Source organism: Amycolatopsis sp. MJM2582, assembly GCF_000754115.1.
GTDB classification, from domain to species: Bacteria; Actinomycetota; Actinomycetes; order Mycobacteriales; family Pseudonocardiaceae; genus Amycolatopsis; species Amycolatopsis japonica.
The window spans coordinates 548,426-606,096 of record NZ_JPLW01000003.1; the positions used below are offsets into that span (position 1 = coordinate 548,426).

Here is a 57,671-nt window from a genome sequence, read left to right on the forward strand (position 1 = left end):
CGACCATCGGGACGCCGGGGATGGGGCGGCTCAACTTCCGGCCGTTGTACGCCGATCTGGTGCGGCGCCAACCGGATTTGCTCGACTGAGGGGAAGGTCATGCCGGCTCTACTGAACGACTACATCGCCGAGGGCGGTGCCGGGACCGCGATCGTCGACGAGGCGGGCGCGGTCGGCTGGCGCCTGCTGGGGGAGCGGGTGAACCGTTGGATCGCCCTGCTGCGGGACCGCGGGCTCGGCGAGGGAGACCGGCTGGCCTGTGTACTCGGCAACCGCCGGGAGACCTTCGAGGTCCTCTTGGCGTGTCTGCATTCCGGGATCACCGTGGTGCCGATCAACTGGCACCTCACCGATCCCGAGATCGCCTACATCGTCTCGGATTCCGGCAGCAAGGCCCTGGTGGTCGAGCCGTCGTACGCCGAAACGGCGGGCCGCGCGGTGGCCCGGTCCACCGGGGAATGCACGACGCTGCTGGTCACCGGTTCCGCGGCCGAGTCCGGGTTCGAAGCGGTGGAACCGTTGCTGGCGCTGATGTCCGCGGCCGAGCCGGAAGGGCAGACCTGCGGCGCCACGATGTTGTACACGTCGGGGACAACCGGGGCGCCGAAAGGCGTGGTGAACGGCCTGTTCGTGGTCGGCGCGCCGTTCTCCAGGGTGGCGAAGCTGACGCGGTACGCGCACGTCGTCCTCGACGTCCCGTCGCGCGAACGGTGCCTGCTCGACGGGCCCTGGTACCACTCGTCCCAGTTGTTCTTCTCGCTGCTCGGGCTCCTGCTGGGCTCGACACTGGTGATCCGCCGGTCCTTCGATCCCGAGTCCACTTTGGACATCATCGACCGGGAGCGGATCACCGCCGCGCATCTCGTGCCGACCCAGTTCATCCGCCTGCTGCGGCTGCCGGACGAGGTCCGCGCGCGGTTCTCGGGGGAGAGCCTCGGTCGCGTGTGGCACGGCGGCGGGCCGTGCTCGCCGGACGTCAAACGCCGGATGATCGACTGGTGGGGCCCCGTCCTGACGGAGTACTACGGCGCCACCGAGGGCGGCGCCGTCACGCTCACCGGCTCTCGCGACTGGCTCGCGCACCCCGGAAGCGTCGGCAAGGCCGTGCCACCGAACGAGATCGTGATCCTCGGCGAGGACGGCACTCCGCAGCCGACGGGCGCCACCGGGCAGGTGTTCGTCCGGCGGGTCAAAGGGCAGAGCTTCTCGTATCACAACGCCCCGGAGAAGACGCGGTCCGCGCATCTGGAGCCGGGCACCTTCACCTTTGGCGACGTCGGCCATCTCGACGAGGACGGTTTCCTCTATCTCACCGGGCGCGCGCAGGACATGATCGTCTCCGGCGGGGTGAACGTCTACCCGGCCGAGATCGAGGCCGTGCTGATCAACCATCCCGCGGTCCACGACGTCGCGGTCATCGGCGTCCCCGACGACGAGTTCGGCGAGCGCGTGGCCGCCGTCGTGGAGGTCACCGCCGACGCGCCCGAAGACCTGTTCGCCGTGCTGGACCCGTTCTGCCGCAAGTCTTTGGCGGGGTTCAAGACACCGAGGTCGTACCACGTCATCCCGCGGCTGCCCCGTGAAGCGACCGGCAAACTCCGCAAGGACGTGCTGCGCAAGAGTTTCGCGGCGATCGGGATCGAGCGGCCCGACATCGCGCATCCCGCGACGTTCGCCGAAGGCGTGCCGCACGCGGAGTTCGCCCGCCGCCGGGAGACCGAGCCGGTGGCGTGGACCCCGGAACCGTTGCTGACCAGGCATTCCAGCGCCGGCAGTACCACTCAGCGCGGCTCCGGGTATTGGGCGGTGACCCGGTACGACGACGTCTACTCGGTGTCGCGGCGCCCGGAGGAGTTCTCTTCCGCGGCCAAGGGCGCCTTCCTGCCCGACCCACGCACCCCTGGCGATCTCAAGCAGACCCGACAGCTGCTGGTCAGCATGGACGGCCCCGAGCACGTCCGGATCCGCCGTCTGGTCGCGACGGTGTTCACCCCCAAATCCGTCCGCGGTTTGAGCGACAGCATCGCCGGGCACGCCCGGCGGCTGGTGGAGAAGGTCACTGACGGCGCGGAGTTCGACGCCGTCGCCGATTTCGCCGCCGAGCTGCCGCTCCTGGTCCTCTGCGACCTGCTCGGATTCCCGCCGGAGGACCGGCACCTGCTCTACCGCTGGAGCAACGCGCTGGTCGGCTTCGACGATCCGGAGTTCGGCGGCGGCGACGTCGAGGCCTACCGCCGGACGTTCGCGGAGGCGTTCGCCTACGCGATGAAGCTCGGCCTGAACCGGCGCGAAACCCCGACCGACGACCTGATCAGCCGCCTGGTCAACGCCGAGGTCGACGGGAAACACCTGTCGGACCGGGAGTTCTGCAGCTTCTGGCTGCTACTGGTGGTCGCGGGCAACGAGACCACCCGTCACCTGATTTCCGGTTCGCTGGAGGCACTGGTGAACAACCCGGCCGAACGCGACCGGCTGGTGTCCGGTGAGGTGCCGGTGGCCACCGCGGTCGACGAGCTGATCCGCTGGGTCACGCCGATCATGCAGTTCCGCCGCACCGCCGTGCGGGACACGGAGATCGCCGGGCAGCCGGTCGCCGAGGGCGACAAGGTCGTCGTCTACTACACCTCGGCCAACCGCGATCCGGCCGTGTTCACCGACCCGGACCGCCTCGACCTCGGCCGCGACCCCAATCCGCACCTGTCCTTCGGTATCGGCCCGCATTTCTGCCTCGGCGCGCATCTGGCCCGGCTGGAGATGACGACGCTGCTGACCGAACTGTTGCCGCATCTGCCCAGCCTGCGCCTGACCGGGCCGGTGACCCGGCTCGAGTCGAACTTCGTCAACGGCGCCAAGTCCATGCCCGCCCGCTTCGGATGATTCCCCAAGAAAGGGAGGCCGTCGTGCCCTCGAAACCTGTCCAGCCGAGCCGCGCGGGAACGGTGCCCTGGCCCGCCGACCTCGTCGAGCGTTACGTCGCCGAAGGCCACTGGAAGGGCCAGGCGCTCGCGTCGCGCTTCGTGGCCGCCGCCGACGCGACCCCGGACGTCGAGGCGCTGACCGACGGCGACTTCCGGCTGACCTACGCCGAGCTCCTGTCCCGTGTGGACGGTGCCGCCCAGCGGCTGCGAGCGCTGGGACTCCGGCCCGACGACCGGCTCCTGGTCCAGCTGCCCAACGGCTGGGAGTTCGTCGTGCTGACGCTGGCGTGCTTCCGGCTCGGCGTGATCCCGGTGATGGCGCTGATCCAGCACCGCAGGCACGAACTGTCCTACCTTGCCGAGCTGTCCGAGGCGCGCGCGATCGCCGTGCCGGACCGGGTGAAGGACTTCGACCACCAGGAGCTGGCGGCCGGGATCGCCGCCGGTGCCGAGACCATCGAGCACGTCATCGTCGCCGGTGACGTCCGCGACGGGCACGTGGACCTGCGTGCGCTGTGCGCCCCGGCTTCGGATCCGGCCGCCGCGCGCGCCGAACTGGACGCGCTGACGCCCGATCCGCGGTCGGTCGCGCTGCTGATCCTTTCCGGTGGCACCACGGGTCTGCCGAAGCTCATCGCACGCACTCACGACGACTACGCCTGCTACGTCGACGGATCCGCCGACGCGTTCGGCTTCGACGCGTCGTCGGTGTATCTCGCCGTACTGCCGTTCGGGCACAACTACCCGCTGAGCGCGATCCTCGGCGTGCTGTGGGCGGGCGGCCGGGTGGTCGTCTCGCCGTCGCCGTCCCCTCGGGACTCGCTGGGCGCGATCGAAGCCGAACGCGCGACGGTGACGTCGGTGGTGCCGGCGATCGTGGTGCGCTGGCTCGAATACCGCGAAGCCGACAAGCACCACGACCTGTCCTCGTTCAAGGTGCTGACGCTGGGCGCCGCGCGGCTGCAGGATCAGCTGGTCCGCCAGATCAGCTCGGTGTTCGGTTGCACGCTGCAGCAGGGTTACGGGATGGCGGAGGGGCTCACCAACCTCACCCGGCTGGACGACCCGTTCGACATCACCTGCGACACCCAGGGGCGCCCGATCAACCCGGCCGACGAGCTGCGCGTCGTCGACCCCGACGGGAACCCGGTCCCGCCGGACGAGCAGGGCGAGCTGATCACCCGCGGCCCGTACACGATCCGCGGCTACTACCGCGCGCCCGAACACAATGAGCGCGCCTTCACTCCGGACGGCTGGTACCGCACGGGTGACGTCGTGCGGCTGCGCCCGGACGGCTACGTCGTCGTCGAAGGGCGTACCAAGGACGTGATCAACCGAGGCGGCGAGAAGATCGCGGCCGAGGAGGTCGAATCCTTCGCCTATCAGCTGGATTCGGTGGAGATGGCGGCCTCGGTCGCGATGCCGGACCCGGTGCTCGGAGAGCGCGGCTGCCTCTACGTCGTGCCGACGCCCGGCACCTCCGTCGCACTGCAGGACGTCATCGACGTCATGGAGACGGCGGGGGTCGCCCGGTTCAAACTCCCCGAACGGCTGGTGATCGTCGACGCGATGCCGCGCACCCCGATCGGCAAGATCGACAAGAAGGTGCTGCGGGCCGACATCGCGCGACGGCTCGAAGAAGAAGCTGCCTGACACCTGCTCGTGAGTGGTAAGGACGGTTCTAACCCTCCTTGCCACTCACGAGCTTTTTTCACGCCGCGCATTCTCGCAGAATGGAATAAGACGAGCCCCTCCCCACAATGCGAACCTTGCAGTGCAGCCGGTTTCCGGCCCGGGTTCCGCCGCGTGACGTGGAAATGCTCGAACGCGGTTCACCCCCATCGCTTTGGGAGAAAGGACGCACAATGAGCGTTACCGCAACGCGGCAAGGCGGGCCGCCCGCAGCCGCGGAAAAGCCGGCCAAACAACGCTATCTGGCCGTCGACGGTTTGCGCGGGGTCTGCGCGCTGGCCCTGCTCTTCACACATGTCGCGATGATCGCGGGGGTGCTGGGCACCAAGGAACTCGGCGGCACGATCGCGTCGACCAGCGCCGTCGGCGGGTTCTTCACCGGTGGCCTGCAGATCTTCGCGGGCGTCTTCTTCGTGCTCACGGGCATGTTCGTCTACCAGGGGTTCGCGAAGTCGGTCATCAACGGAACCCCGCGCAAACGCGAAGGCACCGTCATCCGCCGTGTGCTGCGCCTGCTCCCCGCGTACTACGTGATGTACTTCGTGGTCCTCATCGCGCTGAACCTCCAGCAGATCGACAGTGTGTGGGACGTCTTCCGGCCGTTGGCGTTGCTGCACATCTACGACTGGGACGGCTGGAGCAACGGCATGGAGATCACCTGGACCGTGCCGGACATGGCGCAGTTCTACCTCCTGCTGCCACTGCTGGCCTGGGCGACGTTCAAGTTCGCCTCCCGCGGCAAGACCGCGCGGGCGCGGGCGTACCGGATGATGCTCCCCGTGCCGCTGCTGTTCGCCGCCGGTGTCGCCTGGCTGCTGTACTCGCAGATGAACGGCCTCGGTACCCGTGCGCTGTTCTGGTACCCGATGGGCCTGATGCCGGAGGTCGCGATCGGCATGGTCATCGCGATCTGGCTGGAGTTGCAGAAGGCCTCGCCGAACGAGGCGCCCAAGCTGCTCACCTTCGCCGGCCGCCACCGCGTCCTGTTCCTGGGCATCGCGCTGACCTGCCTGCTGATCAACTGTGCCCGTCCCGGCAGCGAGATCGGCATGGACGACTACTACAGTCTCACGGCGCTAGGGATCTTCTACGGCCTGTTGGCCATTCTCTCGGCGAGCTTGTTGCTTTCGATGGTCGCGCCCGGACCCGAGTCGCGCCTGATCCGCGCCGTGTTCACCAACCGGGTGATCCTGTTCATCGGCAAGATCTCCTACGGCGTCTACCTGTGGCAGTTCGCGGTGATGCATTTCTACCTGCAGAAGCCGAACGCGTACTTCAACGGCGAGCCGATGCCGCTGATGCTGATCCGCGCCGGTACCGGCTTCTGGGAACTGCAGCTGGTCACCCTGGTCGGCACGATCATCCTGTCGACGATCTCGTACTACGTGCTGGAACGTCCGTTGATGAACTGGGGTGAGCGGGTCATCAAGCGCCGTGCCGCCCGCAAGGCCGCTGCCGCGCTGCCGCGGCCGCGTGAGGAATCGGTTCCGGTCTAGTCCCTTGTTCCTCGATTCGCCGGCCTGGTGTCCGCCACAAGCGGACGCCAGGCCGTTCCAGCATGGAGGTTCGCCGTGTCGTTTTCCGCGCCCTTGAGGGGTTTCCAAGCCCGGCTCCCCGGATCCGGCCCGGTCGTCGAGACGGTTCTCGACCGGCTGCGGATGCTGGAAGCCGACGTCGGTGGCGGGCCGCCGGGTCCGTTCGGCCTGAATGGGCCGGGTGTCTCGGTCGAGGCCGGCTTGCGCGGGCCGTTCTCGGAGAATCTCGTGCAGGCGGGCTGCGGGATCATGGCGGTGCACGGACGGTCGGAGGCGCAGCCGCGGCCGCTGGGTGTCGACTACGTTTCGATCCTCACCGGGATCGCCACCGTTCAGGGCATGCTGGCCGCGACGTTGGCTCAACTGCGCGGAAACCCCGTGTCCCGCATCGAGCTCGACGCGGACGGTGTCGCATTGCTCGCCGTCGGGCAGTACATCGCCGCGGCCACCGCGGACGAGGACCCCGAAGGCTACGAAGACCTGCCGTCGACGGCGCGGCCACCGTTCGTCTCCGCCGACGGGATCGCGTTCGAGGTCGAGTCCTTCAGCGGTGAGGCATGGCAAGCATTCTGGGCCTCTTTGGGGACGCCGCAGCGGGCGATCGCCCGTGGCTGGCGGCCGTTCCTCCTCCGTTACGAGCGCGCGTCGGCGGTGCTCCCGCGTGAGCTGCACGAGGCGGCCGAGTCCACGTCGTTCGAGGAGATCCGCGCGATCGCGGCCGCGACCGGAATGCACGTCTGTCCTGTTCGGACAGTCGCCGAGCGACGCGCGGATCCGGACGCGGGCTTGCCCCCGTGGACACTCCGGGCCGGGCGGGCGGCGCCGCCGGGATCCGACGCCGACGCCGGTCTGCCGCTCGCCGGCGTCCACGTCGTCGAATCGACCCGCCGGGTGCAGGGCCCGCTGGCGACCCGGCTGCTGTCGATGCTCGGCGCGACCGTCACCCGGATCGAACCGCCGGGCGGCGATCCGCTGCGGGGGATGCCGCCGATGGCCGGGGACTGCTCGGCGAAGTTCCGTGTGCTCAACGACGGCAAGCGGATCGCCGAGATCGACTTCAAAGCGGCCGCGGGTCGCGACGAGGTCATGGACCTGATCCGCGACGCCGACGTGTTCCTGCACAACTGGGCACCGGGCAAGGACGTCGAACTCGGCCTGGACGCGACCGCCATGCACGCGGTGAACCCCGGACTGGTCTACGCGGCCGCCTGCGGCTGGGGCGACGCGCTGGGGAAGCGGCCGCCCGCCGGTACGGACTACATGGTCCAGGCCTACTCCGGGGTGGCCGACGCGCTGACGCCCGCCGGCGAACCGCCGCGCCCGACCTTGATGATCATGGTGGACATCGCGGGCGGATTCGTTTCGGCGGAAGGGATCCTGGCCGCGCTGGTGGCCCGTCAGCGCACCGGCCGGGGCGGCTCGGTCACGACGTCACTGCTCGCCGCGGCCGACGCCCTCCTGCGTGAGCCGTCACCCGCCGCCGTCGATGGCGTCTTCGCCGCAGCCGACGGGCTGCTGGCGATCGTGACCGAAGACGTCGAGGCGCTGTGCGCGAAGCTGGACATTCCCGTACCCCCGAGGGAAGAACTGCCGGACGCGATCACCAAGGCGCTGGGCACCCGGCCGGTGGCGGACTGGGAAAGCGGGCTGGGCTCGATCGCGGTGCCCGTCCGGCGCGATCTGGGCGGCCTCGTCTCACGCCATCCCGGGCGGTTCGAACGGAACGGCTGCGCGATCGCCCTTTCGCCGTGGATCTTCGAAGGAGCTTCGTGATGAGTGGGAACACACTGGGAGTGCTGGGCTCCGACGTCAAGGTAGGGCTGGCCGACGGCACGAAGATCGCCTACGCCAACCTGGACTACGCGGCCAGCGCGCCCTGCCTGCGCGAAGTGGCCGACGTCGTGGGAGAACTGCTCCCGCTCTACGCCAGCGTGCACCGGGGCGCGGGCGCGCTTTCGCGCCTGTGCACGGAAAAGTACGAACTCGCCCGTGCTTCGGTCGCCGCGTTCCTCGGCTGCCGCGCCGACGACGTGGTCGTGTTCACCCGCAACACCACCGACGCGCTGAACCTGCTGGCCCACGCCGTGCCGTCGGACACCCTGGTCGTCACGTTCGAAGGCGAACACCACGCGAACCTCTTGCCGTGGAACGACGTCGTCCGGCTCCCGGCGCCTTCGTCACCGGCGGGAGCGGTTTCCGCCGTCGAGGCGGCGCTCACCGCGCGGGCCGCCGGACGTCCGGTCCTGCTGGCCGTCACCGGCGCGTCCAACGTGACCGGCGAGGTCTGGCCGCTCGCCGACCTGGCCGCCACCGCCCATCGTTTCGGTGCCCGCATCGCGGTCGACGCCGCCCAGCTCGCACCGCACCGGCGGATCGACGTCGCCGCGCTCGGCCTCGACTACGTGGCTTTCTCCGGCCACAAGCTGTACGCCCCGTTCGGCGTCGGCGTACTCGCGGGCCGGGCCGACTGGCTGGACCGCGCGCGGCCGTACCTCGTGGGTGGCGGGGCCACCGCCCACGTCGGTGGCGGACCCGGCGACGTCGAGTGGGCGGCAGGCGCCGCGCGACACGAGGCGGGCTCCCCGAACGTCATCGGCGCGGTGGCGCTGGCGACGGCGTGCGATGCGCTCGCGGCGGCGGACCTGGACACACTCCGAGCCGAAGAGGACGCGCTGACGACCCGGCTGCACGACGGCCTGGCGAAGATCCCCGCGGTCCGGATCCTGGGCGGCGGCTGGCCGGACAGGCTGGGCATCGTGTCGTTCACCGTCGACGGCGTCGAGACGCGCGCCGTGTCCACCCGGCTGGCCGACGAGTTCGGCATCGGTGTGCGCGACGGCCTGTTCTGCGCCCACCCGTTCACCCGGCGGCTGCTGGACCAGGCGGGCGCGACCGCGCGGACGGCGGTGCGCGCGAGCATCGGCATCGGCACGACGCCCGAGCACATCGACCGCCTGATCGCCGGCGTCCGGGTCATCGCCGGATCCTGATCCGAACTCGATGGCTTGTCTCGGAAGCAGTGCTGTCTTGAGCCGTCCGCGGTCGTTCGGAGAGGTATCTCCGAACGTGTGGAGGGGTTTTCCGGCACGGTGGAGTGGGTGTTCAATTGCAGGTACCGAAACTGGACGCTGATGCTGGCCAAGGCATGGCGGCCGGTGTCGACTTTGTCTCTCTGCTGAGCTCGATAAAAAGTATCGAGTCCGATTCAGGACGCTGGGTGTGAACGATCTGAGCCCCGCTCACCGGGCTGTCGAGATGTGCGACCTTCCGCTGCTTCGTGAACTCCTCGACGGCGGCGCCGACATCCACGAAGAGCACGGTGGCCTCACGCTGCTGCACCATGCCATCGACGTCGAGATCGACAGTCACGCGCAGACGGGCGAGCCGCTGCACGTGGACGTGACGGCTTACTTGCTGGCGCGAGGAGCGGACCCGAAGCGTCGTTCTGATGGCGGTCGTGGCGTCAGCGCCGAGCACATGACCTTCGTAGACGGTCATTGGCTGGCATCGGCCCTCTTCGAGGCGTGGGCGGCCAGACTCTGATGAGATGTCATGAAGATCGCCGTGGCGACCTGCTGAAAACGCGGTCCAACTGTGTGCCCTCGGCAGGATTCGAACCTGCGACACCTGCCTCCGGAGGGCAGTGCTCTATCCCCTGAGCTACGAGGGCGTTGCCGCCTGAGCGACGTTGGAAGCTTAGCGCATGTCCCCGTGGGCTCTCGCGAGTGGTGGTCGTTAACCGGCGTGATGTTCGACGAGGCGGCCAGGGGCCCCTCTGACCAGGTCTTTCGCAAGAGTGAGCCGGCAGGCATCGGAAATGCGTAGCGTTGGTGGCATCGACGAACTGGGAGGACCTGGTGATCGAACCGTTCGAGGTGAGGATCCCTGAATCCGACATCGAAGACCTGCGCACCCGGCTGCGCGCGACGCGCTGGCCCGAGCCCGCCACTGTCGACGACTGGGAACAGGGTGTCCCGCTGGAGTTCGCGCGGGAGTTGTGCCGGTATTGGGCGGAGGACTACGACTTCGGATTGGCCGCCCGGGTCAACGCTTTCCCGGGCTTCAAGACCACTGTGGATGGTCTCGGGATCCACTTCCTGCACGTTCGCTCGCCGGAGCCGGACGCGACACCGCTCGTGCTCACGCACGGCTGGCCGGGTTCGGTCGTGGAGTTCCTCGACGTGCTCGGGCCGCTGACCGATCCCGCCGCGCACGGGGGCGATCCCGCGGACGCGTTCCACGTCGTGGCGCCGTCGCTGCCGGGGTTCGGCTGGAGTGACAAACCGTCGTCGCCGGGGTGGAACGTCGAGCGCATCGCCCGGGCTTGGGACGAGCTGATGGGACGGCTCGGGTACGAGCGGTACGCCGCGCAGGGTGGTGACTGGGGCGCCGGGGTGACGAACATGCTCGCCAAGGTGGCCCCGGAGCGGCTGATCGGCGTCCACGTGAACATGGCGGGCGTCCCGTACGACGGGTCCGTTCTCGGCGAGCCGACGGCAGAGGAGAGGGCGGCGATCGGCGACCTGGCGCGGTTTCGCGCCGTCGGATCGGCGTACGCGCAACAGCAGGCGACGCGTCCGCAGACGGTGGGCTACGGGCTCACCGACTCGCCGGTCGCGCAGGCCGCGTGGATCGCCGAGAAGTTCTGGGAATGGACCGACAACGACGGCTCGCCGGAGAGCGCGCTGTCGTGGCGGCAGATGCTCGACGCGATCTCCGTCTACTGGTTCACCGCGACGGCGGCCTCATCGGCGCGGATCTACTGGGAGAACAAGGAGCGCGACGTCAGCCCCGTTGAAGTTCCTTCGGGTATCTCCATCTTCCCCCGCGAGATCATCCGGCCGTCCCGGCGCTGGGCGGAGCTGCGCTACACCGATCTTCGCTGGTACGAGGTGCTGGCCGAGGGCGGTCACTTCGCCGCGTTCGAGCAGCCCGAGGCCTTCGTCGGCCAGTTGCGGGGGTTCTTCCGGTCGCTTCGGTAGCGGTGCGTGGCGGTTTCAGGTTTCGGGAAGGCCCTCCTGGGGGATGGCTTCCTTGTGTGGCTTAAGACAGGGTGAACTTAGGCTCACCTGTATTGCACATATGCGCATGTGACAATATATTCGGCCTGTCGACTTCACGAGAGGCGGAGCAATGGGTCACGGGCACGGGCATGGGACGGCCGCGCCGTCGAGCGCGTCAGGCCGCTACCTCAAGAGCCTGACGATCGCGCTGGTCATCGGCGCCGGCTTCATGGTCATGGAGTTCATCGTCGGGTTCGCCACCGGCTCGCTCGCGCTCATCTCCGACGCCGCCCACATGTTCACCGACGTCCTCGGCGTCGGCATGGCGCTGGCGGCCATCCTGCTCGCCCGGCGCAGCGGCCCGACGCTCACCAGGACATTCGGCTTCTACCGCGCCGAAGTGCTCGCGGCGCTGGGCAACGCCATCCTGCTGTTCGGCGTCGCGGGGTACGTCCTGGTCGAGGCCATCGGCCGGATCAGTGACCCGCCCGCCGTGCCCGGCCTGCCTGTCCTGCTGGCCGCGGCCGCGGGCCTCGTCGCGAACATCGTCTCCTTCATGATCCTGCGCAAGGGCGCGGAAGAGAGCATCAACGTCCGGGGCGCGTACCTCGAAGTCCTCGCCGACCTGATCGGCTCCGTCGGTGTGCTGCTGAGCGGTGCGATCACGCTGCTGACCGGCTGGCGTTACGCCGACCCGATCATCGGTGTCGCGATCGGCCTGTTCGTCCTGCCCCGCACCTACGCCCTCGCCCGGCGCGCGCTGCGGATCCTGTTCCAGCACGCGCCCAAGGGCGTCGACGTCGCCGGCATCCAGGCCGAACTCGGCGGGCTGAAGGGCGTCGAGGACGTTCACGACCTGCACGTCTGGACGTTGACTTCGGGGATGGAGGTCGCTTCGGCGCACCTCACCATCGCACCGACCGTCGAGCAGGCCGAGGTGCTCACCGAGGCCCAGAACCTCCTGGCGAACCGCTACTCGATCGAGCACGCGACGCTGCAGATAGAAGTGCCCCAGTGCGCTAAACGCTGCCAGGAACTGTCCTGGTAACCACGCATTTCGTCCTCTGAATGCGGTAGTCGGCAAAGCGAACTACCGCATTCAGAGGACGAAATGCGTCAGGCGGGGAGGGGAGCGGCGCCGCGCTCCTGGAGCAGGCCCTTCATGAGGGTCATTTCCGCGCCCTGCGAAACGAGCATGCTCTGCGTCAGCGACTTCACGTCGGCGATCGACGTGTGGTCGTAGCCGTACTGAGCCATCTCCGTTCCGCCCATGTGGTGCCGGAGCATCAGCTGCAGGAAGAAGACGTCCATCTCCTTGCCGGTCAGCGACCGCAGTTTCGCGAGTTCGGCCGACGTCGCCATCCCCGGCATCGGGGCGCCGTTCGACGGCTTCATGTCGGCGCCACCGTGCCCGCCGTGACCGGCCATCGGCTCGGTCATCCAGGTCATGTAGGCGCCGGTCGTCTGCTCGGGCTGGCCCCAAAGGCCGAGCCAGCCCTTCATCCGGCCGACCTGGCCGGTCTGCGTGCGCTCGATGTCGAACGCGAGGGTCTTGATCGCCGGATCGTTCGTGTGGTCCCGCGCCCAGCCCGCCATGGTGACGGCCTGGAGGTGGTGCACCGACATGTCCTGCGCGAAGCCGACCTCGACCGAGCCCGTGCCCGGGGTCTTCTGCTCCGGCTCGGAGTCGATCAGCCTGGTCGTCAGCGCGCCGAGGCCGAAGCCGAGGATCAGCATGACGACCAGGGCGGCCCCGATCACCAGCCATCGGCTCTTGGCCGACCGTGAGACTTCTTCCTGGAGATCGGGGTCCACTTGGCTCACTACTTGCTCGCGGGCGCCGAGGGCTGGGTGGCGGGCGCGGACGGCACGCCGCTCTGACCGGCGCCGGGCTGGTCCTGCTGCGTGCCCGCGGTGCCCTTGTAGTCCATCGGCTTCGCGCCCGGCCCCGGCGGGGTCGGGTCGAAGTCGCCCGGCTCGATCTGCGCGTCACAGGTGGCGTCACGCTCGGGGTACGCGCCGTACGGGTTGGTGCGCAGGGCGGCGATGAACTGGTCGATCCGCTCGTCGGAGGCGGAGTCCAGCTTCAGCTGGTGGCCCCAGGACTGCAGCGAGATCGGCTTGTCCAGGTTCGGGTACGGCGACATCACCGTGTACGGCTTGCCCTCGACGCGCACCTTCAGCAGGTCGAGCGCCTCACCGGAGATCTGCGCCGGGTTGTAGGCGATCCAGACCGCGCCGTGTTCGAGACCGTGGACCATGTTCTCGTTGCGGACGGCCTTCTCGTAGACGACGCCGTTGCACGCGGCCCAGGCCTGGTCGTGCGGGCCACCGAAGGGCGGGGTCTTGTCGTAGGCGACGCGCTCGGCGGCCGTGACGTGCACGGAACCCTCGTAGGTGGCCGTGGTCACGCCCGGGATCCGCTTCGACGGGTCCGGGTCCTGCTGAGAGGGGGCGAAGGCGGCCGCGGCCTCTTCGCGGGTCTTCTGCTCACGCTTGGGCGCCGAAGCGACCATGTAATAGGTGACCACCGAGGCAGCCAGGACGACGATCGCGACGACGGCGATGATCGTGCCCCAGGGCGTGCCCTTCTTGGACACGACGGAACTACGGGCGGCCTTCATCGCGTTCTTCGACGACGCGCCCTTTTTTCTGGTTGTCCCGTTAGCCATGGCTCCTGCGTTCTCCGAAGGGGGTGGTCCCTGCGCGGGCCAGTGTAGAGACCGCGCGTCTGATCACCGTGAACAGTTCGAAGATCACCGGCTTGGCTCACACCTTCCGGCGGTCGCTGCGAAGCCCGGACCAGGTCACACCTAGAATTCCGCGAGTGACTCCCGCAGCTCTCGCCGACCTGGTCCGTAACTCCGCCGTGCAGGTTCTCACCGCGCGCGGCCTCGACGATTCCGTGCTGCCGGAGAAGGTGACGATCGAGCGTCCCCGCAATCCCGAGCACGGCGATTACGCGACCAACCTGGCGCTGCAGGTGGCCAAGAAGGCGGGCATGAAGCCCCGCGACTTCGCCGACGCGCTGGCCGAGGCGCTCTCGGCCACCGACGGCATCGACTCGGCCGAGGTCGCCGGGCCGGGCTTCCTCAACCTGCGGCTCGCCGCCGACGCGCAGGGCCAGATCGTCCAGCAGGTGCTCGACGCCGGCGAGAAGTACGGCCTCGGCGACGCGCTGGCGGGCGTCAAGATCAACCTCGAGTTCGTTTCGGCGAACCCGACCGGCCCGATCCACCTCGGCGGCACCCGCTGGGCCGCGGTCGGCGACGCGCTGGGCCGCGTGCTGTCCGCGCAGGGCGGCCTGGTCACCCGCGAGTACTACTTCAACGACCACGGCGCGCAGATCGACCGCTTCGTCCGCTCCCTGATCGCCGCCGCCAAGGGCGAGCCCGCCCCCGAGGACGGCTACGCGGGTGGCTACATCAACGACATCGCCGCCGAGGTCATCCGGCAGGAGCCGAGCGCGCTGTCGCTGCCCGACGACGAGCGGGCCGAGACCTTCCGCCGGGTCGGCATCGAGCTCATGTTCTCCGAGATCAAGCAGAGCCTGCATGATTTCGGCACCGATTTCGACGTCTACTTCCACGAGAACTCGCTGCACGAGTCCGGCGCCGTGGCGACCTCGGTCCAGCAGCTGAAGGACTCCGGGAACCTGTACTTCGAGGACGGCGCCTGGTGGCTCAAGTCCAAGGAGCACGGCGACGACAAGGACCGCGTCGTCATCAAGAAGGACGGCAACCCGGCCTACATCGCCGGTGACCTCGCCTACTTCCAGGACAAGCGCAAACGCGGTTTCGACCTGTGCATCTACATGCTCGGCGCGGACCACCACGGTTACATCGCCCGGCTCAAGGCCGCCGCGGCCGCCTTCGGTGACGACCCGGCCGTCGTCGAGGTGCTGATCGGCCAGATGGTCAACCTGGTCTCCGAGGGCAAACCGGTCCGGATGAGCAAGCGCGCCGGCACCGTGATCACCATGGAGGACCTCGTCGGCACCGTCGGGGTGGACGCGGCGCGCTACGAGCTGATCCGCTACTCCGTCGATTCCACTTTGGACATCGACCTCGACCTGCTGCGCAAGCACTCCAACGACAACCCGGTCTACTACGTCCAGTACGCCCACGCGCGGCTGGCCTCGTTGCAGCGCAACGCTTCCGACCTGGGGCTGAAATCCGATGGCGAAGTCGACTTCGGACTGCTTACGCTGCCCGCCGAGGGCGATCTGATCCGCACGATCGGCGAATTCCCGACCGTCCTCCGCCGGGCCGCACAGCTGCGCGAACCGCACCGCGTCGCCCGGTACCTCGAAGAGCTCGCCGGCGCGTACCACAAGTTCTACACGGTCGGCCGTGTTCTTCCCCAGGGCGACGAGGAGGCCACCCCCCTCACGTTCGCCCGGCTCGCGCTGTGCCAGGCCGCCCGCCAGGTGCTGGCGAACGGCCTCAACGTGCTCGGTGTCTCTGCTCCGGAACGGATGTAACCCAGAATGGCTCACCCCGCGGGCCCCCGCCACGCCGACGTCTACCCCCACGCCGACGCCTCCGGTTTCCCGCCGTCGAGTCCGGAAGAACTCGACAGGCTGTACCCGAAAGTCTGGCCCCGCAACACTTTCCGCGGCGGTGACGGCGTCGTCCGCATCGCGGGTGTCGACGTCCGCGAACTCGCCGAGAAGTACGGCACTCCGCTGTTCGTCGTCGACGAGGCCGACTTCAAGTCACGGTGCGCCGACTACGCCGAGGCGTTCGACGACCCGGCGCTCGTGCACTACGCGTCCAAGGCGTTCCTGTCCATCGAGATCGCCCGCTGGGTGGCCGAACAGGGGCTGAGCCTGGACGTCTGCAGCGGCGGCGAACTCGCCGTGGCGCAGCGCGCGAACTTCCCGGCCGAGCGGATCACCTTCCACGGCAACAACAAGGCGCTGTGGGAACTGGAAGCCGCCGTCGAAGCCGGCGTCGGCACGGTCGTGGTCGACTCCTACTACGAGATCGCGCGGCTGGCCGACGTCGCCGCCCGGCACGACATCGTGCAGAACGTCCTCATCCGGGTCACCGTCGGCGTCGAGGCGCACACCCACGAATTCATCGCGACCGCGCACGAGGACCAGAAGTTCGGTTTCTCGCTGGCCTCCGGTGACGCGGCCGAGGCCGTGCGCCGGGTGCTCAACGCGCCTTCGCTCAAGCTGATCGGCCTGCACAGCCACATCGGTTCGCAGATCTTCGACGCCGACGGTTTCGAGGTCGCGGCCCGCCGCGTGGTCGGCCTGCTGGCCGAACTCGGCAAGGAGCACGGCCCCGAACTGCTCGACCAGCTGTCGATCGTCGACCTCGGCGGTGGTTTCGGTATCGCCTACACCGACAAGGACAACCCGCCGCCGCCCGCGCAGATGATCACGCAGATCCGCGAGATCGTCCGCAAGGAATGCGAGTACGCGGGCCTTCCGGTGCCGAAGATCGCCGGTGAGCCCGGCCGCGCCATCGCCGGTCCCGGCACGATCACGCTGTACGAGGTCGGCACCATCAAGGACGTCTCGCTCGGCGACAAGGCCGCCCGGCGTTACGTCAGCGTCGACGGCGGGATGAGCGACAACATCCGCACCGCCCTTTACGACGCGGTGTACGACTGCCGTCTCGTATCCCGGTCGGCCGACGACGACGGGGACGGCCAGGTGGGTGCCGCGCTGTCCCGGGTCGTGGGAAAACACTGTGAGTCCGGCGACATCGTCGTCCGTGACTGCTGGCTGCCCGACACCCTTGCTCCCGGCGACCTGCTCGCCGTGGCGGCCACCGGGGCGTACTGCTACTCGATGGCCAGCGGGTACAACCGGCAGCCGCGGCCCGCGGTGGTGGCCGTGCGCAACGGCAGCGCCCGCGTGCTGCTGCGGCGGGAGACGACGGACGACATGCTGCGCCTGGAGGTCTAGCAAGTGTCTACTGTAGACGGACGCGTGATCAGGGTCGCCCTGCTCGGCTGCGGGACGGTCGGTGGCGAGGTCGTCCGGCTGCTCACCGAGCAGGCCGGGGAGCTCGCCGCCAGGGCGGGCGCCAGGGTGGAGCTGGCCGGTATCGCGGTGCGGCGCCCCGACAAGCACCCCGAGCTGCCGCCGGAGCTGGTGACGTCCGACGTGACGAAGCTCGTGACCTCCCCGGACGTCGACGTCGTCGTCGAACTGGTCGGCGGCATCGAGCCGGTGCGGCAGTGGCTGCTCGACGCGCTCAAGGCCGGGAAATCCGTTGTCACGGCGAACAAAGCGCTGCTGGCCGAGCATTCCGCGGAACTGTTCGAGGCCGCCGACGCGGCAGGCGTCGACCTCTATTTCGAGGCCGCCGTGGCCGGGGCGATCCCGCTGCTGCGCCCGCTGCGCGAATCGCTGGCCGGTGACCGCATCACCCGCGTGATGGGCATCGTCAACGGCACCACCAACTACATCCTTTCCGCGATGGACTCCACCGGCGCCGGCTACGCGGAAACGCTGGAAGAGGCCAGCAGGCTCGGATATGCCGAGGCGGACCCGACGGCCGACGTCGACGGCTACGACGCCGCGTCCAAGGCCGCGATCCTCGCCTCGCTCGCGTTCCACACCCGCGTGACCGCGTCCGACGTGCACCGCGAGGGCATCGCCGACGTCACCGCGTCGGATCTCGCCGCGGCGAAGGTGCTGGGCCGCACGGTGAAACTGCTCGCCATCTGCGAGCGCGTCACCGCCGACGACGGCACCGAATCCGTTTCGGCGCGCGTGCATCCGGTGATGATCCCGCGCGGCCACCAGCTCGCCGGGGTCGGCGGCGCGTACAACGCCGTCTACGTCGAGGCCGACGCCGCCGGTGAGCTCATGTTCTACGGTCAGGGCGCCGGTGGCGCGCCGACCGCGAGTGCCGTGCTCGGCGACCTCGTCGCGGTGGCTCGAAACCGGGTCGTCGGCGGCCGTGGCCCGCGCGAATCCGCGCATGCCGCGCTCCCGGTCAGGCCGATGGGCCAGACGCCGACGCGGTACCACGTCAGTCTCGACGTGGCCGATCGAGCGGGCGTCCTCGCCCAGGTGGCCCAGGCGTTCGCCGGGCACGGTGTCAGCATCGCCGCCGTGCGCCAGCGCGACGCGAACGACACGGCCAGCCTGGTCGTGGTCACCCACCTGGCGCCGGACGCGGCATTGCGGTCCACTGTGGACGACATTGCCAAACTCGATGTGGTGAACCAGGTCGTCAGTGTGATGCGTGTGGAAGGCGAAGACCAGTGATTCCCCAACCATGGCCAGGAATCATCCAGGCTTACCCCGACCGGATCCCGGTCCCGTCCGGCGCGAAGGTGATCACGCTCGGCGAAGGCAACACCCCGCTGCTGCCCGCGCCGCATCTCTCGGAACTCACCGGCTGCGAGGTCCACCTCAAGGTCGAAGGCGCGAACCCCACCGGGTCGTTCAAGGACCGCGGGATGACCGTGGCCATCACGCACGCGCTCGCCAGCGGGCTCAAGGCGGTCATCTGCGCCTCCACCGGCAACACCTCCGCCTCGGCCGCGGCGTACGCGGCCCGCGCCGGGCTCACCTGCGCGGTGCTCGTCCCGCAGGGCAAGATCGCGATGGGCAAACTCGCCCAGGCCGTGCTGCACGGCGCGCGGATCCTGCAGGTGGACGGCAACTTCGACGACTGCCTCGAACTGGCGCAGAAAACCGCGATCGACTACCCGGTGACCCTGGTCAACTCGGTCAACCCGGTGCGTATCGCCGGCCAGAAGTCGGCCGCGTTCGAGATCTGCGACGTGCTCGGCCGGGCACCGGACATCCACTGCCTGCCGGTCGGCAACGCGGGCAACATCACCGCCTACTGGGCCGGATATTCCGAGTACGCGGGCGACGGTGTGGTGAAGAACACCCCGCGCATGTTCGGTTTCCAGGCGGCGGGTGCCGCGCCGCTGGTGCACGGCGAGCCGGTGGCCGATCCGGACACGATCGCGACCGCGATCCGCATCGGCAGCCCCGCTTCCTGGGACGGCGCGATGAAGGCGAAGAACGCGTCCGCCGGGCTGTTCGAGGCGATCACCGACGAGAAGATCCTCGAGGCGTACCGGCTGCTGGCCCGCAAGGAAGGCGTGTTCGTGGAGCCCGCCTCGGCGACCAGCGTCGCGGGCCTGCTCGCGACGTCCGCGGACGGCCGCCTGCCGAAGGGCTCGACCGTTGTGTGCACCGTCACGGGGCACGGTCTGAAGGATCCGGCCACGGCGCTGGAGGGCAACGTCGAGGTCGAGCCGCTCGCCGTCGACCCGACCGCCGTCGCCGCCGCGCTGGACCTGCGATGACCCTGCTCAAGATCAAGGTCCCGGCGTCTTCGGCGAATCTCGGCCCGGGGTTCGACGCGCTCGGCCTGGCGCTCGCGCTGTACGACCGCGTCGAACTCCAGATCACCGACGCCGGGCTCAAGATCGAGGTGACCGACGTCGGCGCGGGCGGCGTGGACGACGTCCCGACCGACGAATCGCATCTGGTCGTGCGGGCCTTCCGGCGCGGTTGCGAGCACCTCGGTCTCCGGCCGCCCGGCGTGCACCTGCGCTGTTTCAACGCCATCCCGCACGCCCGCGGCCTCGGCTCGTCCGCGTCCGCCGTGGTGACCGGGGTCGCGGCGGCGTACGCGCTGGCTGAGAAGCCCCTGGACGACGACGCCCTCCAGTTGGCGGCCGAGTTCGAGGGACACGCCGACAACGCCGCGGCGAGCCTGCTGGGCGGCTTCGTGGTGGCGTGGAACGAGGGCGAGCGGTTCCGCGCCGAACGGCTCCAGCCGCATCACGACATCCGGCCCGTGGTCGCCGTCCCGGCGCTGCGGTCCTCGACCGACGCCACCCGTGGGCTCCTGCCCGAGCGGGTCCCGCACGCCGACGCGGCGTTCACGGCCGGTCGCGCGGCGCTCGCGGTGCACGCGCTGACCGCGCGCCCCGACCTGTTGCTCTCCGCGACCGAAGATCGGCTCCATCAGCATTACCGCGCGTCCGCGTACCCGGCGAGCAGCGAATTGGTGCGCGCGCTGCGGGCCGAAGGGGTGGCCGCGGCCATCTCCGGGGCCGGTCCGACGGTGCTCGCGCTGACGACCGAGGGAATACTCCCGGCGGGCGTCGACGTTACGTCTTTCGACGTCACCGAGCTGCCGATCGATCCGGGCGGCGTTCAGGTTGCGGCTCAGTAAAGCCTCGGTCACATGCCGGAGCCCCGCCCCGCCACGCGGGGGGTGGTTGTTGCACCGGACCGTGGCGCGGTCTACCCTCGGGGGCGTTCGATCACCGTGCGTTTCCGCACCCGGTGCCGGTCCAGGTGACCAGTGTCATCCTTGGCCCGCATCCTTCGTTGATCCGCCAGTTCCGTACACCGCCTGGCAAGCGGGGAGTAGCGGATGGACGCAGGCGGGTTCCCGGTTCCGGCGGTGCCGAATTCCGCTTCCTCCGTTTGGAGGACGCAAATCCCTGTGCTGGAGGCCTTCTAGCTGTGTTCAACACGGCCGAGGAGCTGATCGCCCGTATCGGGGGCCAATTACGCCGTTTCGCAATCGGACGCGAGCGGCGGTCCGCTGATCCACCTGGAGGCGTGGATCGGTCAGGAAGGACATTTGTGAGCAACACCGATCTTTTGAGCGACGTCGAAGGTGGCGCCGCCGAGTCGAACGGCGTCGTCGCTCCCAAGCGCACGGTCGGCGGATTGACCGGCAAGACCGTCGCCGAACTGCGCTCGATCGCTGGGGACCTTGGCATCGGCGAGACGACGGGCATGCGCAAGGGCGATCTGATCGCGGCCATCCGCGAGCGCCAGGGCAAGACCAAGCGCAAGACCCCCGCCGCGGCGAGCGAAACGCTTCCGCTCGAGGGGATCGACGCACCGCGCAAGGCCCCGAAGGCCGAAGCGCCCAAGACCGAGGCCCCGAAGCAGGAGGCCCCGAAGGCGGAAGCCGCTCCGGCCGAGGCTCCTCGTGCGGAGAAGGCCGAGAAGGTTTCGGAGAACGGCGCCGCGCCCGCCGCCGAGCGGCCCGCGCAGCAGGACAACGGAGCGCCGCAGGACGGCCAGCCGCAGCAGGAAGAGGGCGGCCGCAGCCGTCGTCGTCGCGGCTCCAACCGCGCCGCGGGTTCGCCCGAGCAGGGCGGCCAGCAGCGTGAGCGTGGCGACCGCGGCGAGCGGGGCGACCGCGGTGACCAGGGCGGCAACCGTCAGGGCAACCGCGACGGCCGTGGCCAGGACAACCGCCAGCGCAACCAGCAGGGCGGCGGCCAGGACAACAGCCAGCGCCAGGGCCAGGGCCCGCAGGGTGACGACGACGAGGAAGGCGGCCGTCGCGGCCGTCGCTTCCGCGACCGTCGCCGCCGGGGTTCCGGCGGTGGCCGCGAGCAGGGCGGTTCGCCCGACACCGAGATCCGCGAGGACGACGTCCTGCTGCCCGTCGCGGGCATCCTGGACGTGCTCGACAACTACGCGTTCGTGCGTACCTCGGGCTACCTCGCCGGGCCGAACGACGTGTACGTCTCGCTTTCGCTGGTCCGCAAGTACGGCCTGCGCCGCGGTGACGCCATCACCGGTGTCGTGCGCCAGCCGCGTGACGGCGAGCAGCAGCGGCAGAAGTTCAACCCGCTGGTGCGCGTCGACTCGATCAACGGCCTGGAGCCGGACGAGTCCAAGCGCCGTCCGGAGTTCACCAAGCTGACCCCGCTGTACCCGAACGAGCGGCTGCGCCTCGAAACCGAGCCGCACAAGCTCACCACCCGCGTCATCGACCTGGTGATGCCGGTCGGCAAGGGGCAGCGTGCGCTGATCGTTTCGCCGCCGAAGGCCGGCAAGACGACGATCATGCAGGACATCGCGAACGCGATCTCGACGAACAACCCCGAGTGCCACCTGATGGTCGTGCTCGTGGACGAGCGTCCCGAAGAGGTCACCGACATGCAGCGGTCGGTGAAGGGTGAGGTCATCGCCTCGACCTTCGACCGCCCGCCGTCCGACCACACCTCGGTCGCGGAGCTGGCCATCGAGCGGGCGAAGCGCCTGGTCGAGATGGGCCACGACGTCGTCGTGCTGCTCGACTCGATCACCCGTCTGGGCCGTGCGTACAACCTGGCGGCCCCGGCGTCCGGCCGGATCCTCTCCGGTGGTGTCGACTCGACGGCGCTGTTCCCGCCGAAGCGGTTCCTCGGCGCGGCGCGCAACATCGAGAACGGCGGCTCGCTGACGATCTTCGCCACGACGATGGTCGAGACCGGTTCCACCGGTGACACGGTCATCTTCGAAGAGTTCAAGGGCACCGCGAACGCGGACCTCAAGCTCGACCGGAAGATCGCCGAGCGGCGCGTGTTCCCCGCGGTGGACATCAACCCGTCCGGTACCCGCAAGGAAGACCTGCTGCTCTCGCCGGACGAGCTCGCGGTCACCCACAAGCTGCACCGGGTGCTGCACGCGCTGGACTCGCAGCAGGCCATCGACCTGCTGATCTCGCGTCTGCGCAAGACGAAGACCAACATCGAGTTCCTCATGCAGGTCTCGAAGACGGCCCTCGGCTCGAACGACGACGACTGATCCTTTCGGTCTAGTACATGAAGGCCCCCTTCCTTGCGCCAGGCGCAAGGAAGGGGGCCTTCATGTACTTCCGGCGAAGTCGTGTTCGCCAAGTTCAGAGGCGCAACCGAACGCTGGCTGGCCCTCGTGAGTGGTAATCGGCGTGAGATGGGCGATCATGCGTGATCAGGCGGCGATCACGCGTGATCAGAGACGGATCTCGCGTGATCAGACGGCGTTCACGGTGTTCGCCGCCTGATCACGCGAGTTACGTCTTCGCTCACCGTCCCGCTCAGGCACGATCCCGCACCCAGATGCGCGTGAAGGCCCCCTTCCCTCGGCTCAGCCGAGGAAAGGGGGCCTTCACGCGCTGTCGGGGCGCCTCAGCTCACGAGATCAGCGGTGCGGAACGGCCGCGGGGGTCCAGCCGCGGTAGTTGTTGAAGTAGTGCACGCTCGACGCGTGGCCGATCTTGCCGCCGATGCTGGAGGCGTAGATCCCGCCGGAGCCGTCGGCGATGCCAACGTGACCCCACTGGCTGATGTTCCAGTACACGAAGGAGCCCTTCGGCGGCGTCCCGGTCGTATGCTTCGGGCTCGCGCCGTTCCAGTGCGCGTTGGCCGAGGCCCAGACACCGGTCGTCCCGTACGCGTTCTCGACGGCCTTCTCGCAGAGGCCTTGGTACGCGGTGGAGCCCATGTGGTTCTTGAACCACTGGACGGCGCCGGCGGGCGTACCGTCACCGGCACCCTGGATGGCCAGGTCGCCCTCGGGCACGGTGGTGAACGTTCCCGCGGCCGGGTTGATGTCGGCGGCGGTGATGGTGGCGCCCGCTTCGGGGGCGGCCGGAGCAGCCCCGGCGACCGGAGCCACGGCGAGGGCCGCGATGGCCAGCGCGGCGACGGACGCCGGCTTCGCCACCTTGGCGAGGATGGTGCGCATGATCAATACCTCCTGTTGAGGAATTACCAACAGTGAGGACGGTCCCGTGATCAAGTACAAATTTCGTACAACTCAACGTTGATAGTTGATAACTCAACGTGTTGGAATATGCGGGGGCGGGGGTGCGTTGACGCCACTGCCAGCACATCTGGCAAAATCACCCGCTGAAGTCCGGCACCGGTTCACCCCGCTCGGGGACCCGGGGCCAACGAGAGAGGACACCATGAAAAGCGGTATTCACCCCGAGTACGTCGTCACGCACGTGAACTGTGACTGTGGCAACGAATTCACCACGCGCAGCACCAAGACCTCCGGCAACCTCCACGTCGAGATCTGCTCGAACTGCCACCCGTTCTACACCGGCAAGCAGAAGCTCATGGACACCGGCGGCCGCGTCGCGCGCTTCGAGGCTCGCTACGGCAAGCGCAAGAAGGCCGAAGACGCCAAGTAGCTTGAACGACGGCGCCTACCCGCATGTCCGGGTGGGCGCCGTTTTCTTTGGTGTTGCAGCCTTGGTTTTGTCAGGGTCCGTTGAGAGGTGGAGTGGTGGATTCGAGTTCGCTGAAGGGTCTGCTCGAAGAGCACGCCCAGCTGGAAGAGCAGCTGGCCGACCCGTCCGTGCACGCCGACCAGGCGCGCGCCCGCAAGCTCGGCCGCCGGTACGCGGAGCTGAGCCCGGTCGTCAAGACGGTCCGTGAGCTCGACACCGCCCGCGACGACCTCGAGACGGCGAAGGAACTGGCGGCGGAAGACGCCGCTTTCGCGGCCGAGGCCGAGGAGATCTCTGCGAAGATCCCCGTGCTCGAGGCCAAGCTCACCGAGCTGCTCCTGCCGCGTGACCCGTATGACGGCTCCGACGTGGTCATGGAGATCAAATCGGGTGAAGGCGGCGAGGAGTCGGCGCTGTTCGCCGGCGACCTGCTGCGCATGTACCTGCGCTACGCCGAGCGTCACGGCTGGAAGGCCGAGGTGCTCGACTCGGTCGATTCGGACCTAGGCGGCTTCAAGGACGTCACCGTGTCCATCAAGAGCCGGTCGGCCGAGGCCGACGGCGTCTGGGCGCGGCTGAAGTTCGAGGGCGGGGTGCACCGCGTGCAGCGCGTGCCCGCCACCGAATCGCAGGGCCGTATCCACACCTCCGCCTCGGGCGTGCTCATCTACCCCGAACCCGAGGACGTCGAGGTCGAGATCGACCCCAACGACCTGCGGATCGACGTCTACCGCTCCTCCGGCCCCGGCGGCCAGAGCGTGAACACGACCGACTCCGCCGTGCGGATCACGCATATCCCCACCGGCGTGGTCGTCTCGTGCCAGAACGAGAAGTCGCAGATCCAGAACCGCGCCCGCGCCCTGCAGGTGCTCCAGGCCCGCCTCCAGGCGATCGCCGAGGAGGAGGCCGCCGCGAAGGCGTCGGACGCGCGCCGTTCGCAGGTCCGCACCGTCGACCGCTCCGAGCGGGTCCGCACGTACAACTTCGCCGAGAACCGCATCGCCGACCACCGGGTGAACTACAAGGCGTACAACCTGGACCAGGTCCTCGACGGCGATCTCGACGGCGTGTTGGACGCGCTCATCACCGCGGACCGCGAGGAACGGCTCGCCGCCCACGCCGGCTGATCCGCGCCGTCCTAAGGAATCTCGAAGTTCTTGGAAACCGACAGCAAATAGTCGCCCGGTCGTACTCCCAGGTCCTTTTCGTCGAATCTGCTGAACATCGCCGTCACCGCTGTGCCGGCGACACGAATCACCGACTGGCGATCGATGTGGTACGGCTCTTCGATCGAGTACCCGACATGGGCATTGTCGAGGGCGGCTCGGAACTCGTGTTTGGTCACGGTCGATTCGTGCGGCCCGCCCTCGGGGGTCAAGGGTGACGGCACGGAAAAGGTGTGCCCTGGCCATGTTTTGAGTGTGATGGACGAAACCCGGTCGCGGGTGACGTCCAAAGACAGGCTGTCCCAGCGGTAGGGATATCCATCGGCTTTGCCGCCGAGCAGACGGATCGCCGGATGGGGATGACCCGGACCCAGTACGGCGGAGGCCGCTGCCAGCGTCATACCGCCGTGGATCGGCCCGACGCGGCCGGTGCCGGCGAACTCGATCAGCAGGTTCATCATGCCGCGATGCTAGCCGGAGCCGGATTTCTCCGGGCCGCTAACCCGGCTCGGTGTAGAACGGGTCGTCCTCCAGCGCGGTGTGGATCGCCCGGACGGACATACTCACGTGCGAAAGCCTGTCGGTCACCTCGTGCGTCACCCGGCTGAGCGCTTCTTCGCCGCTTTCCCCGGCCAGAGCGGGAAAAGCCGACAGCAGCACCGCTTCGCAAGGGCCCGCGTCCGTGCTGATCCGGACCAGCGACGCCGAAAGGTCGGTCGCGGGGCGGCCGCACAGGTCCACGGCCAGCCGCAGGTCGCCGGTGGGGACGTAGAGATGCACCCGTGAAATGACATCGGTTTCCGCGCGCGGAGTGAAATCGTGCCTGGTGACGTACGCGGGTTCGCGGGGATCGGTGCCGCCGACGGACGCCATCAGCGAATAGAGCGTGAATCCGTCCGCCGGGGTGTCGTAGGCGTCGTAGCTTCCGTATTGGCCGGTCTCCGGCGTGCCGTGGATTTCGAAGAATTCCGCATTCAGACCGAAGTGGAAAAGCGCGGGTACCGCGGCGCGATGCAGTGTTTCGGCGGGATCTTCGCCGTCGGCCGGCGGCGTGCGATAGCCGACCGACACCAGGAATCCCGTCCAGCCGCCTTCCGGGTCCGCCCGGCAGATCTCCAGCTCGGTGGCCTCGAACTCGCCGATGAGACGTTCGCCCAGCGCGGCGGCCGCGGCGAAATCCTCGGTTTCGATATTCGCCGATATCCGCGTGACGACTGTCGTTTCCCGGAGATCCATGACTGTTTCTTGAGCCCTTCGGCGCGTACGGGTTCGTTCAGCCTACGGGTGGCGGGGAGCGGCGTCCGATCGGGCCTGTCGTCGATTCCCGGCTTCCGCTACGGTCCCTGGTCGATAAGGGGAACCCTTCCCGGGAGAACACGAATGGAAAGATCGTTTCCGGCGACCCGGAAACGTGTTCCGCGAGCTCTCGTTCTCGTCGCCGGAACGGGACTGCTGAGCGCGGCTGTCGTCGCGAGGATCGGCCGGTTCGGGTTCAACCCGACCGACCAGGGCTTCGTGCTCGCCCAGGTGTGGCGCGTCCTGCACGGCGAGATCCCGCAGGTCGATTTCCTCGGGCCGAGGCCGTTCGGTTCGGCCTATCTGCATCTGATCGATCATCTCGTCCCCGCGCCGCTGATGATCGGCTCGGGTTTCGTGATGATGGTGCAGCTGACCGTCGCCACGGTCGCCCTGGTCGCGTTCCTGACCGGGACATCGCCGCTGGACTGGGGCCCGACGCGGCTCGGGCTGGTCTTCACCGCCGTCCTGGTCGGCCTGAACACGTATCCGGTGATGGCCTGGCACACCGTCGACGGTGTCTTCCTGGTCGCGGTCGGCTGGTGGCTGCTCGACGGTGGGCTGCGCTCGGGCTCGCGATGGCGGCGTCTGGCCGGCCTGTTCTGCCTTGGGTTCGCGGTGATCGTCAAGCAGAGTTTCCTGTTCGCGGTCCCGATCGGGGTGCTGATCCTGCTGTTCCACCCCGCCGCGGCGCCGAGAAAGGTGCCACGTCTGCTGGGTGACCTCTTGATGCTCGGCGCGGCGCCGTTGCTGTACTTCGGCATGGTCACCGCCACCGGAGGTCTGCGGTCGGCGATCACGCAACTCTCCAGCGGCACTCAGACCTGGGGTGAAGGCCTTTTCCGGTTCTGGACGGCGGAATTCGCGGGCCGGGCGGACCCGCGGACGTATTTCGTCCCGGTGCTGCTCGGGATATGCGTGCTCGCCGTGGCGTGGTCGGCCCGCGACCAGTTCGGTGAGCCGGGCCGATGGCTCCGTGGCGCGACGGGCTTGTGCGTCGTGGCGGTCATGGTGTTCGTCGTGGCCGACGGCGGCTTCGAGCACGCGGGCGGCTGGCCGGTCACCCTGCTGTGGCTCTTCCTGGCCGCCGCCGTGCTCGACGCCGTCGTCCGAAGACGGTTGCCCTGGCGGTACCTGGCGGTCGCCGTGCTCGGCTGGATGGCCAGCCTGTCCTGGGGTTACCCGCTTCCCGGCCTGCTGACCGGGATCTTCGCGCTGGGAGTGCTGGAAGCGGTGCCGCCGCCGCGTCCGTCCGAGTCCGCGGGCGGGGTCTTCGCCGCGGCCGCGTTCGTGCTCGCCGGGCTGCTGCTGATGTCCGCGCACGACAAGGCGCCGTACGCGGACCGGCCGCAGGGCGAACTTACGAAGGATCTGGGAGACATCGCCCCGGCGCTGCGCGGCGTCCGCACGAATCCCAGCGTGTACACCTACGTCGCCCAGATCCGGGGCTGCCTCGACCGTTATCCGGCGTCGAAGGTCGCGGTCCTGCCGGACAATCCGTTCGTCGCCCCGATCTTCGAGGTCCGCAACCCGTTCCCGCTGGACTGGCCGTTGCCGATGGAACTCACCGGCGACAGTCCGGAAAGGATGGTGGAGGCGGCGGAAAACCTTGCCCACGAAGGGGATTACCTCGTGCTCTTCCAGACGGTGAAAGCCGTTTCGCTGACCGCGGGCGCCCCTGTCCCCGAAGCCGTCGGCCCGGACGCGCGGACGGTCGCCTACACCGGAGTGGAAAAGCGGATCCAGGACGAGCTCACGGGCGCGAGGGTCGCGTGCGGCAGCTTCGCCGGATTCTGGGAACCGGCGCGTTGATGTCTCAGGCGGAGAGGGACGCCGTCTCCGGCTCGCGTTCCTCGGCCGCCGGCGGTTCTTCCTCGCGCTTCGGCAGGAACGAGAGCGCGGCGAAGGCGGCGGCGAGCAGGGTCGGGTAGATCGTCAGCTGCTGGTGCTTGACGTTCTCGATGCCTTCCGCGAGGCCGGACACCAGGATCTGGCCCATCGCGAAGAGCAGGAACATGAGCACCACGATGCCGACGTCGCGGCGTCCGGTGCGGTTGCGGAAGGCGCGGAGGCCGGCCCATCCGATGAGCAGCCAGATCGGCAGCAGGGCGAACAACCCCAGCGGCGCGAGCCAGCCGGTGATCCCGGACAGGACCGGGACCCGGTACTCCTTGGCGAGCGGCGGCTGCCCGGCGTGCTCACCGAAGCTGCCGAGGTTCGGTACCCGCGCGGTCAGCGTCTCCTGCGCGGACCGGTGCAGCATCTCGACGACGCGCACCGGGTGGTCGAGGTAGTACTGGGCGACGTTGCGGCGGCTGATCTTGTCGCGGTACTTCGCGTACTCGGGGTCGCGCCAGGCCGCGTTCGCGCTCCACCAGCCCGTGCCGACGTACTTCGCGAACTCGGGCGGGAGGCCCAGTGCGGCGAGGTCACCGGTGGTGTCGTGTTTCCCGTCGACGATCCCGTTGAACACGACGTGGTACATGTTGGCCTCGCGGTACTCCGCGTTGGCCGAGTCGCCCGCCCCCTGCACCAGCGCGGTACCGGTGCCGACAATGGCGAGCACGGCCAGCGGCAGCGCCCACCTGGCCAGGCCGCGGCTGCCTTCCGGCCGGACGAACAGCAGCGCGAGCGCGAACAGCGGGATCAGCAGCAGCGTCTGCGACTTCGCGTTGATCCCGATCATCGCGCCGAGCACGGTGACCGCGGCGCCGGTGTAGCGCCAAGGCCCGGTGCGGTGCATGAGCAGGAGCCCGCCGGCGAGCAGGAGCATCCCGACGAAGGCGGCGCCCTCGCTCAGCACGGAGGCGAAGTACCCGAAGAAGGCCGAGTCCGCCGCGACCAGCAGCAGCGCGGCCGTGGCGATGACGCTGTTCCGGACCGAAAGGCGCAGGCCGACGACGATCGCGGCGATCCCGCCCGCGACCAGCAGACAGCCCAGCACACCCAGTACCAGCAGGTTCAGGATCGCGGACGAGCCGAGCAGCTGCCCGATCTCGCTGGCGATCTTGTCGATCCAGCTCTGGCTGGAGATGTACTCGCTGTTGCAGGCCGGGGCGGGGCCGTAGGAGAAGCGGACGAAGTATTCCGAAGGCCGGTCGAGCTCGCGAGCGCCGAGCTGGCACAGAATGCGCCAGCCGTCGCCGTTGTCCGCCATGCCGATCGGACGTGGGACCAGGAAACGGACGAGGAGCACCCCGAGCGCGGCGAAAAACACGCCCAAGGTCAGTCGGATTTCCCGGATCTTCACCCGCGTCACCTTAGAAGATTCCGCAGCGTGATCAGTTCGTACCCTCTCTAACACTTGCGGAGAGGAACTTCTGGATCACGCCGAGCCATTCGTCGCGGGCCTCGACGCCGATTCCGTGCCCGGACTCGATCTCGACCAGTTCGGCGCCGGGGATCCCGGCCGCGAGTTCGCGGGAATGGACGGGCGGGGCGAGCCCGTCGAGTGTCGTGGCGATGACGAGCGTGGGGACCGAGATCCCGGCCAGCTCGGCACGGGTGTCGACGCTCGCGACGAGGCCGACGTGTTCGGGACTCCCTTCCGGGATGAATTCGGCGAGACCTTCGATGGCGGCTTCGAGTTCCGAAGGCGACAGCGCGTTCAGGTGCTTTTCGCCGGTGGCGGCGAAGGTGAGGAACTTCGCCAGCAGCTTCCGGTCGCCGCCGAGCAGTTCGCGCCAGATGTCGACGGCCAGCAGGAGCCGGTTGTCCGGTTTCGTGAACCCGGCGGTCAGGATGAGCCCGGTGACCCGATCGGGGTGCCGGGTGGCCGCGCGGACGGCGACTCCGGTGCCGAGCGAGTAGCCGAGGATCGCGAAGCGTTCGAGGCCGGCGTCGACGGCGATGGAGACCAGCTCGTCCGCGACGGAGTCGAGGTCCAGCGGCTCACTGCTGCGCGGTGTGGCCCCGGAACCGGGGTAGTCGGGGCCGACGACGGTGTGGGTGCGGGCGAGGTCGTCGAGGATGCTCCCGAAGTTGCCCTCGACGCCGCCGCCACCGCCGTGGGCGAGCAGCAGGCCGGGACCGGAACCGCGGACGACGTGCGCGAAATGATTCGTCATGCCGGCGACGTTAGGTACTGACATCGATGTGAAGGTCAAACTCGGATGACGGGGGTCACATGCTGATCGGCGAGCTGTCCAGGCGGACCGGCGTGAGCCAGCGGCTGCTGCGCTACTACGAGGAGCAGGGGCTGCTGGTTTCGCGGCGCGATTCCAACTGCTACCGCACCTTCGACGACGACGCGGTCACCACCGTCCGGCAGATCCGCGCGCTCCTCGCGGCCGGGCTGAGCACGCACGTCATCGCCAAGATGCTCCCGTGCGCCACGGGTGAACCGCTCGAGCTGGACATGTGCCCGACCGTGGTGGCGGAGATCCGCCGCGAACTGGCCGAAATGGACGACCGCATCGACACGCTCCGGCAGCGGCGCGGGACACTGGCCGGATATCTCACCGTCGACGCGTAGGAGAACAGTTGGACGCCCTGGCCAGATTCGGCTTCGAACTGGGTGTGCTCAAGCGGATCCGGCGGGCCGGATGGTGGCAGGCCGGCGTCCGCGATCCCGAATCGGTGGCCGAGCACACCACGCGGGTCGCGCAGCTGGCCGGCCTCCTGGCGGCCGAGGGCGGCGCGGATCCGGCGAGGGCGGCGTATCTCGCGCTGTGGCACGACACGCAGGAGACGCGGACGGGCGACCTCCCGCACACGATCAAGGGTTTCGTCGAGAAGCCGGATCCGCGGGCGATCACCGCCGCGCAGACTTCGGCACTGCCCGGCGCCGCGCGTGACTCGGTGCGCGACGCCGTCGACGAGTACGAGTCCGCCGAAAGCCCCGAAGCACTCTACGCGCGCGACGCGGACAAGCTCGAAATGTTGCTTCAGGCCGTCGAGTACCGCGACATCGGTGTACGGAACGTGGACGAATGGATCGCTTCGGCGACGAAGAGCCTTCAGACCGACCTAGCGCGGCGGGTGGCTGAAGCGGCGCTGACGTTGTCCTCGCTCTCGTGGCGGGTGCGCTGAAAGGAATCGATACCCTGAGCCCGCGTGTATCGACCCCGGCACGCGTGCCTCGTGTGTCAGGCTTGACTCTGTGAAGGAACACCAGTGAACCGGCAGCCGTTGCGCCTCGCCATCATGGAAGCGACCCGCATCCTCACCGAGGCCGGAGTGGCGTCACCGCGTTCGGACGCGGAACTGATCGCCTCCCACGTCCTCGGTGTCGATCGCGGCCGCCTGCCGATGGTGCCGCTGGTGGACCCGCCCGTCATCGACGCGATCGGCCAGCTCGTGAACCAGCGGGCCAAACGGATCCCGCTGCAGTACCTCACCGGCTGGGCCGCGCTCGGCGACATCACGGTCAACGTCGGCGCCGGGGTGTTCGTCCCGCGCCCGGAGACCGAGCTGCTCCTGGAATGGGGCCTCAAACTGCTGCACGGGCGCGAGTACCCGGTGGTGGTCGACCTGTGCACCGGCTCGGGCGCGCTGGCGCTGGCCGTGCAGCACGCGCGGCCGGACGCGGTCGTCTACGCCGTCGACATCGACGCGCAGGCCCTCGCGTGGGCCCGGCACAACGCCGACGTCCACGCCGACGCGGGGGACACGCCCATCCGGCTGTACTCCGGCGACGTGGCGGACAGCACGATGTTCGCCGAACTCGACGGCCTCGTCGACCTGGTCCTGTGCAACCCGCCGTATGTCCCGGAAGGCACGCCGGTGCCGGCGGAGGTCGCCGAGCACGACCCGCCGCGGGCGGTGTTCGCGGAGGAGAGCGGGCTGGCGGTGATCCGGCACGCGATCGCGGCCGCCGCGCGTCTGCTGCGCCCCACCGGCGGGATGGCGATCGAGCACGACGACACGCACGGTTCCGCCGTCCCGGCGCTCGTGCGGGCGCGGCGGGTGCTCACGGACGTGCAGGGTCACCTCGACCTCGCCGGGCGCCCGCGTTTCGTCACCGCCCTACGCGTCTCCTGACCCCCGCGTTTCGTCCTCTGAATGCGGTAGTTCGTGGTGCGAACCACCGCATCCAGAGGACGAAACGCGGGATGGAGCAGGCGGATAGTTAGCGAGACTCACGACTTCCGGCGGTGCCCAGGACAAAGCCCACCTCCTAACGTCGATCACGGCCGCCTCATCGGCGGTCCGACTGGGAGGTGTACCCCGATGCGATCGTCTCTCCGACGAGCCCCACTCAGAACACTCGCCGTCCTCGCCACCGTCGCGCTACTGCCGGGTCTGGTCGCCCAGCCCGCGTCCGCCGCGGCGCCGGTCCGAGGCTGGCCCGCCGCGATCGACGGGTCGACCTGGGAGAACCAGGACCACATGACGTGGGACGACTACCGCAAGCCGCCCGGCACCAACTGGGCCGATCCGGCGCTGAAGCCGACCAAGCGGATGTTCAAGGGTGCCGTGGTGCTCGCGGACTACCCGGATCAGGAATTCGCCGTCACGCAGCCCCCGCGTTCGACGGTGTTCGGCAACCCCGGCCCCGCCGCGAGCAACATCCCGCGCGCCGAAGTCGCGAAGTTCTACCAGGACTTCCTCAACAAGCCGCAGGCGCTCAACCAGGGCCACACGATCAACGAGTACTGGATGGAGGACTCCGGCGGCAGGCTGGGCGTCGAACTGACCGCGTTCGGCCCGTACCGCCTGCCCGGCAAGTCCTTCGAGTACGGCATGGAGTTCCAGCCCGACGCGTGTCCGCCGGGCGCGAACTGCAAACGTGACCTGCGCGCCGACGCGGGTGCCGCCTGGCGGGCGGACGTGGGCGACGTGTCCAAGCAGTTCGACTTCGTCTTCTATCTTTCCGCCGGCCAGGACGAGAGCTCGACCTGGCAGGAATTCGGCGTGATGAAGTTCGGCGAAAAGGAGAACGTCCCCGACGCGTTCGGCCCCGGCGTCGCCGGGATGCCGAACGCCGCGTCCACCCGCTACGTCCCGTGGACGTCGTGGAAATCCGCGGCGAGCATCTGGCCGAACGCGGTCACCGGCTCCTCGACCCAGGCGGAAAGCTCGGGCCAGGGCGTCTACGCGCACGAGTTCAGCCACATCCTCGGCATCGGCGACAACTACAACAACCCCTTCGGAAACCCGCCGTCCCGTACCTACACCGGACCGTGGGAAATGATGTCGCGCGGCAGCTTCAACGGCCCCGGCGGACCGCACACCCGCTGGCAGATCCCGGCGACGCAGGGCGGCTCGATGGGCTCGCACCACATGCTGCGCACCAAGATGAAGCTCGACATCATCGACCCCGAAGACGTCCTGAAACTCGACCGGAACTCCCTCGCCAAGACCGGCCCGGTGTCGGCCAGGATCACCGCGCGTTCGGTCCTGCCGGGACAGGGCGCCTACAGCGGTATCAACATCGCGCTCACCGGCGGGGACCTTTCGCCGAAATGCGATCGCTCGAAGGATCCGTTCTGCGACGGCGGCGGCTACAACAACTACACCGTCGAGGTCGTCGACCGGATGGGCAGCGATTCCTTCGCCCCCGATTCCGGTGTCCTCATCGCGAAGACGAAGAACCAGGACAACGCGCCGTTCGAATGGATCGTCGACGCGAACCCGGCCGACATCGGCATGATCGACTACAAGAAGCCGGACGGCACCCCGGTGCCGATCCCGATCGGCGACTACCGCCAGCTCAACGACGCCGCGTTCAAGGCGGGCACCGGCTCCGCGAGCAAGTACGAGTACACCGACGAGGCGAACAGGTTGAAATTCCTCGTTTCCGACGTCGAGCGCGACCGCAAGGGCGTGCTGTCCTACGTCATCACGGTGGCTTCGCTCGACGGCTCCGGCTCGCAGGCCAGGGGCGTTTCGCTGTGGCCGTCGGCCCCGGCGTTCGCCAAGCAGGGGCTCGCGACCTGTTCGTTCCCGGTGTTCAACACGGGCGACGCGAAGGGCGCGGCGGCGCCGTTCAACACCGACACCTACCGCCTGAGCGCGTCCACCAGCGCGAAGGGCTGGGAGGTGCGGCTGCCGAACGAGCTGTCCACCGTTCCGTTCGGCGGCCGGTCTTCGGCGACCGCGCACGCCAAGCGGGCCGCGGGCGGTGACCACGTCGCGCACATCAAGCTGACGGCGACGTCGATCGCGGACCCGGCGAAGACGGCGACGTCGGTCTGTACCGCTTTCGCGTTCTGACGGTCGCTCCGGATGTCATGAAAGGGCCGTTCAGGACGGAAAACGTCCTGAACGGCCCTTTCATGACGCTGGGCTCGGCTGGGTACCACGGGTTGCGCACCTGAAGCCGAGTACATGAAGGCCTCCTTCCTTGCGCCAGGCGCAAGGAAGGAGGCCTTCATGTACTCGGGGAAGGCGTGAAGGTCGAGTTTCCTCGGCTGAGCCGAGGGAAGGGGGCCTTCGCGCGCAGTCACTGTGACTGCTGGGGCTGCCAGCAGTCACTGTGACTGCTGGGGCTGCTGTCGCACGTACGCCGCATGCGGCGTACCTGAAGGTAGTGAAGGCCTCCTTCACTACCTTCAGGGTAGGCAAGGAGGCCTTCACGACCGCCCCGGCCGAGAACACCCGGCCGAGACGGGCACCTTTGGCGAGCCCCGCCACACCGCAGCGCTACGCTCACTGGCCATGAGCGCGGTGTACGACTGCAGCAAGCACGAATCCCGGGCCGACGGGCTCGCCGCGGCGGCGAGCGCGGTGCGCTCCAGCCGTCTGGTCGTCCTCCCGACCGACACGGTCTACGGCATCGGCGCGGACGCCTTCGACGGCGGCGCCGTCCAGTCCCTCCTGCGGGCCAAGCACCGCGGCCCCGACATGCCGGTCGGTGTCCTGGTCGGCTCCTGGTCCACTGTGGACGGACTCGTGCTCGGTACGCCGCCGCAGGCCCGCGCGCTCATCGAGGCCTTCTGGCCCGGCGACCTTTCGATCATCCTCCCGCACGCCCCGAGCCTGCAGTGGGATCTCGGCCAGTCACGCGGAACGGTGATGCTCCGGATGCCGCTGCACCCGGTCGCGCTGGAACTGCTGCGCGACGTCGGCCCGATGGCGGTTTCGAGCGCGAACGTGTCCGGCCGTCCGCCCGCGACCACCGCGCAGGAAGCGGTCGATCAGCTCGGTGACAGCGTCGCGGTGTACCTCGACGGCGGCTCGTCCGGCGAGCCCGTTCCGTCCACGATGGTCGATCTCACCGGCGACGACCCGGTCATCCTGCGGGAGGGCGCGGTCAGCCGCGCCGCCGTCGCGGAAGTACTGGGTGTGCCCGCGGAGTCACTGGCCTAGGACCGTCGGCCGCCGTATCCCCCGCACGCGGTAGCGTGTTCGAGTGACTTGGACCTCGGCGGCGTAACGCACCATGCCTCCTACGCAAGGCCTCCCGATCCGGGAGTACATCCTCGTCGCCCTCACCGCGGCGGCCGTGACCTTCCTGCTCACCGGTGTCGTGCGCCGGGTCGCCATCCGGATCGGCGCGATCGCCAACCCGCGGGCCCGCGACGTCCACGTCACCCCGATTCCGCGGATGGGCGGTATCGGCATCTTCCTCGGTGTCGCCGCCGCGATGGGGCTCGCGCACCAGCTGCCCGCGCTGAGCCGAGGCTTCGACTTCTCCTTCGACTCGCTGGGGGTCCTCCTCGCCGCAGGGGTGATCTCCCTGATCGGCGCGCTCGACGACCGGTTCGAGCTGGACGCCTGGACGAAGCTCGCGGGCCAGGTCATGTGCGCCGGGATCCTGGTGATCTTCGGGGTGCAGTGGGTGTCGTTCTGGGTGCCGTGGGGCGGCGGTGGCGATTCCTTCGGCCAGGTGCTGGTGCTGGACAAGAACCAGGGCGCGCTGCTGACCGTCGTCCTGGTGGTCGTCATGGTCAACGCGATGAACTTCGTCGACGGTCTCGACGGGCTCGCCGGCGGCCTCGGCTTCATCGCCGCCGCGGCGACCTGTTCCTTCTCGCTCGGCCTGCTCGACTCCTCGGGGGGTGACGTCGGCGCGTACCCGCCCGCCCTCATCGCCGCCACGCTCGCGGGGGCCTGTCTCGGCTTCCTGCCGTACAACTTCCAGCCCGCGAAGATCTTCATGGGCGATTCGGGCTCGATGATGATCGGGCTGATGCTGGCCGGCGCGACGACGTCCGCGTCGGGCCGCGTGCCGTATCCGCAGTTCAGCGGCAAGGACGCGCTCGCGCTGCTTTCGCCGCTCGTGGTGGTCGCCGCGGTGCTGTTCGTGCCGTTGCTCGACCTGATCATGGCGGTCATCCGCCGCACCCGCCGCGGCGAGAGCCCGTTCGCGGCGGACAAGATGCACCTGCACCACCGCCTGCTGGAGATCGGCCACTCCCAGCGCCGTGCGGTGCTGCTCATCTACTTGTGGGCGGGACTGCTCGCGTTCGGCGCCGTTTCGGTGACGCTCTTCGACAGTGTCGCGGTTTTCTGGATTGTCGGATTCGGCTTCCTGCTGGCGACCCTGGTGTCGATCGTGCCGAGACTGCGGTCGCGGAACCGGACTGCATGAAGGCCCGCATCGGCACGGGCCTACACTGGCGGGCTGAGACGACCAGGGAGTTTTCTGTGAGCGAGACCGAGAAGACCGTCGAGGCGGAGGAGAACCCCCACGCCAAGGTGGTTCTGCAGGCGGCCAACGCGATGACGAAGGCCTCCTTGATCGCGACACCGCCCGTCGTCCTGGTCTGTGTGGTGCTCTTCACCGTCCTCAATGGACTCCCGGGCCTCGTCGGGGCGGCCATCGGTGGCGTGCTCGCCATCCTGTCCTCCCTCGCGACCATGGGCCTGATGCGCTTCAGCGCGGGCATGGACCCGATGTTCGTGATGGTGATCGCCCTCGGTGGCTACGTGCTCAAGATCCTCGTGCTGTTCGGGGCGCTGACCCTGCTGCGCGGGTGGTCCGACCTGCACCCGATGTCGCTGGGCATCACGATGATCGCGGCCATCCTCGTGTCCGCCGCCGCGGAGTTCATGGCCTTCCGCAAGACCAAGATCCCGACGATCATCCCGGCTTCCCGCTGATTTCGGGACCCAGGTCCTGACCTGGGACGGGACCTAGGTCCTCGGCCGATCAGGGGCAATGTAGTACGCCTGTACGGCCCGTCGGAACCTGCTGATATGGTCCGCGTATGGGCGGCGGCCTCGGCTGCCGGCTCCTGATGACGAACCCCGAACAGCAGTGTGGCGACGGTGTTGAATCGTCCCTCGTTACCCGCTGGTAGGCGTCTGTCTCCCGGGAGCACTGCATCGAGAATCCTCGTGTGCGGAACGTGAAACCATGTTCAGCACATCGTGGGGTGGCCGCCTCCGACGGCCCGATACGTGTCGGGTACGTTAAGTCCAGATCGTGACGATTCCCCCGGCGGAGTGAACGCCGGCCGGGAGAACCGGAAGGAGCCCAGTGGGCGCGCTGGTACTAGCCGAGGGTGCGGAGTTCACGCCGCCTGGCGTCAAAGACTTCAACCTGCCGCCGTTGTTCGGCTCCGGCTATTGGTTGAGCTTCACCAAGCCGATGTTGCTGGTGGTCATCTCCCTGATCATCATCGTCACCTACTTCATGGTGTCGTCGCGCCGGCTCAAGGTTGTCCCCACCAAGGGGCAGTTCATCGCCGAAAGCATTTACAACTTCGGCCGCAACAACATCGCGCGCGAGCAGATCGGCTCGGCCGACTTCAAGCCGTTCATTCCGCTGGTACTGGGACTGTTCAGCTTCGTGCTGGTGAACAACCTGTTCGGGATCATCCCGTTCTTCCAGTTCCCGACGATGGCCCGAGTCGGTTTCCCCGTCGCTCTCGCGTTCCTCGTTGTTTACCCGGTGTACCACTACGTCGGGTTCAAGCGCCACGGCTTCAAGGGTTACCTGAAGAAGGAACTGGCGCCGGCCGGAATTCCCGGATTCGTTCTGCCGCTGTACTCCACCATCGAGTTCGCGCAGAAGTTCTTCATCGCGCCGGCCACGCTGGCGATCCGGGTCTTCGCCGCGATGTTCGCCGGGCACCTCATCATCATGGTCTTCACGCTCGGCGGGAGCTTCCTGCTGACCGAAGGCGAAGGCGCCGTGAAGATCGTGTCGCCGATCGCGTTCCTTTTCGCGATCGCGATGACCTTCCTGGAGGCTTTCATCCAGGTCCTGCAGGCATACATTTTCGCACTGCTGTCCGCAGGGTACATCGGCGCCGCGCTGGCGTCGGAGCACTGAGAAACACCAAAAGCCCCCGATCCGCGTGAGTCGCGCGGACCGAGTTTGAAGGGAAACGCACGTGAGCAACATCGTTCTGGCGCAGGCTGCCGAGGCCGCTGTCGACATCAACCCGGGTCTCGCCGCCATCGGTTACGGTCTCGGTGCCATCGGCCCCGGTATCGGTGTGGGTCTGATCTTCGCCGCCGTCATCAACGGCACCGCCCGCCAGCCGGAGGCGCAGGGCAAGCTGCAGGGCATCGCCTTCTCGACCTTCGTGCTGACCGAGGTGCTGGCGCTGATCGGTATCGTCATCTACTTCCTCGCCTCCTGAGTTAGTTCCGCTCATCGCTTAAGGAGACGTTGTGCTGAAGACCGAATTGGTGTTGGCCGCGGGAGACGCGCCCAACCCGATCGTGCCGCACGTTCCCGAGCTCATCCTCGGGTTCATCGCCTTCCTTCTGCTGCTGTTCGTTCTGAAGAAGTACGTCGTCCCGCGTTTCGAGGCGACTTACGAAGAGCGGACCAAGCTGATCGAGGGTGGCATCGAGCGGGCCGAAAAGGCTCAGGCCGAAGCCGAAGAAAACCTTGCGCAGTACAAGGCGCAGCTGGCGGAAGCCCGTTCCGAGGCCGCGAAGATCCGCGACGACGCCCGGCTCGAAGCCGAGCAGATCAAGGCGGAGCTGCGGGCCGAGGCCGAAGCCGAGTCCCAGCGCATCGTCGCCCAGGGTCAGGCTCAGCTGCAGGCCCAGAAGGCGCAGATCATCGCCGAACTGCGCGCCGAACTCGGCCGTAACTCCGTCGAGCTGGCCAGCCGCATCGTCGGCGAGTCGCTCGCGGACGACGCGCGCCGCCACGGCACCGTGGACCGGTTCCTTGCCGAGCTGGAGACCGCTGGTGCCTCCAACGGAGCGGGGAAGTAGACCAGAATGACGCTGCATGCTGCGAGCCGTGAAGCGCTCGACCTCGCCGAGAAGCGTCTCGGCGAGGTTCTGGCCGCCGCGGGTACGGACCCGGCGACGGTCGGCGACGAGCTGCTTTCGGTCGTCGCCCTGCTGGACCGGGAGATCGGCCTGCGCCGGGCCGTCGCCGACGGTTCGGCCTCGTCCGAAGCCCGGATCGGCCTCGCCCGCGGGATCCTCGCGGGCAAGGTTTCCGAACCGGCCCTGCAGGTGCTCGACTCCGTGGCGGGCAGCCGCTGGTCGAGCCCGCGCGAACTGACCGACGGGCTCGAGGCCCTCGGCCGCTCGGCGCTGCTCACCAGTGCGGAGAAGTCCGGGAACATCGACGCTGTCGAAGACCAGCTGTTCCGGGTCAGCCGTATCGTCGCGGGTGAGCCGGAGCTCGAACGGGCACTGTCCGACCTGACCGCTCCCGCCGAGGCGAAGCGGACCCTGGTCCGCACGCTGTTCGCCGACAAGGTGGACGTGGTCACCGAGACCCTCGTCGAGCAGGTCGTCCTGCGCGCCAAGGGCCGCGGGGTCGGCAACGCCCTCGAGGAGCTGGTCCAGCTGGCCGCGGAACGCCGTGAGCGCTCGGTCGCCCGGGTGACCAGCGCGAGCGCGCTTTCCGACGAACAGCAGGCTCGGCTGAGCGAGAAGCTCAACGCCCTTTACGGGCGGCAGCTCGCGCTGCACGTCGAGGTCGACCCGTCACTCGGCGGCGGGCTCGTCGTCCGCGTCGGCGACGAGGTCATCGACGGCAGCACCGCGGGGCGGATCGACGCCCTGCGTCGCCGGCTGGCCGGCTGAACCCACAACAACGACTTTGCACACTGGCACGAACGAAGCGAGAGCGGGAACGAAATGGCGGAGCTGACGATCTCCTCGGATGAGATCCGTAGCGCGATCGAGAACTACGTCTCGAGTTACGCCCCGGACGTGAGCCGGGAAGAGGTTGGCGTCGTCGTCGACGCCGGTGACGGTATCGCCCACATCGAGGGTCTTCCCTCGGCGATGGCCAACGAGCTGCTCGAGTTCCCCGGCGGGGTCCTCGGCGTGGCGCTGAACCTGGACGCGCGCTCCATCGGTGCCGCGATCCTCGGTGACTTCGAGACCGTCGTCGAAGGTCAGGAAGTCAAGCGGACCGGTCAGGTCCTCTCGGTTCCGGTCGGCGAGGGCTACCTCGGCCGCGTCGTGAACCCGCTGGGCGCCCCGATCGACGGCCTCGGCGAGATCGAGACCACCGAGCGCCGCCCGCTGGAGGTCAAGGCCGCTTCGGTGGTCGAGCGCCAGCCGGTGGCCGAGCCGCTGCAGACCGGTATCACCGCGATCGACGCGATGACCCCGATCGGCCGTGGCCAGCGCCAGCTGATCATCGGTGACCGCAAGACCGGTAAGACGGCCGTCGCGGTGGACACGATCATCAACCAGAAGGCCAACTGGGAGACCGGCGACCCGAAGAAGCAGGTTCGCTGCATCTACGTCGCGGTCGGCCAGAAGGGCTCCACGATCGCCGCGGTCAAGAAGTCCCTCGAGGACGCCGGCGCGATGGAATACACCACCATCGTCGCGGCCCCCGCGTCGGACTCCGCCGGCTTCAAGTGGATCGCGCCGTACACCGGCTCGGCCATCGGCCAGCACTGGATGTACGAGGGCAAGCACGTCCTCATCGTGTTCGACGACCTGACCAAGCAGGCCGACGCCTACCGCGCGATCTCGCTGCTGCTGCGTCGCCCGCCGGGCCGTGAAGCCTTCCCCGGCGACGTCTTCTACTTGCACTCCCGTCTCCTCGAGCGTTGCGCGAAGCTCTCGGACGAGCTGGGCGCGGGCTCGCTGACCGGTCTCCCGATCATCGAGACCAAGGCGAACGACGTGTCGGCCTACATCCCGACCAACGTCATCTCGATCACCGACGGTCAGTGCTTCTTCCAGTCGGACCTGTTCAACGCCGGTCAGCGCCCGGCCATCGACGTGGGTATCTCGGTTTCCCGCGTGGGTGGTGCCGCGCAGGTCAAGGCGATGAAGTCGGTTTCGGGTTCGCTCCGTATCGACCTGTCGCAGTACCGCGAGCTGGAGGCCTTCGCGGCCTTCGCTTCGGACCTCGACGACGCGTCGAAGGCGCAGCTCGAGCGCGGTGCCCGCCTGTACGAGGTGCTCAAGCAGCCGCAGTACTCCCCGATCCCGGTCGAGGAGCAGGTCGTCACGGTGTACCTCGGCACCAACGGGCACTACGACTCGGTCCCGACCGAGGACGTGCGCCGCTTCAACCACGAGTTCATCGAGTCCGCGCGCCGTAAGCACGGCGAGCTCCTCAAGGACATCCGCGAGTCGGGCAAGTTCTCCGACGAGACCGCTTCCGGGCTGGTCGACGCGGTGAACGAGTTCAAGAAGGAGTTCACCACCGCCGAGGGCAAGAGCCTCGTCGAGGTCTCCGACGCGATGGACGCCGAGAAGGTCGGGCAGGAGACCGTCAAGGTCAACAAGCCCGCCCCGAAGAAGTGAGCTGATAGCTCATGGCCGCACAACTCCGAGAACTCCGGTCGCGTATCAAGGCGACCAAGTCCATCGGCAAGATCACCAAGGCGATGGAGCTCATCGCCACCGCGCGCATCACCAAGGCGCGGGCGAAGGTCGCGGCGTCCCGGCCCTATTCGGACGAGATCACGAACGTGCTCTCGGCCCTGGCCGGTGCCTCGGCCAACCTCGACCACCCGCTGCTGGTCGAGCGTCCGAACCCGAAGCGCGCGGCGGTCCTCGTGATCACCAGCGACAAGGGTCAGTGCGGTGGATACAACTCCAACGTGCTGAAGGCGACCGAGGAGCTCCTCACGCTGCTGCGTGAGCAGGGCAAGGAGCCGGTGCTGTACGTGACCGGCAACAAGGGCCTGAGCTACTACCGGTTCCGTGGCCGCGACGTTGCCGAAAGCTGGACGGGCTTCTCCGACCAGCCCGGTTACGTCAACGCCGCCGAAGCCGGTGAGCTCATCGTCGAGTCGTTCCTGAACGGCGCCGACGACGAGGCCGGCAACGCCGACGGCATCCTGGGTGTCGACGAGATCCACGTCGTCTACACCGAGTTCGTCTCGATGCTCACCCAGCGTCCGGTCGCCAAGCGCGTCGCGCCGCTCGAGGTCGAGTACACCGAGGGCGAAGAGGAGAAGCCCGAGAGCCTGCTCCCGAGCTACGAGTTCGAGCCCAGCGCCGAGAAGCTGCTCGCCGCGTTGCTGCCGAAGTACATCAACACGCGGCTCTTCGCGGCGATGCTCGAGTCGGCGGCGTCCGAACTCGCGGCCCGCCGCACCGCGATGAAGGCGGCGTCGGACAACGCGAACGAACTGGTGAACACGCTGACGCGGGAGGCGAACCAGGCCCGCCAGGCGCAGATCACCCAGGAGATCTCCGAAATCGTCGGTGGGGCGAACGCTCTCACCGCAGCAGGAAGTGATGACTGATGACCAGTACTGAAGCCCGTGCCAAGGGGCGCATCGTCTCGGTGACCGGCCCGGTCGTCGACGTCGAATTCCCGCGCGGTTCCGTTCCCGACCAGTTCAACGCGCTCAAGGTCGAAATCGAGTTCGAGCAGCTGCGTAAGACGGTGACGCTCGAGGTCGCCAGCCACCTCGGTGACAACCTCGTCCGCACCATTTCGCTCCAGCCGCAGGACGGTCTCGTCCGTGGCGCCGAGGTCACCGACACCGGCGGCCCCATCACCGTCCCGGTCGGCGACAAGGTGAAGGGTCACGTCTACAACGCGCTCGGCGAGTGCCTCGACGAGCCCGGCTACGGCGACGACCTCGAGCGCTGGGGCATCCACCGCAACCCGCCGTCCTTCGACCAGCTCGAAGGCAAGACGGAGATGCTGGAGACCGGCCTCAAGGTCGTCGACCTGCTGACCCCGTACGTGCAGGGTGGCAAGATCGGCCTGTTCGGCGGTGCCGGCGTCGGCAAGACGGTGCTCATCAAGGAGATGATCACCCGTGTCGCCCGGAACTTCGGTGGTACCTCGGTGTTCGCCGGTGTCGGCGAGCGCACCCGTGAGGGCAACGACCTCTTCCTGGAGATGTCCGAGGACGGCGTCATCAACGACACCGCCCTCGTCTTCGGTCAGATGGACGAGCCGCCGGGCACCCGTATGCGGGTCGCGCTGTCCGCGCTGACCATGGCGGAGTACTTCCGCGATGTGCAGAACCAGGACGTGCTGCTCTTCATCGACAACATCTTCCGGTTCACCCAGGCCGGTTCCGAGGTGTCGACCCTGCTGGGCCGTATGCCTTCGGCCGTGGGTTACCAGCCGACGCTGGCCGACGAGATGGGTCAGCTCCAGGAGCGGATCACCTCGACCCGTGGTCGTTCGATCACCTCGATGCAGGCGATCTACGTCCCCGCGGACGACTACACCGACCCGGCCCCGGCGACGACGTTCGCCCACCTGGACGCCACCACCGAGCTTTCGCGGTCGGTGTTCCAGAAGGGCATCTTCCCGGCGGTGGACCCGCTGGCGTCGACGTCGACCATTCTCGACCCGGCCATCGTCGGTGAGGACCACTACCGTGTGGCCTCCGAGGTCATCCGGATCCTGCAGAAGTACAAGGAGCTGCAGGACATCATCGCGATCCTCGGTATGGACGAGCTCTCGGAAGAGGACAAGCTCACCGTTCAGCGCGCGCGCCGCATCGAGCGGTTCCTGTCGCAGAACATGCTGGTCGCCGAGGCGTTCACGCAGATCCCGGGCTCGACCGTGCCGCTGTCGGAGACCATCGAGTCGTTCGACCGCATCACCAAGGGCGACTTCGACCACTACCCGGAGCAGGCGTTCCTGGGTATCGGTGGCCTCGAAGACCTCGAGAAGAAGTACAAGGAAATCACCAAGAAGTGATGTTCCGATGAGCGGCGGGATCAGTGTCTACTGTGGACGCTGGTCCCGTCGTTCGCATACCGGAACCTTTGACTATTACACTCGGTGCCAGCACCTGAGGTGAAGGGAAGCTACGTGGCTGAGATTTCTGTCGAGCTGGTAGCCGTCGAGCGCCGTCTCTGGTCCGGTACCGCCACGTTCGTGGTGGCGCAGACCACCGAGGGCGAGATCGGCATCATGGCCGGTCACGAGCCGGTTCTGGGCCAGCTCGTCGAGGGTGGTGTCGTGAAGGTGACGACCACGGACGGCGAGACCGTGACCGCCGCGGTGCACGGCGGGTTCCTGTCGGTCACCGCGACCGGCGTGAGCATCCTCGCCGAGAGCGCGGAGCTTTCGGACGAGATCGACGTCGACGCGGCCAAGAAGGCGCTGACCGGCGAAGACGAGCAAGAGCGGGCTAGGGCGACCGCCCAGCTTCGCGCGGCCGGTCAGTCAGTCTGACCGGGCGAAGGACAGGGGCCGGGCCGTGGAAATCGCCGTGGGTGTTCTCGGGGCCCTGACCGTCCTGGCCGTTCTCGCGGCCTGGTATTCGTTGCGGTGGGTCCGGATGCGCCGCGGTGGCGGCGTGAGCGTCGCGCTGCGGTGGCGTCCGGACGAGGCGCGGTCCAGCTGGCATCTGGGGCTGGGCCGCTACGAGGGCGAGAAGTTCGTTTGGTTCCGCGTCTGGAGCCTGCGGACGGGCCCGGATCGCGTGTTCGAGCGCGAAAGCATGGAGATCGCGGATCGGCGGGACCCCTCCGGCACGGAGGCGTACGCCGTCCCCGAAGGTTCGATCGTCCTGCGGTGCGAGTCCGCCAAACAGGAGGCGATCGAGATCGCGATGGGTCCCGGTGCCCTCACCGGCTTCCTGTCCTGGCTGGAGTCGGCCCCGCCGGGCCGCCGCCTCCCGCGCGCTTCCTGATCACGCGTGTCGTCCGTCTGATCACGCGTGTTCCGCCTTCAATCACGCGAGTCCCGCGTCTGATCACGCGAGTTCGCCGTTCGGGCACGCCGTATGCTCACGCCGTGACCATCGTCGACATCCCCGGTTCGAAGTCGATCACCGCCCGAGGCCTGTTCCTCGCGGCCGCCGCCCACGGGACGACCGTGCTGAGCAGGCCGCTGCGTTCGGACGACTCCGAGGGCTTCGCCGAGGGCCTCCTCAAGCTCGGCTACCAGGTCTCCCGCGCTCCCGGCGAGTGGACGATCGAGGGCAGGCCCGAGGGCCCCGCCGTCGACAGCGCCGACGTCTTCTGCCGTGACGGCGCCACCACCGCGCGGTTCCTGCCGGCACTGGCCGCCGCCGGCCACGGCACCTTCCGGTTCGACGCCTCCGAGCAGATGCGCGCCCGGCCGCTGGGCCCGCTCACCGACGCGTTGCTGGAGCTGGGCGTCGACCTGACCTTCGAAGGCTCGCCGGGACACCATCCGCTGGTGGTGCGGGCCGCCGGGATCAAGGGCGGCGAGCTGACGCTGGACGCGGGGCTGTCGTCGCAGTTCCTGACCGCCTTGCTGCTGGTGGGTCCCTTGACCGCCGAGGGCCTGCGGATCACCGTCACGGACCTCGTTTCGGTGCCCTACGTCGAGATCACCATCGCGATGATGCGGCGCTTCGGCGTCGAGGTCGTCCGCGACGGTGACACGTTCGTCGTGCCGCCCACGCCGTATCAGGGCTGTCGCTACGAAGTCGAGCCCGACGCTTCGACGTCCAGCTACTTCTTCGCGGCCGCTGCGCTGACCGGCAACTCGGTGACCGTGCCGGGGCTCGGTGAGGGCGCACTGCAAGGGGATCTGGCCTTCGTCGAGGTCCTGCGGCAGATGGGCGCGGACGTCGAACTCGGCCCGGACGCCGTGACCGTGACCGGAACGGGTGGCCTGCGAGGGGTCACGGTGAACATGCGCGACATCTCCGACACCGTGCCGACGCTCGCGGCCATCGCTCCGTTCGCGGACGGGCCGGTGCGGATCGAGGACGTCTACAACACGCGCATCAAGGAATGCGACCGGCTGGCGGCGTGCGAGGAGAACCTGCGCGCGATGGGCATCTCGGTGGAGACGGGGCGGGACTGGATCGAGATCCGGCCCGGCGTGCCGGCGGGGGCCGTGGTGAAATGCCGCCGGGACCACCGGATCGCGATGGCGTTCAGTGTCACGGGGCTGCGGACGCCGGGGATCACGCTGGACGACCCCGGTTGCGTGAAGAAGACCTTCCCCGGTTTCCACGATGCCCTCGCTTCGCTCCGGACCTCCTGGAGCATTTAGTCCTCTGAATGCGGCATTTCTACCGGGCTGCGGACGTGATCCACGTCTATTCTCGGTCCATGACTCAGAGCGAGGACACGAACCGCTGGAGCCACCTTCCCGAGTCCGTGTCCCTGGAGGACACGATCACGATGAAGGCGATCGACCCGGGCAAGGACGGCACGCCCGACGTCGACCTCGAGCGCTATTGGGCGGCACAGGAACAGGGCTGAACGTGAGCTGAAGGGCGCGACGAAAGCGTCCTTCAGCTCGCCCCGCCCGGCTGCCACAGGATGTCGCCGTCCGGATTCGCCAGCCGCGACAGGATGAACAGCAGGTCCGAAAGCCGGTTCAGGTACTTGATCGCCAGCTGGTTCGTCGTGGCCTGCTCCGCCTCGAACAGCGCCCAGCCGGACCGCTCGGCCCGCCGCGCGACCGTGCGGGCCTGATGCAGAAACGTCGCACCCGGGGTACCGCCCGGCAGGATGAACGACGTCAGCTTCGGCACGCGCTCGTTGAACTCGTCGCACCAGCCTTCCAGCCGTTCGATGTACCGCTCGGTGATGCGCAGCGGCTCGTACGGCGGGTTCTCCACGATCGGCGCGCACAGATCCGCGCCGACGTCGAAGAGATCGTTCTGCACCGCACGCAGCACCCGCGTGATCTCCTCGGGAAGCGCGCCCATCGCGAGCGCGAGCCCGATGACGGAGTTGGCTTCGTCGACGTCGGCGTACGCGCCAAGGCGGGGCGAGGTCTTCGGCACGCGGGAGCCGTCGCCGAGCGCCGTGGTGCCGTTGTCGCCGACCTTCGTGTACACGCGGTTGATGCGAACGACCATGAAGCCGACTCTACCGGCCCGGCGTAAGGCAAATCCGGGCGAGAGGGCATGATTGGCGCCCATGAGCGAGCACTTCGACGTGCACGGCGGAGCACGGCTGGTCGGCGAGGTCGACGTGGTCGGGGCCAAGAACAGCGTCCTGAAACTGATGGCCGCGGCCCTGCTGGCCGAGGGTACGACGACCATCACGAACTGCCCCCAGATCCTGGACGTCCCCCTGATGGGCGACGTCCTGCGCAGTGTCGGCTGCGAGGTCGTCATCGACGGCGACACCGCCAAGATCACCACCCCGGCCGAGCTGTCGCACCGGGCCGATTCGGCCGCGATGGGCAAGCTGCGCGCGTCGGTGTGCGTGCTGGGTCCGCTGGTCGGACGACTCAAGCAGGCCGTCGTGGCGCTGCCGGGCGGCGACGCCATCGGTTCGCGGCCGCTGGACATGCACCAGAACGGACTGCGCAAGCTGGGCGCCACCAGCACCATCGAGCACGGCTGCGTCGTGGCGAAGGCCGATGGGCTGCGCGGCGCGCAGATCTGGCTGGACTTCCCGAGCGTCGGCGCCACCGAGAACATCCTGATGGCCGCCGTGCTCGCCGAGGGCACCACGGTCATCGACAACGCCGCGCGCGAACCCGAGATCGTCGACATCTGCACGATGCTGACCGAGATGGGCGCGAAGGTCGAAGGCGCGGGCACCTCGACCCTCACCGTCGAGGGCGTCGAGAAGCTGCACCCCACCGAGCACCGCGTGATCGGAGACCGGATCGTCGGCGCGACCTGGGCCTTCGCGGCTGCGATGACCCGGGGCGACCTGACCGTCCGCGGCGTCAACCCGCACTACCTCGACCTGGTCCTCGACAAGCTCCGCCTGGCGGGTGCCGAGGTCGAGACGTTCGACGACAAGGGCTTCCGCATCGTCCAGAACGAGCGCCCGAAGGCCGTCGACTGGGTGACGCTGCCGTACCCCGGTTTCGCGACCGACCTGCAGCCGTTCGCGGTGGCGCTGTCCGCGGTCTCCGAGGGCACCTCGATGATCACGGAGAACATCTACGAAGCCCGGTTCCGGTTCATCGAAGAGATGATGCGGCTTTCCGGCGACGCGCGCACCGACGGGCACCACGCCGTCGTCCGCGGCGTGGAGAAGCTCTCGAGCGCCCCGGTGTGGGCCGCGGACATCCGCGCCGGCGCCGGGCTGGTGCTGGCCGGGCTGTGCGCGGACGGCGTCACCGAGGTCTGGGACGTCTTCCACATCGACCGCGGTTACCCGCATTTCGTGGAGAACCTGAACCGGCTCGGTGCCCGCATCGAGCGCGTGGCGGGCGAACCCGAGCGGGCTTGATCAGGGCAGGGCGACGAACGGCGCGAGGAAGTCACGCGACGTCGGCGAGTCCAGCCGGTAGGTGACATTGGTGGCGTAGCAGGGCCCGTCACCGGTGATGGTCGTCGACACGAGGACACGCTCGCCGTCGATCGTGGCGAAGTTCGGCCCGCCGGAGTCGCCGTAGCAGGCGCCGCCGTTGCCCTGCGGCGCCGTCATCGCGAGCCGCACCCACGTGTTGTTCAGCGCGTTGAAGGTGACCGGCGCCTTCATCCGGACGCCGCCGCCGGGATGCGTGTGCCCGCCCGGCCCGTTCACGGCTTCCTGCGTGCCGTAGCCGGCGACCACGAACGGCGTCGAGTTCAGCCCCTGCGGGCCGAGCTTGTCGAGCTGACCGGCGCTGGGCAGCTTCGCGGGAGTGAAGCTCCAGCGTGCGGCGACCTGCTTCGCGGGCAGCTGGACGACGGCGATGTCGTGCGAGTCGGCGGAGTTGCCGGGGTAGCCGGGCTCGCTGTGCGCGACGCCCTCGACGGCGACGGCCTTGGCGATCGCGGCCGGATCGCCGGGGTACTTCTTCGCGGCCGCGTCGAGACCCGCTTGCACGTCCTGGTCGAGCGAGACGAAGAACCGCACGTTGGCGGGCCAGTCGGTGGTGCAGTGCGCGGCGGTGAGGAAGGTGTCGGCGTCCACCATGGTGCCGGAGCACACCCAATCGACCCGGTCGGGCGTGGCGGGGTCGCCGTCGTTGTCCCAGGTGGCGACGAGGGCGCCGACCTCGGTGCGCTCGGGCGCGGGGGTCGCGTTGTAGGAGTTGATCGCGGTCGCGGCGGTGGCGCCGCCCAGCAGCAGGGCGGCGGCCATCGCCGTGACGGTGGCGGCGGGGGTGAACCTCACGAACGGCCTCCTCGGCTAGGTGCTTCTGGAGACGGGATTCAACGTGGTGGACGCCGGAAAGTCACCCGCCGAAAGTAGTCATGCGTCCCGGCGCCGCCGCGTTCCCGCGTAGACCGCGGCACCGCCCGCGGCCAGCGAACCCAGCCCGGTCAGCAGTACGGGTTCGAGATCGAAACCGGTCTTGGCCAGTGCGGGCGAGTTCGTGACCGCGACGTCGGCGCGGGGCGCGGCGGCCCGGGCGACTGCCGCCACCGGCACGACCGTGGGAGGGACGGCTTCCGCGCGTGGTCCCCCGGGCGGGGGAGTCTCGACCGGCGGCTTCGTGGCGGGCGGCGTCCGGTCCGGCACGCAGGCGGTGTGCGCGGGATTGCCGCGTCCGACGCCGTGGTTGCGGTCGCATTCGTAGCCCGCGTTCGCGTCGGAACCGCCCGGCAGCTGCCCGGGCGGGTTCTTGTTGTCGGCCTTGCCGACGCAACCGGCGCAGGGCTTGCCGACGGCTTCGCCACCGCCGTTGCCGTTGGCCGACGGCGAACCGTCCCGGGTGGAGTCGTACGGCCCGTGCTTGTTCGCGCCGTGCCCGGAGAAGTCCGCTTTGGACGGTGGCTGCGGTTTCGTGGTGTCCTGCGCGTGTCCGGGCGGGGCGCCGGAGTTGCCGCGCTCGCCGGCGTCGGCGGGGCCCGCGCCGAGGAGAACGAGGGAGAAGGCGGCTCCGGCGAGAACGCCGTAGGTCTTCTTGTTCATCGAAGCCTCCTTGAAGTCGCGCCATTGCGACATCCGGAGTATCGCGTGAACGACCGAAGGGGTTACTCCAATACGAGCGCGGCGCCGAAGCCGACCAGCGCGGTGCCGGTGACGCCGTCGAGCGCCCGCCGCACCTTGCGGCGTTCGAGCCAGGTCCGCACGCGGTGCACGAAGAACAGCAGCAGGAGCTGGGCGACCGTGCCCGCGGCCGCGATCGTGTACGCCAGGAGCAGCGCGTCCCCGGTGCCGGTGACGCCCGGGGTGAGGAACTGCGGCAGCACCGACAGGTACAGCACGAGGACCTTCGGGTTGGTGACGTTGGAGAGGAAGCCCTCCCGCCAGCGGCGGAATCCGCTCCGCCGGGCGGCGGCGGTCTCGGCGAGCTTGTCGTAATCGCCGCGGAAGGCGCCGACGAGGGCCCGGACGCCGAGGTAGCAGAGGTACGCCGCGCCGGCCCATTTCACGGCTTCGAACACCGGCCGCGAGTTCATGATGACCGCGCCGAGACCGAGCGCGGCCGCGGTCGCCTGCGCGAGATTCGCCGCGCCGACGCCGAAACAGGCCCAACCTCCGCCGCGGACACCGCCGGACAGCGCGTTCTTCAGCACCACCATGTTGTCCGGGCCGGGGACGAGCGCGAGCGCGAGCATCATCAGCGCGAACCCGCTGTAGACACCCCAGGTCATGACTCGAACACCAAAGCCGCGCCGAAGCCGACCAGCGCCGTCCCGGTGACGCCGTCGAGCGCCCGCCGGACCTTGCGGCGTTCCAGCCAGGTCCGCACGCGGTGCACGAAGAACAGCAGCGTCAGCAGCCAGATCGCGCCCAGCACGGCGACGGTGTACGCGAGCAGCAGCGCGTGCCACGCCGACGTCGTCACCGGGTCGAGGAACTGCGGCAGCACCGACAGGTACAGCACGAGCACCTTCGGGTTGGTGATGTTGGACAGGAAGCCTTCGCGGAAGCGGCGGAACCCGCTCGACCGTTGTTGCTTCACCGCCGTGACACCGGAGTAGTCGCCCCGCCACGCGCCGCGCAACGCCTGGAAACCGAGGAAGACCAGGTACGCGGCGCCGACCCATTTGAGCGTCACGAACACCGGCTGCGACTGCGCGATCACGACACCGAGGCCGAGCGCGGCGGCGGTGCCCTGGACGGCGTTGGCCACGAAGATCCCGGCCGTGGTGAGGAAACCGCCGCGGGTGCCGCCGGACAGCGAGTTCTTGAGCATCACCATCGTGTCCGGCCCCGGCGCGAGGACGATCAGGACGACGATGACCAGATAGCTGCTGTACGAACTCCACGTCACGGTGACCCACGCTAGACGCCCGGGGCTGGGCGGGTCTCGCGGATTTCGGTCACAGTCCACGGCGCCGCTGGGCCGGGTGGGTCGTGAGTGGCGTTTCGGGTTCTAACCCGAAACGCCACTCACGACCACCTGTACCGAAGGCGCGCCAGGTTCGTTCGGCCCGATGGGCAACCGACGAACGGACACTGCTCGCCCGTCCCCCGGACGGGTAGTGTGCCGTGGCATGCATGAGGGGCAGATCGACCTCCTTCCAGGCGAACGGGTCATCTGGGCCGGGCAGCCGGTACGCAGGCCCCTCTTCAACCCCGGCGACTACTTCAACGTCCCTGTCGGCCTCCTCTGGCTCGGCGCCGTCACGGTGTTCTTCGCGGCCAACCACGACACGGCGTTCCACACGGCCGCGTGGGTCGTGCTCACCGTCGCGGGCGTCCTGCATCTCGCCGGCAGGCCGCTGATCCGCTACCTCCGGCTCGCCTCGACCACGTACGCCGTGACGGACGGCCGGGTCATCGCCACCAGTTCGCTCGTCCGCCGCAAGGAGGAGTCCGCGGCGCTGGCCGGCCTCGCGGATCCCGTCGTCACCCCCGGGCCGGGCAAGACCGGGACGATCACCTTCGGCAGGCTCGGCGTGCTCGCGTGGGCGTCGGCGAACTTCGGCGCCGGCACCGGGAAGGACCGGAAGCCGCCGGTCATCCTGGTGGGCGTCAGCGACGTGGCGAAGGTCCGGGAGAAGCTGGCGAAAGCCGTCGAAGAGGCACGGACCCGAAACCCTTAGCGGCCACAACACCTTCACAACATTTCCGGGTGGTCCCGGATGTGAATCTCTCCGCGTTGGCACGGATTCCCGACAGGAGAGAGAAATGCGCAAGCTTTGGAGCAGCACCCTCGCCCTGCTCGCCGCGGGTGGGCTGTCCGTCACCGCCTCCCCGGCGATCGCGGAGGCGGCGCCGCCCAACTTCAGGATCGGCATCCAGCTGGCCGACAACGGCGGCCGGGGCGGATTCGGGGTCGAGCAGTTCACCGGATTCGCCAACTTCGGCACCAGCGTGTCCCAGTGGGCCGGGGACAGCAACAACTTCGACCCGGACGGCGCCAGGATCGATCTCAATCCCGCGTTCGGCGGTGGTCAGCTGAACCAGATCGACTTCCGGATCGGCGGGCAGGCCCGCGACGGCGGCCGGGAGCTCGGTCCGGTCACCTACACCCCGTGGGCGAGCCAGGGCGGTGGCACGACCGACCTGATCACCGACAGCAACTCCTTCGACCCGGACCAGTACCGGCTGTTCCTGGAGACGCGTCCGCTGCCGCCCGGCGTCCAGATCACCGACCTGCGCCTGTCCATCCTGGCCGTCGACCGCGGCGAGCCGGAGGGCGTGCCCACCTTCACCCGGTGGGCGAGCCAGGGCGGGGGCCAGAGCGACTTCGCCCTGGACGCCAACGCCTTCGACCCGGACGGGTTCCGCATCGGGCTCGAAGTCGTCTGATCCCGGTGCTCGGGTCCCGTGTCGTCCACCGGGGCCCGGGCACCTTCCAGCCGGGAAGAATGACCCGACTGTGTTCGATTCAACTGCGCATCGCATGTTACCGGCCGGTACACTCAGGCGGTCGTCCAGCGCCGGAGGTATGCCGTGCCCTATCCCACGGACCGTGAACGGGACCGCCCCTGGGTGATGCGGACCTACGCGGGTCACTCGTCCGCGGCCGCGTCCAACGAGCTGTACCGCCGTAACCTCGCGAAGGGGCAGACCGGCCTCTCGGTCGCCTTCGACCTGCCGACGCAGACCGGTTACGACCCGGATCACCAGCTGTCCAAGGGCGAGGTCGGCAAGGTCGGCGTCCCGGTCTCGCATATCGGCGACATGCGGCGCCTCTTCGACGGCATCCCGCTCGCCGAGGCCAACACGTCGATGACGATCAACGCGCCCGCCATGTGGCTGCTGGCGCTCTACGTCTCCGTGGCCCGTGAGCAGGCCGAAGCCGAGGGCCGTGACGTGGACGAGGTGCTGGCGAAGCTCACCGGCACCACGCAGAACGACATCATCAAGGAATACCTCTCCCGCGGCACCTACATCTTCCCGCCGGGCCCGAGTCTCCGCCTGATCACCGACATGATCGCGTGGACCGTGCACCACGTGCCGAAGTGGAACCCGATCAACATCTGCAGCTACCACCTGCAGGAAGCCGGTGCGACGCCGACGCAAGAGGTCGCGTACGCGTTGTGCACCGCCATCGCCGTCCTCGACGCGGTCCGCGATTCGGGCCAGGTCGAGCAGGCCGACATGGCCAAGGTCGTCGCGCGGATCTCGTTCTTCGTCAACGCCGGGGTGCGGTTCGTCGAAGAGATGTCGAAGATGCGCGCGTTCACCGCGCTCTGGGACGAGATCACGCGGGATCGTTACGGCGTCACGGATCCCAAGGCGCGGCGGCTGCGCTACGGCGTGCAGGTCAACTCGCTGGGCCTGACCGAGGCGCAGCCGGAGAACAACGTCCAGCGCATCGTGCTGGAGATGCTCGCGGTCTCCCTTTCCCGCGGTGCCAGGGCCCGCGCGATCCAGCTGCCCGCGTGGAACGAGGCGCTCGGCCTGCCCCGGCCGTGGGATCAGCAGTGGGCGCTGCGGATGCAGCAGGTGCTGGCGTTCGAGACCGATCTCCTGGAGTACGAGGACATCTTCGACGGCTCGCGCGTCATCCAGGCCAAGGTCGACGAGATCATGACGGGCGCGCGCGAGGAGATCGCGCGGGTGCAGGATCTGGGCGGCGCGGTGGCGGCCGTCGAGAGCGGCTACATGAAGTCGCAGCTCGTCGCTTCGCTCGCGGAGTACCGGCGTGGCATGGAGAACGGCGAGCGGATCCTGGTCGGGGTCAACAAGTTCGAGACCACCGAGCCGTCCCCGCTGCAGGCCGAAGGCGCGAAGGCGATCGAAACGATCGACCCGGCCGTCGAGAAGCAAGCGGTCACCGCGATCGAGGAATGGCGGACGCACCGCGACAACGCGGCCGTCGAGTCGGCGCTGGAGAAGCTGAAGTCCGTCGCGAAGACGTCGCAGAACCTGTTCGAAGCCACCATCGAGTGCGCTCGCGCCGGGGTCACCACCGGTGAATGGTCGGGTGCGCTGCGCGAGGTGTTCGGCGAATACCGTGCTCCCACCGGGGTTTCCGCGTCGGCGGCCGCGGGCGAGGGCAACGAGGAGATCCGCCGCGTCCGTGACCGGATCAAGGCGACGAACACCGAAATCGGCGAACGGCTGCGGATCCTGGTCGGCAAACCCGGTCTCGACGGGCATTCCAACGGCGCCGAGCAGGTGGCCGTGCGGGCGCGTGACGTCGGTTTCGAGGTGGTGTACCAGGGCATCCGGCTCACGCCGGAACAGATCGTCGCGGCCGCCGTCCAGGAGGGCGTGCACGTGGTCGGGCTTTCGGTGCTCTCGGGTTCGCATCTCGAGGTCGTGCCCCAGGTCGTGGACGGTTTGCGGGCCGCGGGCGCGGGCGACATCCCGGTCATCGTCGGCGGCATCATCCCGCCCGACGACGAGAAGCTCCTGCTGGAGCGGGGAATCGCGCGGGTGTTCACGCCGAAGGACTACGAACTCACCGACATCATGGACGGAATTGTCGGATTGGTACGGGAGCGCCACGGGCTGAGCACCTAAAGTCACCGTAAATCTCGGTACCGTAACAGCGGATGGTTCGTCACCCGCTCACACTGCTCGCGTGTGGGTACCCACCTACGTTTCGATTAAACCGATTAATCGAAAAGAGGTGCCGCGATGGTGCACGGCGAATGGTCGAGGCGAGAGTTCTTCCGGCGGTCGGCGGTACTGGGAGCGGTGACGATCGGCGGCCCGGTGCTGTTGTCCGCGTGCACGTCGACGTCTACCGGTGACGCCCTGCAGGCCGCCAAGGACGCGAAGAAGATCAAGATCGGGATCGCGAACGAAGCGCCGTACGGTTTCACCGACCAATCCGGCAAGGTCACCGGCGAGGCGCCGGAGGTCGCGCGCGCCGTCTTCAAGGCCATGGGCATCGACAACGTGGAAGCCGAAGCGGTCTCCTTCGACCAGCTGATCCCCGCGCTCAACGCCAGGAAGTACGACATCGTCGCGGCCGGGATGAACATCAAGAAGGAACGGTGCGACGCGGCGGCCTTCTCGATCCCCGACTACTCGGCGCTGACCGCTTTGCTGGTACCCAAGGGAAATCCGCAGCAGGTGCTGAAGTTCGAGGACATCGCGGCGAAGAAGGTCAAGGTCGCCGTGCTCTCCGCGGCCGTGGAAAAGGGATACGCCACCGACTCCGGCGTCGCCGAGGACCAGATCGTCACCCTCGACTCGCAGGACAACATGCTCCGCGCGGTCACCGACGGCCGGGTCTACTGCGCCGCGCTGACCGACATCTCCCTCAAGGACGTCCTGGCGAAGAGCCCGGGCGCCGCGGCCGAGGTGACGCCGGGCTTCGATCCGATCAAGGACGGCAAACCGGTCGTCTCCGCCGGCGCGTTCGTCTTCCGCAAGGACGACAACCCGTTGCGCGAGGCCTTCAACGCCGAGCTCAAGAAGCTGCACGACAGCGGCGAATGGACCAAGATCGTGACGCCGTTCGGGTTCTCGGCGGACAACCTGCCGAAGGCCGACGTCACCACCGAGAAACTCTGCGCGGTGTAGGTGGGGCTGACGTCATGTCGTCGTCGGTATCGCATATCATCACGACCGTCCTCAGTGGACTGACCGCGACCGTCACCGCCGCCGTCGGCGGGATCGCGCTCACCGTGGTGCTCTCCCTGATCGCCGGGCTCGCGCTGGGCTCGCCGTCCCGGACGGTGCGGGGGATTTCCCGTGTCTACGTCGAGATCTTCCGCGGCACCTCGGAAGTCGTCCAGCTGTTCTGGCTGTACTTCGTGCTCCCGGTGCTGGTCGGCTTCCAGCTGGTGCCGATGTTCGCCGGGATCCTGGTGCTGGGCCTCAACCACGGGGCGTACGGCGCGGAAATCGTCCGCGGCGCGGTGAATTCGGTGCCTCGCGCGCAGTTCGAGGGCGCCGTCGCGCTCAACCTGACGCCCGCCCAGCGGATGCGGCGGGTGATCCTGCCGCAGGCGTTCGCGGAAATGCTGCCACCGTTCAACAATCTCTTCATCCAGTTGCTGAAGAGCACCGCGCTGCTTTCGTTCATCGCCGTGCCGGAGATGGCGCGGCAAGGTGAACTGCTGCGGCCGGTGTTCGGCGCCGAGCTCGGCTGGATCTACGGCACCGAACTCGTGCTCTATCTCCTGCTCGCGTTGCTGATCACCAGCGGGATGCGACTGCTGGAACGGATCGCCGCGCGACGCCTTGGCCGGGCGCCGGCCAAGATGACGGCCACCGCGGGAGGTGTGTGATGGACTGGAGCTGGGAATCCGCCGCGAATTCGGTTCCCCTTCTGCTGGAAGGGCTTCTCGTCACCGTCGAGATCACCCTGCTGGCCTCGGTGGTCGCGTACGTGCTCGGCCTGGTGTTCGCGCTGATCCGCCGGACGGGGATTCCCGTGCTGTCCCAGGCGGTTCTGCTGTTCATCGAGTTCGTCCGCAGTACGCCCTTGCTGATCCAGGTTTTCGTGCTCTACTACGTGATCCAGCCGGTGGGCGGGATGACGTTGTCCCCGTTCGCCACCGGGGTCATCGCGCTCGGCGTGCATTACGCGACGTACGCGGCCGAGGTCTACCGCGCCGGGATCGAGGCCGTCCCGAAAGGACAGTGGGAGGCCACGACCGCGCTGAACCTGCCGAAGTCGCGGGTGTGGACCGCGGTGGTGCTGCCGCAG

At 68.5% G+C, this 57,671-nt stretch carries 55 protein-coding genes and 1 tRNA gene (2 of these 56 running past the window's edge); 43 read left to right on the forward strand and 13 right to left on the reverse strand.

Features of this window, described 5'->3' with window-relative positions:
• The 7 genes from ED92_RS21325 to ED92_RS21355 form a co-directional block, all read left to right on the forward strand.
• A protein-coding gene (locus ED92_RS21325; RefSeq protein ID WP_037341357.1) for a class II aldolase/adducin family protein crosses the window boundary here: on the forward strand, positions 1-89 show its end. The gene continues 640 nt to the left of window position 1, outside the view; only the last 89 of its 729 coding nucleotides appear in the window; the start codon falls outside the window, past its left edge; it ends in the stop codon at positions 87-89.
• Between the two features lie 10 nt (positions 90-99).
• A complete protein-coding gene (locus ED92_RS41985; RefSeq protein ID WP_037341359.1) occupies positions 100-2,877 on the forward strand; it encodes a cytochrome P450 in 2,778 nt (925 codons plus the stop codon).
• Between the two features lie 23 nt (positions 2,878-2,900).
• Positions 2,901-4,571 (forward strand): (2,3-dihydroxybenzoyl)adenylate synthase, encoded by a 1,671-nt coding sequence (locus tag ED92_RS21335; RefSeq protein WP_037341360.1) that lies wholly within the window; start codon positions 2,901-2,903, stop codon positions 4,569-4,571.
• Positions 4,572-4,783: 212 nt separating this feature from the next.
• On the forward strand, positions 4,784-6,106 hold the full coding sequence (locus ED92_RS21340; RefSeq protein WP_037341361.1) for an acyltransferase: 1,323 nt from the start codon (positions 4,784-4,786) through the stop codon (positions 6,104-6,106).
• Positions 6,107-6,181: 75 nt separating this feature from the next.
• Complete coding sequence (locus ED92_RS21345) at positions 6,182-7,918, forward strand: CoA transferase (protein WP_037341362.1); 1,737 nt, start codon at positions 6,182-6,184, stop codon at positions 7,916-7,918.
• On the forward strand, positions 7,918-9,135 hold the full coding sequence (locus ED92_RS21350) for an aminotransferase class V-fold PLP-dependent enzyme (RefSeq protein WP_037341363.1): 1,218 nt from the start codon (positions 7,918-7,920) through the stop codon (positions 9,133-9,135). The genes ED92_RS21345 and ED92_RS21350 overlap by 1 nt, the downstream gene beginning before the upstream one ends.
• A 229-nt stretch (positions 9,136-9,364) precedes the next feature.
• Positions 9,365-9,688 (forward strand): ankyrin repeat domain-containing protein, encoded by a 324-nt coding sequence (locus ED92_RS21355; protein WP_037341364.1) that lies wholly within the window; start codon positions 9,365-9,367, stop codon positions 9,686-9,688.
• A 54-nt stretch (positions 9,689-9,742) separates the two neighbouring features.
• Here the strand turns inward: ED92_RS21355 and ED92_RS21360 are convergent.
• Positions 9,743-9,815: transfer RNA gene (locus tag ED92_RS21360), tRNA-Arg, on the reverse strand.
• Between the two features lie 184 nt (positions 9,816-9,999).
• Here ED92_RS21360 and ED92_RS21365 point away from each other — a divergent pair.
• Positions 10,000-11,127, forward strand: coding sequence for an epoxide hydrolase family protein (locus tag ED92_RS21365; protein ID WP_369797430.1), 1,128 nt, complete (start codon positions 10,000-10,002; stop codon positions 11,125-11,127).
• Positions 11,128-11,278: 151 nt separating this feature from the next.
• Positions 11,279-12,196, forward strand: a complete 918-nt coding sequence (locus ED92_RS21370; protein ID WP_037341365.1) for a cation diffusion facilitator family transporter — start codon at positions 11,279-11,281, stop codon at positions 12,194-12,196.
• Between the two features lie 68 nt (positions 12,197-12,264).
• Here ED92_RS21370 and ED92_RS21375 read toward each other — a convergent pair whose 3' ends face one another.
• Both ED92_RS21375 and ED92_RS21380 read right to left on the reverse strand, forming a co-directional pair.
• Entirely contained in the window at positions 12,265-12,963 is a 699-nt protein-coding gene (locus tag ED92_RS21375) for a DUF305 domain-containing protein (RefSeq protein ID WP_037342510.1), read from the reverse strand.
• Between the two features lie 8 nt (positions 12,964-12,971).
• A complete protein-coding gene (locus ED92_RS21380; protein WP_037341367.1) occupies positions 12,972-13,772 on the reverse strand; it encodes a DUF3105 domain-containing protein in 801 nt (266 codons plus the stop codon).
• Between the two features lie 203 nt (positions 13,773-13,975).
• Here ED92_RS21380 and argS point away from each other — a divergent pair, with 203 nt between their 5' ends.
• From argS to rho, 6 genes are all read left to right on the forward strand, one after another.
• Positions 13,976-15,631: an arginine--tRNA ligase gene (gene argS, locus ED92_RS21385; protein WP_037341369.1), complete on the forward strand. Its 1,656-nt coding sequence runs from the start codon at positions 13,976-13,978 to the stop codon at positions 15,629-15,631.
• Between the two features lie 6 nt (positions 15,632-15,637).
• Positions 15,638-17,071 (forward strand): diaminopimelate decarboxylase, encoded by a 1,434-nt coding sequence (gene lysA / locus ED92_RS21390; protein ID WP_037341371.1) that lies wholly within the window; start codon positions 15,638-15,640, stop codon positions 17,069-17,071.
• A 3-nt stretch (positions 17,072-17,074) separates the two neighbouring features.
• Entirely contained in the window at positions 17,075-18,385 is a 1,311-nt protein-coding gene (locus ED92_RS21395; RefSeq protein ID WP_037341373.1) for a homoserine dehydrogenase, read from the forward strand.
• Entirely contained in the window at positions 18,382-19,443 is a 1,062-nt protein-coding gene (thrC, locus tag ED92_RS21400) for a threonine synthase (RefSeq protein ID WP_037341375.1), read from the forward strand. The genes ED92_RS21395 and thrC overlap by 4 nt, the downstream gene beginning before the upstream one ends.
• Positions 19,440-20,321, forward strand: coding sequence for a homoserine kinase (gene thrB, locus ED92_RS21405; RefSeq protein ID WP_037341376.1), 882 nt, complete (start codon positions 19,440-19,442; stop codon positions 20,319-20,321). Before thrC ends, thrB begins: the two co-directional genes overlap by 4 nt.
• A 419-nt stretch (positions 20,322-20,740) precedes the next feature.
• Positions 20,741-22,687, forward strand: a complete 1,947-nt coding sequence (gene rho, locus ED92_RS21410) for a transcription termination factor Rho (RefSeq protein WP_037341378.1) — start codon at positions 20,741-20,743, stop codon at positions 22,685-22,687.
• A gap of 375 nt (positions 22,688-23,062) precedes the next feature.
• Here rho and ED92_RS21415 read toward each other — a convergent pair whose 3' ends face one another.
• Positions 23,063-23,608, reverse strand: a complete 546-nt coding sequence (locus ED92_RS21415; protein WP_037341380.1) for a hypothetical protein — start codon at positions 23,606-23,608, stop codon at positions 23,063-23,065.
• Positions 23,609-23,831: 223 nt separating this feature from the next.
• On the opposite strand from ED92_RS21415, the gene rpmE reads away from it, so the two are divergent.
• Together rpmE and prfA are read left to right on the forward strand one after the other, a co-directional pair.
• Complete coding sequence (rpmE, locus tag ED92_RS21420) at positions 23,832-24,059, forward strand: 50S ribosomal protein L31 (RefSeq protein WP_007028345.1); 228 nt, start codon at positions 23,832-23,834, stop codon at positions 24,057-24,059.
• 95 nt (positions 24,060-24,154) lie between these two features.
• Entirely contained in the window at positions 24,155-25,225 is a 1,071-nt protein-coding gene (prfA, locus tag ED92_RS21425) for a peptide chain release factor 1 (protein ID WP_037341383.1), read from the forward strand.
• A gap of 11 nt (positions 25,226-25,236) precedes the next feature.
• On the opposite strand, the gene ED92_RS21430 is transcribed toward prfA, so the two are convergent.
• Positions 25,237-25,725, reverse strand: coding sequence for a hypothetical protein (locus ED92_RS21430; RefSeq protein ID WP_052120779.1), 489 nt, complete (start codon positions 25,723-25,725; stop codon positions 25,237-25,239).
• 37 nt (positions 25,726-25,762) lie between these two features.
• A complete protein-coding gene (locus ED92_RS21435; RefSeq protein WP_037341384.1) occupies positions 25,763-26,500 on the reverse strand; it encodes a hypothetical protein in 738 nt (245 codons plus the stop codon).
• Between the two features lie 144 nt (positions 26,501-26,644).
• On the opposite strand from ED92_RS21435, the gene ED92_RS21440 reads away from it, so the two are divergent.
• The gene (locus ED92_RS21440; protein ID WP_037341386.1) at positions 26,645-28,372 is read left to right on the forward strand and encodes a hypothetical protein; all 1,728 of its coding nucleotides are present in this window, start codon (positions 26,645-26,647) and stop codon (positions 28,370-28,372) included.
• Positions 28,373-28,376: 4 nt separating this feature from the next.
• Here ED92_RS21440 and ED92_RS21445 read toward each other — a convergent pair whose 3' ends face one another.
• Positions 28,377-29,810, reverse strand: a complete 1,434-nt coding sequence (locus ED92_RS21445; protein ID WP_037342512.1) for a hypothetical protein — start codon at positions 29,808-29,810, stop codon at positions 28,377-28,379.
• A gap of 31 nt (positions 29,811-29,841) precedes the next feature.
• Positions 29,842-30,627, reverse strand: coding sequence for an alpha/beta fold hydrolase (locus tag ED92_RS21450; RefSeq protein WP_037341388.1), 786 nt, complete (start codon positions 30,625-30,627; stop codon positions 29,842-29,844).
• A gap of 59 nt (positions 30,628-30,686) precedes the next feature.
• On the opposite strand from ED92_RS21450, the gene ED92_RS21455 reads away from it, so the two are divergent.
• The 18 genes from ED92_RS21455 to ED92_RS21540 all read left to right on the forward strand — a co-directional run bounded on the left by ED92_RS21455 (position 30,687) and on the right by ED92_RS21540 (position 47,014).
• On the forward strand, positions 30,687-31,034 hold the full coding sequence (locus ED92_RS21455) for a MerR family transcriptional regulator (RefSeq protein WP_037341390.1): 348 nt from the start codon (positions 30,687-30,689) through the stop codon (positions 31,032-31,034).
• A gap of 8 nt (positions 31,035-31,042) precedes the next feature.
• Positions 31,043-31,591, forward strand: a complete 549-nt coding sequence (locus ED92_RS21460) for an HD family hydrolase (RefSeq protein ID WP_037341392.1) — start codon at positions 31,043-31,045, stop codon at positions 31,589-31,591.
• Between the two features lie 84 nt (positions 31,592-31,675).
• Positions 31,676-32,542, forward strand: coding sequence for a peptide chain release factor N(5)-glutamine methyltransferase (gene prmC / locus ED92_RS21465; protein WP_037341394.1), 867 nt, complete (start codon positions 31,676-31,678; stop codon positions 32,540-32,542).
• 189 nt (positions 32,543-32,731) lie between these two features.
• Complete coding sequence (locus tag ED92_RS21470) at positions 32,732-34,717, forward strand: M6 family metalloprotease domain-containing protein (protein WP_037341396.1); 1,986 nt, start codon at positions 32,732-32,734, stop codon at positions 34,715-34,717.
• Positions 34,718-35,161: 444 nt separating this feature from the next.
• Positions 35,162-35,812, forward strand: a complete 651-nt coding sequence (locus ED92_RS21475) for an L-threonylcarbamoyladenylate synthase (protein WP_037341398.1) — start codon at positions 35,162-35,164, stop codon at positions 35,810-35,812.
• Between the two features lie 73 nt (positions 35,813-35,885).
• Positions 35,886-37,037 carry a glycosyltransferase family 4 protein gene (locus tag ED92_RS21480; protein WP_037341400.1) on the forward strand — a complete coding sequence of 384 codons (1,152 nt, stop codon included), beginning with the start codon at positions 35,886-35,888 and terminating at the stop codon, positions 37,035-37,037.
• A 56-nt stretch (positions 37,038-37,093) separates the two neighbouring features.
• The gene (locus ED92_RS21485; RefSeq protein ID WP_037341402.1) at positions 37,094-37,549 is read left to right on the forward strand and encodes a hypothetical protein; all 456 of its coding nucleotides are present in this window, start codon (positions 37,094-37,096) and stop codon (positions 37,547-37,549) included.
• 379 nt (positions 37,550-37,928) lie between these two features.
• On the forward strand, positions 37,929-38,726 hold the full coding sequence (gene atpB, locus ED92_RS21490) for a F0F1 ATP synthase subunit A (RefSeq protein WP_037341405.1): 798 nt from the start codon (positions 37,929-37,931) through the stop codon (positions 38,724-38,726).
• A gap of 61 nt (positions 38,727-38,787) precedes the next feature.
• Positions 38,788-39,039 carry an ATP F0F1 synthase subunit C gene (locus ED92_RS21495; protein ID WP_037341406.1) on the forward strand — a complete coding sequence of 84 codons (252 nt, stop codon included), beginning with the start codon at positions 38,788-38,790 and terminating at the stop codon, positions 39,037-39,039.
• A 31-nt stretch (positions 39,040-39,070) separates the two neighbouring features.
• Positions 39,071-39,628 carry a F0F1 ATP synthase subunit B gene (locus ED92_RS21500; RefSeq protein WP_016336855.1) on the forward strand — a complete coding sequence of 186 codons (558 nt, stop codon included), beginning with the start codon at positions 39,071-39,073 and terminating at the stop codon, positions 39,626-39,628.
• A 6-nt stretch (positions 39,629-39,634) separates the two neighbouring features.
• The gene (locus ED92_RS21505; protein WP_037341408.1) at positions 39,635-40,456 is read left to right on the forward strand and encodes a F0F1 ATP synthase subunit delta; all 822 of its coding nucleotides are present in this window, start codon (positions 39,635-39,637) and stop codon (positions 40,454-40,456) included.
• 54 nt (positions 40,457-40,510) lie between these two features.
• Positions 40,511-42,148, forward strand: coding sequence for a F0F1 ATP synthase subunit alpha (gene atpA / locus ED92_RS21510; RefSeq protein WP_037341410.1), 1,638 nt, complete (start codon positions 40,511-40,513; stop codon positions 42,146-42,148).
• A gap of 11 nt (positions 42,149-42,159) precedes the next feature.
• Positions 42,160-43,098: a F0F1 ATP synthase subunit gamma gene (locus tag ED92_RS21515; protein ID WP_037341412.1), complete on the forward strand. Its 939-nt coding sequence runs from the start codon at positions 42,160-42,162 to the stop codon at positions 43,096-43,098.
• Positions 43,098-44,522 carry a F0F1 ATP synthase subunit beta gene (atpD, locus tag ED92_RS21520; protein ID WP_007028325.1) on the forward strand — a complete coding sequence of 475 codons (1,425 nt, stop codon included), beginning with the start codon at positions 43,098-43,100 and terminating at the stop codon, positions 44,520-44,522. The genes ED92_RS21515 and atpD overlap by 1 nt, the downstream gene beginning before the upstream one ends.
• A 114-nt stretch (positions 44,523-44,636) precedes the next feature.
• On the forward strand, positions 44,637-45,002 hold the full coding sequence (locus ED92_RS21525; protein WP_016336851.1) for a F0F1 ATP synthase subunit epsilon: 366 nt from the start codon (positions 44,637-44,639) through the stop codon (positions 45,000-45,002).
• Between the two features lie 25 nt (positions 45,003-45,027).
• The gene (locus tag ED92_RS21530) at positions 45,028-45,462 is read left to right on the forward strand and encodes a DUF2550 domain-containing protein (RefSeq protein WP_016336850.1); all 435 of its coding nucleotides are present in this window, start codon (positions 45,028-45,030) and stop codon (positions 45,460-45,462) included.
• Positions 45,463-45,566: 104 nt separating this feature from the next.
• Complete coding sequence (gene aroA, locus ED92_RS21535) at positions 45,567-46,802, forward strand: 3-phosphoshikimate 1-carboxyvinyltransferase (RefSeq protein WP_037341414.1); 1,236 nt, start codon at positions 45,567-45,569, stop codon at positions 46,800-46,802.
• A gap of 59 nt (positions 46,803-46,861) precedes the next feature.
• On the forward strand, positions 46,862-47,014 hold the full coding sequence (locus ED92_RS21540) for a hypothetical protein (RefSeq protein ID WP_005150324.1): 153 nt from the start codon (positions 46,862-46,864) through the stop codon (positions 47,012-47,014).
• Positions 47,015-47,046: 32 nt separating this feature from the next.
• On the opposite strand, the gene ED92_RS21545 is transcribed toward ED92_RS21540, so the two are convergent.
• Positions 47,047-47,619, reverse strand: a complete 573-nt coding sequence (locus ED92_RS21545; protein ID WP_037341417.1) for a cob(I)yrinic acid a,c-diamide adenosyltransferase — start codon at positions 47,617-47,619, stop codon at positions 47,047-47,049.
• Positions 47,620-47,680: 61 nt separating this feature from the next.
• On the opposite strand from ED92_RS21545, the gene murA reads away from it, so the two are divergent.
• Positions 47,681-48,955: a UDP-N-acetylglucosamine 1-carboxyvinyltransferase gene (gene murA, locus ED92_RS21550; RefSeq protein ID WP_037341419.1), complete on the forward strand. Its 1,275-nt coding sequence runs from the start codon at positions 47,681-47,683 to the stop codon at positions 48,953-48,955.
• Here the strand turns inward: murA and ED92_RS21555 are convergent, their stop codons facing one another.
• The 4 genes from ED92_RS21555 to ED92_RS21570 form a co-directional block, all read right to left on the reverse strand.
• Positions 48,956-49,828 carry a trypsin-like serine protease gene (locus ED92_RS21555; RefSeq protein WP_081975880.1) on the reverse strand — a complete coding sequence of 291 codons (873 nt, stop codon included), beginning with the start codon at positions 49,826-49,828 and terminating at the stop codon, positions 48,956-48,958.
• Between the two features lie 78 nt (positions 49,829-49,906).
• Entirely contained in the window at positions 49,907-50,569 is a 663-nt protein-coding gene (locus ED92_RS21560) for a hypothetical protein (RefSeq protein ID WP_235213342.1), read from the reverse strand.
• Positions 50,570-50,631: 62 nt separating this feature from the next.
• A complete protein-coding gene (locus tag ED92_RS21565; protein ID WP_037341423.1) occupies positions 50,632-51,255 on the reverse strand; it encodes a LysE family translocator in 624 nt (207 codons plus the stop codon).
• Positions 51,252-51,878 (reverse strand): LysE family translocator, encoded by a 627-nt coding sequence (locus tag ED92_RS21570; protein ID WP_037341425.1) that lies wholly within the window; start codon positions 51,876-51,878, stop codon positions 51,252-51,254. The genes ED92_RS21565 and ED92_RS21570 overlap by 4 nt, the downstream gene beginning before the upstream one ends.
• Before the next feature lie 223 nt (positions 51,879-52,101).
• Here ED92_RS21570 and ED92_RS21575 point away from each other — a divergent pair, with 223 nt between their 5' ends.
• The 6 genes from ED92_RS21575 to ehuD form a co-directional block, all read left to right on the forward strand.
• Complete coding sequence (locus ED92_RS21575; RefSeq protein WP_037341427.1) at positions 52,102-52,653, forward strand: hypothetical protein; 552 nt, start codon at positions 52,102-52,104, stop codon at positions 52,651-52,653.
• Between the two features lie 85 nt (positions 52,654-52,738).
• A complete protein-coding gene (locus ED92_RS21580) occupies positions 52,739-53,362 on the forward strand; it encodes a hypothetical protein (protein WP_037341430.1) in 624 nt (207 codons plus the stop codon).
• A gap of 144 nt (positions 53,363-53,506) precedes the next feature.
• Positions 53,507-55,528, forward strand: a complete 2,022-nt coding sequence (locus ED92_RS21585; RefSeq protein ID WP_081975881.1) for a protein meaA — start codon at positions 53,507-53,509, stop codon at positions 55,526-55,528.
• Positions 55,529-55,645: 117 nt separating this feature from the next.
• The gene (ehuB, locus tag ED92_RS21590; protein ID WP_037341433.1) at positions 55,646-56,539 is read left to right on the forward strand and encodes an ectoine/hydroxyectoine ABC transporter substrate-binding protein EhuB; all 894 of its coding nucleotides are present in this window, start codon (positions 55,646-55,648) and stop codon (positions 56,537-56,539) included.
• Positions 56,540-56,553: 14 nt separating this feature from the next.
• Positions 56,554-57,249, forward strand: a complete 696-nt coding sequence (ehuC, locus tag ED92_RS21595) for an ectoine/hydroxyectoine ABC transporter permease subunit EhuC (RefSeq protein ID WP_037341434.1) — start codon at positions 56,554-56,556, stop codon at positions 57,247-57,249.
• On the forward strand, positions 57,249-57,671 hold the 5' portion of the coding sequence (gene ehuD / locus ED92_RS21600) for an ectoine/hydroxyectoine ABC transporter permease subunit EhuD (protein ID WP_037341435.1). It continues 234 nt past the right edge of the window; the window shows 423 of its 657 coding nt (coding positions 1-423); it begins with the start codon at positions 57,249-57,251; its stop codon lies off the right edge, out of view. The genes ehuC and ehuD overlap by 1 nt, the downstream gene beginning before the upstream one ends.

Excerpts from the sequence above, each read along its gene's own strand:
- ED92_RS41985 (WP_037341359.1), top strand. The coding sequence starts at position 100 with ATGCCGGCTCTACTGAACGACTACATCGCCGAGGGCGGTGCCGGGACC.
- ED92_RS21340 (WP_037341361.1), top strand. The coding sequence starts at position 4,784 with ATGAGCGTTACCGCAACGCGGCAAGGCGGGCCGCCCGCAGCCGCGGAA.
- ED92_RS21350 (WP_037341363.1), top strand. The coding sequence starts at position 7,918 with ATGAGTGGGAACACACTGGGAGTGCTGGGCTCCGACGTCAAGGTAGGG.
- ED92_RS21370 (WP_037341365.1), top strand. The coding sequence starts at position 11,279 with ATGGGTCACGGGCACGGGCATGGGACGGCCGCGCCGTCGAGCGCGTCA.
- ED92_RS21380 (WP_037341367.1), bottom strand. The coding sequence starts at position 13,772 with ATGAAGGCCGCCCGTAGTTCCGTCGTGTCCAAGAAGGGCACGCCCTGG.
- lysA (WP_037341371.1), top strand. The coding sequence starts at position 15,638 with ATGGCTCACCCCGCGGGCCCCCGCCACGCCGACGTCTACCCCCACGCC.
- thrB (WP_037341376.1), top strand. The coding sequence starts at position 19,440 with ATGACCCTGCTCAAGATCAAGGTCCCGGCGTCTTCGGCGAATCTCGGC.
- ED92_RS21415 (WP_037341380.1), bottom strand. The coding sequence starts at position 23,608 with ATGCGCACCATCCTCGCCAAGGTGGCGAAGCCGGCGTCCGTCGCCGCG.
- rpmE (WP_007028345.1), top strand. The coding sequence starts at position 23,832 with ATGAAAAGCGGTATTCACCCCGAGTACGTCGTCACGCACGTGAACTGT.
- ED92_RS21430 (WP_052120779.1), bottom strand. The coding sequence starts at position 25,725 with ATGATGAACCTGCTGATCGAGTTCGCCGGCACCGGCCGCGTCGGGCCG.
- ED92_RS21435 (WP_037341384.1), bottom strand. The coding sequence starts at position 26,500 with ATGGATCTCCGGGAAACGACAGTCGTCACGCGGATATCGGCGAATATC.
- ED92_RS21440 (WP_037341386.1), top strand. The coding sequence starts at position 26,645 with ATGGAAAGATCGTTTCCGGCGACCCGGAAACGTGTTCCGCGAGCTCTC.
- ED92_RS21450 (WP_037341388.1), bottom strand. The coding sequence starts at position 30,627 with ATGACGAATCATTTCGCGCACGTCGTCCGCGGTTCCGGTCCCGGCCTG.
- ED92_RS21455 (WP_037341390.1), top strand. The coding sequence starts at position 30,687 with ATGCTGATCGGCGAGCTGTCCAGGCGGACCGGCGTGAGCCAGCGGCTG.
- ED92_RS21470 (WP_037341396.1), top strand. The coding sequence starts at position 32,732 with ATGCGATCGTCTCTCCGACGAGCCCCACTCAGAACACTCGCCGTCCTC.
- ED92_RS21475 (WP_037341398.1), top strand. The coding sequence starts at position 35,162 with ATGAGCGCGGTGTACGACTGCAGCAAGCACGAATCCCGGGCCGACGGG.
- ED92_RS21480 (WP_037341400.1), top strand. The coding sequence starts at position 35,886 with ATGCCTCCTACGCAAGGCCTCCCGATCCGGGAGTACATCCTCGTCGCC.
- ED92_RS21505 (WP_037341408.1), top strand. The coding sequence starts at position 39,635 with ATGACGCTGCATGCTGCGAGCCGTGAAGCGCTCGACCTCGCCGAGAAG.
- atpA (WP_037341410.1), top strand. The coding sequence starts at position 40,511 with ATGGCGGAGCTGACGATCTCCTCGGATGAGATCCGTAGCGCGATCGAG.
- ED92_RS21515 (WP_037341412.1), top strand. The coding sequence starts at position 42,160 with ATGGCCGCACAACTCCGAGAACTCCGGTCGCGTATCAAGGCGACCAAG.
- atpD (WP_007028325.1), top strand. The coding sequence starts at position 43,098 with ATGACCAGTACTGAAGCCCGTGCCAAGGGGCGCATCGTCTCGGTGACC.
- ED92_RS21540 (WP_005150324.1), top strand. The coding sequence starts at position 46,862 with ATGACTCAGAGCGAGGACACGAACCGCTGGAGCCACCTTCCCGAGTCC.
- ED92_RS21545 (WP_037341417.1), bottom strand. The coding sequence starts at position 47,619 with ATGGTCGTTCGCATCAACCGCGTGTACACGAAGGTCGGCGACAACGGC.
- murA (WP_037341419.1), top strand. The coding sequence starts at position 47,681 with ATGAGCGAGCACTTCGACGTGCACGGCGGAGCACGGCTGGTCGGCGAG.
- ED92_RS21560 (WP_235213342.1), bottom strand. The coding sequence starts at position 50,569 with ATGAACAAGAAGACCTACGGCGTTCTCGCCGGAGCCGCCTTCTCCCTC.
- ED92_RS21565 (WP_037341423.1), bottom strand. The coding sequence starts at position 51,255 with ATGACCTGGGGTGTCTACAGCGGGTTCGCGCTGATGATGCTCGCGCTC.
- ED92_RS21575 (WP_037341427.1), top strand. The coding sequence starts at position 52,102 with ATGCATGAGGGGCAGATCGACCTCCTTCCAGGCGAACGGGTCATCTGG.
- ED92_RS21580 (WP_037341430.1), top strand. The coding sequence starts at position 52,739 with ATGCGCAAGCTTTGGAGCAGCACCCTCGCCCTGCTCGCCGCGGGTGGG.
- ehuB (WP_037341433.1), top strand. The coding sequence starts at position 55,646 with ATGGTGCACGGCGAATGGTCGAGGCGAGAGTTCTTCCGGCGGTCGGCG.
- ehuC (WP_037341434.1), top strand. The coding sequence starts at position 56,554 with ATGTCGTCGTCGGTATCGCATATCATCACGACCGTCCTCAGTGGACTG.